Raw genomic sequence first — 57,671 nt, 5'->3', positions numbered from 1 at the left:
CTTGCTGATCTAGGTAAAGGTGTAATTTATGTTTCACATCGATTATCTGAAATTTTTCAAATTGCAGATAGCTATACTATTTTCAGAGATGGCCAATATATAACAGAGGGTGCTATTGATTCTATAAATCGTGAAAAACTCATAGAGTTAATTATTGGTAGAGAAATTAAAGATGAATTTGCAAAATTTAATCAACCTACTGATGAAGTGATTTTAGAGGTTAAAAACCTTAGTTGGGATAAAAAAATTAAATCAATATCCTTTGAATTAAAAAAGGGAGAAATTTTAGGATTTTACGGTTTAGTGGGTTCAGGAAGAACAGAGTGTTTAGATCTAATATTTGGTATTGAAAAGCCAAGTTATGGTGAAATAATCATTAAGAATAAGAAATTAAATAACATATCACCTAGCTCAGCAATAAAAAATGGTATAGCGTATTTAACCGAAGATCGTAAAGAAACAGGTTTAATGTTAGGTAGATCCATACGAGAAAATATTAATATCGCGTCTTTAGATGTTGTCAGCCAAAATGGATTTGTAAGTAAGGAATTAGAAGAAAAAAGAGCCCAAGATATCATAAAGCTATTTAATGTTAAAACCCTTGATGCAGATCAACCGGTTGGTAATTTAAGTGGTGGAAATCAGCAAAAAGTTGTTTTAGGTCGTTGGGCGCTTATTGAACCTACAGTTTTACTTCTTGATGAGCCTACAAGGGGAGTGGATGTGGGGGCTAAAAAAGAAATATACAAATTTATGTCAGAACTTGCACTTAAAGGTAAAGGGATCATCATGGTTTCTTCTGAACTGTCAGAAATTATTGGAATGAGCGATAGAATAATTGTATTTAAGGATGGGGAAATTGTAGGGGAACTCGAAACTAAAACAACTAATCAGAATGAGCTGATGAGATTAGCCGTTTAATTGTTACTTATTAAACTAAAGAGAAATTTACATGAATAGCATAAATAAAAACCTAGAAGGGCATATACCGAACTTATTTCAGCGGATGAACATACAGCGTTATGGGATAATAATAGCTTTTTTTGCATTGTGCATTATTGTAACAATAATTGGAGAAATTCAAATTTTAAGGGGAAAGTGGGATTATAACTATTTTTTGAGTCAAGGCAATATGTTGATAGTACTCAGACAACTCTCTATCAATGGAATTCTAGCAATTGGAATGACCTTCGTGATTATTACAGCAGGAGTTGACTTATCTGTTGGATCTGTACTTGCTTTAAGTAGTATTGTTGCGGCTAGGTTTGCTACAACAAATACAGGACTTTCCTGGACTGGAACTGTAGATGCAATCGCATTGCCGATTATTATTGCTCTTGGTATAGGTACTATCTGTGGACTAATCAATGGAACTATTTTATCGCGATTTAAGCTACAGCCATTTATTGTGACCATGGGCATGCTATCAGCTGCAAGAGGTTTAACGCTACTGTCCACAGATGGTAATCCAGTGTCTCAATTAAATGAAAATTTTAGATGGATAGGTAAAGGACATGTAATGGGCATTCCTGTTCCAGTTTTAATTTTAGTATTTGTGTTTATCTCTGCTTGGATTTTATTAAATAAAACAAAATTTGGGCGTTATGTTTATGCAGTGGGAGGTAACCCTAAAAGCGCAAGAACTTCAGGAATCAATGTAAATAAAATTAAAATTTTGGTATATACCCTTTGTGGTGCATTAGCCGGGATTGCTGGAATAATCTTAGCTGCTCGAACAGGTTCCGCACAAACAGATGCTGGCAATGCATATGAACTTGATGCAATCGCTGCAGTAGTTATAGGTGGTACAAGTATGTCTGGAGGGACTGGCTCTTTGGTAGGTACTTTATTTGGAATCCTCATTATTGGTGTTCTCAGTAATGCCCTGGATTTACTAGGGGTTACCTCATATTATCAACAAATTTTAAAAGGTGTTTTAATCGTAGTTGCTGTACTCATAGACTCTTCACGTAAAAGTAGTCGTGATTAGTATTAAATTATTATAATTTAGGAGCTTTAATATGAAAAAAATGACTAAAATTGCTTTATTAACAGCATCAATGTTCTTGGGGAGTTCTGTAACTCAGATGGCTCTTGCTGCTGAGAAACCAGTGAAAATAGCAATATTGATGTATGGTATGAAAGCTGAATTTGTACAATTAATGGAAAAATCAGCTAAAGAACATCCTGCTGTTAAAAGTGGCGATGCAGTAATTACTGTTTATGATGGCCGATATGATGCGTTGGTACAAAATAATCAAGCTGAAACTGCTATTCAAACACAAACAGATGCAATTATTATTAATCCTATGGATTTTGAAGCTAATATTGATGTAGTAACGATGGCGAATGAAGCCAATATACCGGTTATTGTAACTAATGCCCGTTTAAATACAGATAAGATGACTGCTGAGGTTGTCTCAGATGATGTTTTAGGCGGATACATGGAGGCTAAAGCTGTACTTGAAAAAATGAATTGCGAAGGAAACGTAGTTATTTTAGAAGGCCCTAAAGGTGGTAGTGGTGAAATTCAACGTGGTGAAGGTAATGAAAAAGCTATTGCAGAATGTGGCCCAGACAAAATTAAAATCCTTGAACGAAAAACAGCTAATTGGTCAAGGGCTGAAGCATTACCTTTAATGGAAAACTGGTTGCAAAAACACCAAGGGAAGATTGATGGTGTTATTGCTCAAAATGATGAGATGGCATTGGGTGCAATTGAAGCGATTAAAGCTGCAGGCTTAAATGTGAAAGATTTTTCAATTGCAGGCGTAGATGGTGTTTCTGATGCAATTCGCGCAGTTAAAGAGGGTGAAATGGTCTCTATATTACAGGATGCTAATGGTCAAATGCAAGGCTCAATTGATATTGCATTGAAGGCAGTGTTAGGAGAAAACTATGAACCACAATCTGAAATTTGGAAACAGTATGCAGAACAGCTCCAGTGGAATGAAGGAAAGGATAAAACCTATTCTATTCCATGGACTGTTGTTACTTCAGAAAATGCAGATCAGTTATTAAAATCAAGGAATTAAAAACTAATCTAAAATTATAATCCTAAGTTACCTATTTATAATGTACTATTTTCGTTCATTATAAATAGGTTTTTCATAAAAAAAATTGCTTTTTAAAATAGCAGAAAGATTTATTAATATAGTATTTCAAATATAAGCTCTGTCTTATCGTATCTTGTTTGGAATAATAATTACCGATTATTAGGATTATCTGTTTGTTTCTTCATACTATTCGTGATGCTTTTCTTATTCCCTTTGAGTTTAGTTCTGATTTGATGATCTAGACCAGCATAAATCATGAGTACTGTAGTCATTAAAAAGAATAATGCTTTTATGCGGCTTGGTTTTTTAACAATAAAAGATGAGGTCATGAATTAAGGAGCTTTTAAGAATCTGCCCCTCGCTCGCCTATAGTGGTATCATTTTCCTGTAATCATCTTTAGTTATAATAATAAGAGATAGGAGACTAAATTATGATGGCAGAATCTAAAAAAATTCTCGTTAACTTTACCCCATAGCAAAAGTTTTGAGTGCACGTTCTCGTACAGCTTGAGAGTGGATTACGGGCCACTTTTGCGGAACATCTGCATAATTGCTGTCTGTGTAATATCCTTCATATCCGTCACAAATAGGCATAAAAGCGGCTAAGTCTGGTCGGTTACTGACCGCTTTGGCGTCATTTGAAACTGACGACACACGCGTAATAAAGTATCGATTTTTCTCATGCAAAGACTGAATAGTCGCTTTAGTGTAAAGCGCTGAATCAGCGATTAAATATTGATTATTCTCTGCAGCTTTTAATGAATCTAGCTGAGATTTAATGATATCGTGGAAAGTCGATTTATCTTCAGCATTGCCACTGAGTGCTTCCAAATCGATTGGGATCTCAGCTTGATTTTCGGTTATTAAAGTCAGAATTGCTTGGTTGAGTTCAGGCCTATGATCTCGACTATATCCTTGAACAATGCGGATGAATTTATCTCTATCATCAGGCGTGTTGTTATTGTAAGCAGTGCCATCGACATGGGACCTAGTTAAGTCGAGATTGATCGCTTTAGGGTTAATTTTTAGAGTGTTAAGCGTTTTAATCGCAAGTTCATTGTAGAAGAAGAGACGCCATAATCAAATACGGCATAAAAGGTTCGGCCCAGCACATCATGGTTCAAATGTTCACTATAGATCCCAGGCGCAATAAGTAAATCAATAGGTTTATCAGCAAAGTATTCGGGGACTAAGTAGAGAGCATGAGAATGAAATCCTAGCGAATTACGCAACATCGCTGCAATTACTTGACCATGACTGACATCACAAGGCTTAGTTATTAGGAGTAACGCGATCAATATAGTCAACCAACCCAATCTGTTTAATAAAATCAGCAACCAATCCAAAATGGCCATAATCATATCGGGAATTGCCATTATGATTAATTATTTTTTATAATAATATCAATAATTTAATTAAATATCGTAATGCAGTTCACAAAAATACTTTTCAATTAATAATTTTTTGAACAGCGGAATGTGTGATTATCATTACTTAAAAGTAAATAATAAAAATCTACACATGGTAAACAGTTGTCAGCTGATGCAAAATCATCAGCGATATCACCATCCAATGCTTTAGCTTGCGTGGAACTCAGTCAGTGGTGTCGAATGAAAGGTATTTTTGAACATCAACTTTAGTCTTGAGAAAGGAAGTTTATTAAGAGTTAAGAACAGAAAAACAATAATAAATAAATTGCTTACTTAAAACACTAAAGGAAGTAAATAATACGCCAGAGGCTGAGCTAAAAAGAAGAATAAAGCATTAGCAGAAAGTGCCGTGTTGTTAGTACGTTCTAAAAAGTTTAATGCATTGATTTAGGAAGAGAAAAATTAACTGAAACCTCAACGAACCATAGCATATTAAAATTAATTACTGAAGTCATTTCTTCTAGGGCTAGGTCCTTTAAATGCTACGAGGCTATAGGGGACACTAGTATGCAATATACTCCAACGGATGAAGAATAAAAACTTTAATGTTTATTAAAATAATAGGTTAAAAAAATATTACGCTTATTATTTTGACCAATTCTGACAAACATTATAAAATTTAATGAACTATGTACGTTGTACGTTCTAAGGCTTTAACAAAAATAGTCTTTTCAATATGGCAAAAACTTAGACAATATTTTTAGGAAAATCAATACGAATACGTGTGTATTTTTTCCTATATCCCCCTAAATTTATCAATAGTGCTGATATTTTGTAATAATGTTAATCTTTGCATAAATATTCATAACATAACTATTACAGATAGGTCTGAATTAATACCTACTCTTGCTAGTCTATACTAGTTAGCCTACCAGCGACTTAATACAATATGCAAGCCATCTAATGCTTTATTTCACAACATACCATCGGATGTTTATATTTATGAAGCGGGTGGCTGTTTTAAATTATCTCTATATGCGCATTATTTAACTGTGATATTTCAAATTAAAAGTATTTTTTTAGTTTATGATGACTTAATATAGTATATCTATTTCCAGATATTTATTGTTCGATTATAGTACAACTGAGATCTTCAAGGGAAATCATTAAGATTGTATTATTAAAATAATATTTTTAATTTGAATGGGCTTGCATGTTCGATATCTATCAAAACGATATTTTAAAATTTTGATTTATTAATCAGCGTAACTGACTTTTTTATACTAAATTTTATCTGACTTGTTTGCTTTATTTGCTTTTATCATATGCAGACTTTATATGCGATAAGTTAGATATTTTTCGAATTTGTGGTTGTGATAGTACAACCCTATTGGATAAAAAATTTTTATGTACGAGTATAAACTAGTCGTATTATGATCAATTTAGTGCTGAAATAAATGAAGCTATCCATGTTAAGCTCTACACGCTTACATTTTTTGTGGCAATTTATGAGTTCAAAAAAATAAAAAACAATTAACTAAACATAGATATTTTAAATGGTAATAACCTAATGATTAACAAAGAAGATTTTTCTCAGCATACTCCGATGATGCGTCAGTATTTGTCGATAAAAGCTGAACACCCGAATGAATTGCTGTTCTATAGAATGGGTGACTTTTATGAGATGTTTTATGACGATGCCAAGAGAGGAGCTGCTCTACTTGATTTATCTCTTACTAAAAGGGGAGCAAGTAATGGTGAGCCGATACCCATGGCTGGAATTCCTTATCATGCAGCCGACAATTATCTTGCTAAATTAGTTGCTTTAGGTGAATCCGTTGCGATTTGCGAACAAATAGGTGATCCTGCTACTAGCAAAGGGCCTGTTGAAAGAAAAGTGACACGTATAGTCACACCAGGAACGATTACTGATGAAGCATTACTTGAAGATAAAAAAGATAATCTGCTAGTTGCAATTAATCCCCTTCAAAAAAGAACTAAAGAGATAGAAGCTCAATTTGGCCTTGCAACATTAGATATGACATCTGGACGTTTTATTGTTATGCAGCTTACTGGACTAGATGAACTAAGAGCGGAAATTATAAGACTATCTCCTGCTGAATTACTCTATCCTGAAGACTTTACGCTAGATTTTATCGGGGTAACTATTAAAGCTCCGAGAAGGCGGCCTCAATGGGAATTTGATCTAAAAACAGCTGTACTCACGCTTAATCAACATTTTGGAACACAAGATTTATCTGGATTTGGTATTGATGAAACCCAGTCGTTTATAAGCTCAGCCGGCGCTTTATTACAATATGTTAAAGATACCCAAAGGGCTTCTTTACCTCATATCCATTCTATTATTCTTCTTAAATTAGAAGATGAGGTTTTGCTTGATGCCGCTACACGCAAAAATCTAGAAATTACAGTTAATTTATCAGGTACATATGAAAATACTCTTGCTTCTGTTTTAGATAAATGCTCAACCGCGATGGGAAGTCGTATGCTAAAACGGTGGTTGCACGCCCCAACTCGAAAAAAGGAAACGTTACTTTTAAGACAAAGCATTATATCGACCTTACAACCTTTTACTGATGAATTGAGCCAGTGGCTCAGACAAATTGGAGATCTTGAGCGTATTTATGCTCGATTAGCATTAAGAACTATTCGTCCAAGGGATTTAGTTAGAGTAAGGGAAGCAATTGCTCTATTTCCAAAAATTCATGGCTTATTAGCGTCTATAAATGGAGAGAAACTTAATCGATTTAATGAGGCATTTATCGGGTTTGATGCAGTAGGCAAATTATTGAATGATGCGATCGTAGATTCTCCTCCTGTTTTAGTAAGGGATGGGGGAGTTATTGCGGATGGATATCATGCTGAGCTCGATGAGTATCGTGCATTATCAGCAGGTGCTACGGATTATCTTGATAAACTAGAAATAAGAGAAAGAGAAGCACTAGGGCTTGACACGTTAAAGGTGGGTTACAATGCTGTGCATGGTTATTTTATTCAGGTCAGTAGAGGACAAAGTGAAAAAGTTCCTATGCACTATATCCGTCGGCAAACGTTAAAAAATGCTGAACGCTACATTATCCCTGAGCTAAAAGAGTATGAGGATAAGGTTTTATCTTCAAAGGGTAAGTCACTAGCCATTGAAAAACAGTTGTATGAATTTATTATCGATTCGCTTATGCCTTTTCTGTCTCAATTTCAAAAAAGTGCTGAGCTAATTTCAGAGTTAGATGTACTTTGTAATCTAAGCGAACGCGCATTTACTTTAGACTATGTAAAACCTCATTTACAAGACAGTGAAGGTTTGGAAATTATTGGCGCAAGGCATCCTGTAGTTGAACAAGTGCTCAGTACGCCATTTATTCCTAATGATTTATATTTTGATGCGCAAAAAAGAATGCGTATTATTACAGGCCCCAATATGGGCGGAAAAAGCACTTATATGAGACAGACAGCTCTGATTGTTTTATTAGCTCATATTGGTAGCTTTGTGCCAGCTAAATCAGCAAAGATAGGCCCGATAGATAAAATTTTTACTAGAGTCGGTGCATCAGATGATTTAGCGTCTGGTCGTTCTACCTTTATGGTGGAAATGACGGAAACGGCTAATATCTTGCATAATGCTACTGAAAAAAGTTTAGTTTTGATGGATGAAATTGGACGAGGAACATCAACCTATGATGGACTTTCGTTAGCATTTGCTTGTGCAGAATCGCTTGCCTTAAATATTAAAGCTTGGACTTTATTTGCTACTCATTATTTTGAATTAACCCAACTACCTCAATTTATACCAACGATTGAAAACTACCATTTAGCGGCCAAAGAACACAAAGAAAACATTGTTTTTATGCATCAAGTTGAAGCGGGTGCTGCAAGTAAGAGTTATGGTATTGCTGTTGCTATGCTAGCTGGCCTACCTAAAGATGTTCTCAAACGAGCTAAGAAAAAATTACGTGAGTTAGAATCTACAGCTCAAAGAGTCTCTCTTTATCAAACCACTGAAGAGCAATTGCCACTGAATATAACAAATGATATTGAACAATATGGGGATGAGGAAAATCATGTAGTATTTACGCAAGAGCTAACTGAACTGATAGATCAAATTAAAACTGCCAATTTAGATGATTTGACACCTAAGATGGCATTAGAATTTTTGTATGACTTACAGAATAAAGCTAATGATATCTAATAAAAGTAATAGATTGGGACATTCTACTAGCAATCCATGCTCAGATAAGAAAAATTTTTAAATGCAATAAGCTTTTTAAAATATTGTTTAAAGTCAAAAGGCTAGTCACTTTTTTATATTATGATTAACGTGAATTATAGTTTTAAGTCTTTCTTTTTTAAACAGTTGAGTACTAACTACTTATTTTAGCCATAATAATATGTCTGGAGTTGCTTACTCGATTATATTGTTTTGATCTTTATCTATGGAGATAAATTCACCATGACAGTACTTCTTCCTTTTTTATATTTAATTATTGGTATGTTTCTGTCAAGGATGGGGGTAGATTTTAAGAAGCAAGCGTCCACGTTGTTGTCTAAAATTGTTATTCCACTCGTGATTATTTACAACATATTTGCGAGTGAACATGATTTTTTTGTCATCATAGTTGCCAGTTTTTTGATAATGGCCTTCATGCTGCAGCTAGCAAAACGATTAACTAAAGACCCAGTTGAAGAGCTCTGTTTTTGCTACCTTAATATAGGTTGGTTAGCTCTGCCTTTAGCTCATGCTATATTTGGTAATGAACCTGCATCTGTTATTTTAGCTTTTTATGTTGGGAGCTCTATTCAAGCAAATTTAGCCAGTGTTACTCTATTTTCTTCAAAGCTTACCTGGCAATCAAAGGTGGTGAAATTATTAAAAGCGCCTCATATCTGGGCTATATTAGTAGGCATTACTCTCATTCCTTTCAAAGAACCATTAATGCAGATGACTTTATGGCCTTATATAGGAATGAAATTTTTGATGAGTGCCTTAGGGATGATGATATTAGGGGCTTGGTTAATTAATACTAAGCTGAATTGGGATGATGTTAAAAGGTCATTTTATTTTTTTTGGATGAGGACTTTAGCCTTAGCTTTTTTTATCACAGGATTAATTCTCTTTTCTTACTGGCAATCAATTGACTTAATCACTAGAAACATAGCAGTACTTTATTTATTGTGTTTTCTTCCTCCTGCAGCTTATGTTGTTGTGCTTGAAACTCAGTTTTTAAAAACTGGTAAAAGCGCAAAGATAATAGCAAGTAGCACACTTATCAGTTTTGTTTTACTTGCTCTGTATATAGGTGCTTTAGTTTATTTTGAATGTATTTAAATTTTTATATATTCATTTTATGTTTAACTGACAGCAAATTACAGACAAAATATTTTCTAAATTATCTCACATGCTACATTAGGGCATTTGAACTTTATTAAAAGTGTACAGATACTGTGGTTTAATATCACTCGATCACTCAATCAATTATTTTCCCAGTGACATTTATGTTGTCATATAAGTGAAATCATAACGTAACAAAAATGACATATTAATGTCATTAATTTGCCATATTTCTTTTCTATTATAAAAGTATGTTTCAATCTGATTCAATCGCTTTTAACGTGAATAAACTATTTCTCAGTATTTTATTTAACTAAAGGCATCATACTTTTAAAAGGAAAAAATATGTTGATGAATAAATTCAAAATTAAAAAAGCAGTTGCTTTAGTCAAAAATGTGTTATTTACAGGCTCAATTTTAGGGATCTCATGTTCCGCTTTTTCAGCAGATGACATCAAACCTGTTAAAAATATTATAATTATGATTCCAGATGGTATGAGTGTATCTGGTACTACATTAACCCGACTATATAATGGTGCTCCTCTGACTTTAGATCCTCTTGCAGTTGGTTTGATGAGCACTTGGAGTTCAGATGGTACAATTGCTGATTCAGCGCCTGCAGGATCAGCAATTTCAACAGGATGGAAGTCACAAAGTGGCAACATTGCAAGCACTGGTAAAGTTTATTCTTTATCTTCAACAAGATCATCAGATGAAGCGCTTAGACCGGTCGCTACAATTTTAGAGGCAGCCAGATTAAAAGGTAAAGCGATAGGAGTGGTCAGTACGAGTGAATTCATGCATGCAACTCCTGCTGATTTTACCGCCCATGACCCGTCACGTAAAAGTTATGATAACCTAACAGAGCAAATGGTTTACAATCATTTAGATGTTATTTTGGGTGGTGGAACTAAATATTTGCGCGCTGACATACGTAAAGATAATGAAGATATGAAAGAAATTCTCATAAAAAAAGGTTACTCATTTGTTGATTCGACTGAGGCATTAAAGAATTTTGAGGGTAAAAGGCTTGTCGGTGTATTTGGTAAAACTCCTGAACATACAGCTATATCAAACGATATCGATAGAGATTCTCGCCTTGAACCTGCTTTAGAAGAGATGACCGATGTTGCAATCAAAACTTTATCTAAAGATGAGGATGGATTTGTTTTAATGATTGAAGGATCTAAAATTGATTGGTCTGCGCATGCTAACGATCCTATTGGTATGATCAGTGAAATAGCAGCGTTTGATAAAGCCGTAGCAAAGGCGCTTACTTACGCAAAGGCAGATGGTAATACGTTATTGATTTCAGTTTCAGATCATGGAAATTCAGGAATATCTATTGGAAATAGAGACACGAGTGAAAACTATGATAAAACATCATGGACAGAATTTGTCACTCCTTTAAAAGCAGCATTAGTTACGGGCGAAGGATTTGAAGAAAAACTTCCAGCAAATAGAGAGGGTGGGTCTGTAGAGACAATGGGGAATGAAGTACGTCGCTTAGCTCAAGAATGGTTGGGAGTCACTGATTTAACAAATCAAGAAATTGAATCTATATTAAAAGCTAAAAAGGGCCAGATCAATTATGCTGTTGGTCCTATCTTAGCTAAACGAGCTAAAATAGGTTTCACCACAAATGGGCACACAGGTGAAGATACTGTGTTGTATAGTTATGATCCAAGAGGAACACTCTTAAAAGGACTGGTTGATAACACTGATGTAGCTAAATTTATGGCTCGTTCGATTGATGTTGATTTAGATAAGGCAACAGAAACTCTTTTTGTTGATGCTCAATCTGCATTTCTTGAGAAAAAAGCAACCATCATCCTTGATGAATCAGATGCAGAAAATCCTGTATTAGTGGTGACTAAAAATAATCAAACCTTACGTATTCCACGTAACAAAAGTGAAGTTTGGCTGAATGATACGATGGTAGAGTCTGATGGGGTGAATGTTTTTAATGGAGAAAAATGGTTTGTTAGCTCTAAAGTCATCAGTTTGATTAATTGATACCCTATTTCTTAAGGAGAAGCTTAATCATTCGAATACTGAGCATTGATTAGTTAATTTAAATTTTATGAGTTTGGGAATTGAGATAAATATTTCAATTCCCAAACTCCGCTAAATTACATCACATTATTAGCGAGACAGCAATTAATTTGGAACATCTACTTGCTCTAGTGGAAAAGACGGTAGGGATGCAAGGAGCCTTTTTCCATAAGGTTTATTTAATAATCTATTATCATATATAACAATCTCCCCAAAACAATCATGACTTCTGATCAACCGCCCTACTTGCTGAATTAATGTAAAAGAGGCTTGAGGAAGACTAAGTAAATCGAATGATGACTTTTTAAGATTCTTCAACCATTTCTCTTCCGTAAGAATAATCGGATTTGTCATAGGCGGGAAACCGATTTTATGGATATGGACTTGAGTCAAAAAGTCGCCTCTTAAATCCAGTCCTTCAGAAAAAGAGCTCATCCCAATAAGAACACTTTTTTCCTCATTTTTTATATTTTCTTGATGTAATTCTATCAGTCTTGCTCGAGGTTTATCTCCTTGTACTAAAAGAGTAAATTGATAAGCATCACAGAGTTCAATAAACCGTTTCATCGCGCGCTGGCTATTAAATAATACTAAAAAGGCTTTATGCCCTGATTCTTCGTATTGGTAATTAAAAAATCGCAACATTTCTTGTAAATGCTTTTCTTCATCTTCCATCACAGGACTTGTTTTCATGTTAGGAATAATGATTTTTCCCTGCTTGTGATGAGCGAAAGGGGAAGATAGTGCGATGAATTGATCTTTCGCTTCAGGATTTAAACCGGTTTGATCTTCAATACGATGAAAACTATTTAAAGAGCGCAATGTAGCAGAAGTAATTACCGCATGGGGGATTCGGTCCCAAATTATACTAGAAAGTTGATCACTTACCCTAAGCGCTGCACAATGAAAATAACATCCCATATATTGAGGATTTGCACTTCTTGAAAACCACTTGCTGATTGGCGCACTAGAAGATGTCTTTTTACAGGCCAGTTGCCATAACTGACTTAAGTTATCAAAGTAACCAAAAAAACGACTAATTTGAAGTTGAAATCGCTGAACTTTAGCAAGTTCTAGTTTATTACTGGATTCATTGAAATATGTTAGGAAAAAGTCAGCTACACTTGCTAATCGGCTATGAGATGTTTGTAGTGCTTGGCATAACAACTGAAATTCTTCTGGAAGTTGGCCGAGTTCAAAGATGTATAAGGGCTCTTGATTTTTATTATTTTCTTTGAATAATGTAGATTGAGAAGAACTTGAACCTTCATCATTCGGCAGATATTCATCAAATATCATCATTAAATGATCTGCAAGTTCTTTAGCTTGTTCTATATGATCGTCAAATCGTTCAATATTTTTTAATAAGGGAGGCTTTTCTGGGGGATCGAATAAAGTTGTCGCTTGTTTGATAATTTTACTGAAACCATCAAGTTGATTTAAACTTTGAAAAAGTGAAATTTCAGCATGCAGTTCTAGAGCGCCTCTGGCGACATCGGCTATATGATGGCCTTCATCTAGTACTAATAGCATTTTTTCTGGCGGAGGAAGTGTATTTTCATTTTCTAGTGCCGCGAGAACGAGGGCATGGTTCGTTATAATAATATCCGAATTTTCTATATCTTTACGAGAAAGATAAAAAGGGCACTCTCTAAAATGATAGCAGTTTCTTCCCAAACAATTTTGTTTATCTGTACTCATTTTCTGCCATAATGAGTCGCTAATGCTTTCGCTATGATGATCACGAACGCCATCCCATTTGTTTTTGATTAAATTATCGTAGAGCTGAAGGCAAAATTCGGCTTCATTTTGGTTTACATTAAACTCATCATCTTCAAATAAATCTAAAAAACCGGTCTGTCCATCATTTTTAGGAGATAAGTAGGTCAAATTTCTAGGGCAGACATAGCGCGCTCGTCCAAATACAGCGATAAATTTTATTTCTGGGATGATTTTTTGAATTAAAGGTAAATCTTTATTAAAGATCTGATCTTGAAGTGCTATATTAGCGGTACTTACGACCAATTTCTTTTCTTGGTTTTGAGCAACCGCAATCCCTGGAATAAGATAAGAAAGTGTTTTACCAACGCCTGTAGGAGCTTCTACAATAAGATGACGACCATTTTCTCCATTGAGAGAATTTGCAACATGCGCTATCATTTCTCGTTGCGGGGCTCTTGAAATGAAATTAGGAATATGATTTTGAAGTGCTTTGTACCACTTCGTGATATTATTTTTAACTTCGCTAGGTAATGCCATGCCACTTTCCCAAATAGAAATTATTAATGTTTAATTTCTTATGTTTAAATTGAGTTATACCAAAGTTTAGGAGAGTAAATGTTGTAGGTTTGCTCTTTTTCCTCTATTGTAGTATAGGCTCTTTGATTGTTTGTGATTGTTTGTAGAGATTTTAACATACTTGTGTAAGCTATACCCTAATCCGCTTTTAAGAGATAGTTTACCAGATTGTTTTAGAGAAAAGGTTTAAAATGAAAAAATTAGTAATTATTATTGTTGCAGTTGCCTTGTTAGCACTCTTTCTTGGTTTTAATCCATTACGCTATCACTTGACTGAAGAGAGAATTAATCAGTATTTGACTGAAAGGGCGGATAGCAAAAAATTTAACCGCGATATTGAAGTACCGAATGTGGCTAAAGCCAATATAAAAATTTCAGAGATGGTTGTCGAGGTAGGTAGAAGAGAGCCTAATTTAGTCCAATTTAATGCCAAAGCCAATTTAAGTCTTACTTCGCTTTTTGGTGATACGCAAACTGAACTGACCTTCACAATCAGTGCATCCCCTTATTTCGAACGAGATAAAAAAGCAATTTATGTCAAATCTATCGAAATTATTGATGCGAAGACTGAGTCTAATCGTGTGAACAGAGTTATGCCACTTCTCCAACCTATTTTGTCTGAGGCATTAAGTACTTATTTTGCTGACAATCCAGTTTATGATTTGAACCCAGATAAAAGTATTAAAGAATGGTTTGCCTATCGTTACGGAACAGGCATTAATGTCACACCTGGTACTGTCACTATATTTTTTGGGCGATAAAGAGATGATAACAGATATGGATAGCCACTATACGTTTGGATTTGTGTTAAAAAAATTAGTTGGGGGATTAGTTCAACCGTTACCCTTGGTAATTTTGTTACTCGTGCTAGGTGTGGTTTTACTCTGGCTAAAGAAAAGCCAAGTATTTGCAAAAATAGCAGTAACAGCAGGAACTGTAAGCCTGTTATTAATGTCTTTGCAACCGGTATCTAGCCCCCTACTTTCAAAAATTGAGGCACCTTTTGCAACATTTGATAAGGCAACAATATTAGCACAACATCCTAACATAAAATATATCGTGGTGCTCGGGGGAGGGCATACTTATAATCCTCAATGGGCACCCAGTTCTAATGTATTAAATAATAGCTTACCACGTATTGTTGAAGGTATTCGTATCCATTTATCCATACCTAATAGCCAATTGATATTTACAGGAGGAGCTGCTTTAAATAAGCAAAGCGCGGCAAAAAGTGCTGAAGATATTGCATTATCTCTTGGAGTGTTAAAAGACAATGTTGTGTTAGCTGATTTACCAAGAGACACAGTAGAAGAGGCCTTAGCAGTAAAATCTATTGTGGGTGATAGTGAATTTATTTTGGTAACATCAGCAAATCATTTGCCACGAGCCACTGATATTTTTAAAGCGCAAGGCTTAAATCCTCTGCCTATGCCAGCGAATCAATTAGCTATAACAACGGATTTACCTTTTTATGAAAAATGGTTTCCTCGAGCACTCTATCTTTCTCATTTTGAACGGGTTTGGTATGAATATTTAGGGCAGATGTGGCAGAAGATTAAGGGCAACGACAATTAGATAAAACCCAATATTATCGTTCATCTGGAAACTTATTGATAATTGTTTAGTGAATTAAGCATTAAGCACCAGATGAAATAGACTGATTTTATCCAATTAATGTTCGCGAGCGTGGTTTATGCTGTATTTAGGAATTTCAACAACTAAGTCTTCATCACCCACAATTGCCTGGCAGCTTAAGCGACTTTCAGGTTCTAATCCCCACGCTTTGTCCAACATATCTTCTTCTTGATCTGACGCTTCATTTAAAGAATCAAAGCCTTCACGAACAATGCAATGACAGGTCGTACAAGCACAAACTTTTTCACAAGCATGTTCAAGATTCATTCCATTACGTAAAGCAACATCTAAAATGGATTCACCTTTGTTTGCATCAACAACGGCACCATCAATACAATAATCTTCATGGGGTAAAAAAATAACTTTAGGCATAATCTTTATCTCCTTCTCAAAGGCACTAAATTTTATCAATCGATTGGCCTTTTAGGGCATGGGCGATTGCATTATCCATTCTTTTAGCAGCAAAATATTCAGTATCATCACTGAGTTTTTTAATGGCACTCTCTAATTGAGTCGTTTCATAATTATCTTGTTGCTCTATGATTGTTTGAAGGGCAGTGATTGCTGAATAAATAGCAGTCAATTCAGCATCGTTAAGTAAGTTTTTATCTTGATTCAAAGCCGCCTCAACACTTTCAATTAAACGTTGTGCATCGATTTTTTTTTCAAAAAATAGGCGCTTTTGAATATCTTCTTTTGCATTCGCTATTGAAGATTTGAGCATATCAGCTATTTGCGAATCAGATAGTCCATAAGAGGGTTTAACTTGTATCGCAGCTTGTACTTGAGTCGATTTTTCTATCGCACTGACACTTAAGAGTCCATCAGCATCGACCTGAAAGGTAACTCTAATATGTGCTGCGCCGGCAGCCATAGGCGGAATACCTTTTAAACTGAATTTTGCCAAAGATCGGCAATCTGCAACCAGTTCTCTTTCTCCCTGCACAACATGAAAAAACATACCTGTTTGACCGTCTTGGTACGTTGTGAATTCCTGTGCTCGTGCGATAGGAATCGTCGTGTTTCTAGGGATGATTTTTTCTACTAATCCCCCCATGGTTTCGATGCCTAACGACAAAGGGATTACATCTAAAAGGAGCATATCACTGTCAGGTTTATTGCCAATAAGTATATCCGCTTGAATTGCAGCGCCAATTGCAACAACTTCATCAGGATCTATGGAGGTTAAAGGGGGCTTTTGGAAAAATTCCCCTACTTGTTCTCGAATATATGGAACTCGCGTCGATCCTCCCACCAGCACGACATTATCGACCATTGAAGCATCTAGTCCTGCATCCTTTAAACTACGCCGGCAAACTAAGAGTGATTTTTTGACTAGAGCTGAAATTAATGATTCAAATCTATCTCTTGTGATGAGGCAACTTTTACCTTCAAATAGGACATTACACTCTTGTGAATCACTGAGCTGTTTTTTGGTTTTTATGGTAATATCAATGAGTTCTCGATAACGTTTTGAGTCCGATTTTATTGAAACATCGATATTTAATGCATTAATGATCTCATCAGCAAGCAGAACATCAAAATCATCGCCTCCAAGAGCAGAGTCTCCTCCTGTCGCTAAGACTTCAAATACACCTCTATGCAATTTAAGCAAAGAGACATCAAATGTACCTCCACCTAAGTCATAGACAGCAATAATTCCTTCTTCTTGACTATCAAGTCCATAAGCTATTGCAGCGGCTGTAGGCTCGTTTAGCAACCTTAACACATTTAATCCTGCGACATGGGCAGCATCTTTAGTTGCTTGCCTTTGAGCATCATCAAAATAGGCTGGTACAGTAATAACAACACCGTTAACTGTATCACCTAAAGTCAATTCTGCTCTTTGCACGAGTGCCTTTAATATGTCTGCTGAAATTTCTACGGGATGTTTGAGCCCTTGCGTTGTTAAAATGCGGGGCATATTTTTTTCATCTGCTTGGAATTCGTAAGGTAGATTAGGGTAACGCTGATTTATATCATTAAGGTTTTTTCCCATTAAGCGTTTAATGGAAATGATCGTATTTTCTGGGTCTAAACTGGCATTATTTAATGCTTTGTAACCTACAGTCGTTTGATCTTTTTGATAATTGACGACAGAGGGAAGCAGACTATTGCCCTTTTCATCAATGAGTGGCTTTGCTAAACCACTTTGCACTGCAGCTACTAGAGAATGGGTTGTCCCGAGATCAATACCGATTGCAATTTTTTTTTGGTGAGGTGCCGGTGCCATACCCGGTTCACTGATTTGTAATAATGCCATGAGTACCCTACAATAGATATTTAAAATCAACAGTTATAGCAATAAAAATTAAGCGGAGCAGAGCTCCGCATAAAAATAACGATTGTAATGATCACTAAAAAGTAGCCTTTCAATTAAGCCTCATTATTGAGAGCATTTAGGAGGCTAGTTTCTCTTCGAAATCATCAATAAGTCCAAGTAAACGTTCGTAATATTTTAATTTACGAAGACTGTCAGCTGCATTTTCCCAGTTACTGTAATCCACAGCTGTGAATAACTCATTCTTAAGATTGCGCTGCTCAACATCAATTTGTTGAACTAAAATTGTCAACTCCACTAACAAATCTTCGTGACTCAAATTTCTATTTGTTTGTAAAGAATCAATTTTTTCTCTCAATTCAAATTGATGGGTTAAAAATTTATTATCTTTCAACGTCAGGGCTTCATTTTGCACATCAATCCCTTTACATTGAAGTAGATACCCCGCACGCGTTAAAGGATCTTTAAGTGTCTGGTAAGCCGCATTAATTTCTGTGGCCATCTGTAAAGCACTTAATTTTTCCTTATCGTCAGCTGATGCAAAACGGTCAGGGTGGTAAAGGCGTTGTTTTTCTTGATAAATTTCCGTAAGATCAGAGATATCAATAAAGAAGTCCTCTGATAAATCAAATAGTTTAAAATAGTCCATGTGAATATATCATTTAAGAAAAAAGAGTTTTTACATCAATATAATAACTACTTAAAAACACTTAAATCGTAAAACTTTCGCCGCAACCGCACTCGTCTTTTACATTTGGATTATTAAACTTGAAGCCTTCATTAAGACCTTCTTTAACAAAATCAAGTTCAGTTCCATCAATGTAAACTAAGCTTTTAGCATCAACTACAATATTGACACCTTTTTCAGAAAACACCTCATCATCGTCCTGAGTTTCATCAACAAACTCAAGCACATAAGCCATACCAGAACAACCTGATGTTCTCACGCCTAAACGTAATCCAAAGCCTTTACCTCGATTATCGAGGAAAGATTTGATACGGTTCGCCGCATTATCAGTTAGATGTATAGCCATAAAATAAGATGTCCTTCAAAATGTCATATTAGGTGTTAGCACACTGCAAATTAGTATAAATAATATATTTTATTGTTAATAAAATTAATTAGAATAAAACAAAGGTGTCTATTTTAACTTATTACCGGCTAAAATACTTAGCTAAAACATATTATCATGCTATGTTTATTTACGATTTATTATTTTTGTTTTTATAGTCCGTTATCGCGGCTTTTATCGCATCCTCTGCTAAAATTGAACAGTGGATCTTCACAGGAGGAAGTTCCAACTCTTCAGCAATATCCGTATTTTTTATTTCTGCGGCTTCATCAAGCGATTTACCTTTCATCCACTCGGTAACCAGTGAACTAGAAGCAATTGCTGAACCGCATCCATAAGTTTTGAACTTAGCATCTTCAATGATACCTTGTTCATTAACTTTAATTTGTAATTTCATTACATCACCGCACGCAGGCGCACCGACCATTCCACTTCCAACGGAAGGGTCTTCACTGTCAAATGAACCTACATTACGTGGGTTTTCATAATGGTCGATAACTTTTTCACTGTACGCCATAAGAGTACTCCTTGATGAATTTAGTGTTATATATAGTGTCTAATTTAAAGGTTTCAACAAAAACATCTAAATTAGTGAATTATGCTTGATTATTTGGGGTCTCAAAAATTCAAATTTTCTAATTTTTGCACGATACCTTAATGGTATCAGTGTTCAACCCATTCTACTTTAGATAAATCTATTCCTGCTTTAAACATATCCCATAGCGGAGATAAGTCACGTAATTTACCAATAGACTGATGAACTAATTTGATTGCATAGTCTACATCTGCTTCTGTAGTAAAGCGACCGAATGAGAAACGAATTGAACTATGTGCTAGTTCATCATTTAAGCCTAAAGCTCTTAATACATATGAAGGCTCTAAACTCGCTGATGTACAAGCAGAACCAGAAGACACGGCGATATTTTTTAATGCCATGATTAATGATTCCCCTTCAACGTAGTTAAAGCTCACGTTTAGAATATGTGGTGCTGAGTTATCTAAAGAGCCATTGAGGTATACTTCCTCGATATCTTTTATCCCTTCCCAAAGTCTTAAACGTAAACTGTTTAATCTAAGACTCTCTTCTTTCATTTCTAGTTTGGCTAAATGATACGCTTCACCCATACCAACAATTTGATGAACAGGCAGAGTACCCGATCTTAAGCCTCCCTCGTGACCACCACCATGTTGTTGCGCTTCCAAACGAATTCTAGGTTTACGTTTTCTATTAACGTAAAGTGCACCAATACCTTTCGGTCCATACACTTTATGGCTACTGAATGACATCAAATCAACTGGGATATCATTCACATTAACTTCAATACGTCCTATTGCTTGTGTCGCATCTACATGAAAGATAGTACCATTTTCTCGGCATATGGTCCCTAAGGCTTTGATGTCTTGAATAACTCCAATTTCATTATTAACCAGCATAATTGAGGCAATAACAGTATCACTTCTTAACGCGGCTTTAAATGTGTCAAGCTCAATAAAACCCGAAGCGTTAGGAGAGAGATAAGTCACCTCAAATCCTTCTCTTTCCAGTTGTCTACATGTGTCTAGAACTGCTTTGTGCTCTGTCTTACTTGTAATAATATGTTTACCTTTAGATTTTTGGTAAAAGTCGCAAGCACCTTTGAGTGCTAGGTTGATTGATTCAGTTGCCCCCGATGTGAAAACGATTTCTTTTGCGTTGGCATCAATTAATTGAGCAACTTGCTCTCTTGCGTGTTCTACTGCATCTTGAGCATCCCAACCAAAACTATGCGATCTTGATGCCGGGTTACCAAAAATGCCATCTGGCGTTAAAAATTGCATCATTTTATTTGCAACTCTCGCATCCGTAGGCGTTGTTGCTGCATAATCTAAATAAATAGGTCTTTGCATAGTATCCTCTTGGGTATTTGCTTATTCTTATAAATACAACAATTGTTGGTTTAAATTAGTTAAATGCTTTATTACTTAGCGTTACGTTTTGTTAAGTATAGCTCTATTTAGTCATAACTAAATTGATTTAACCGAGATGTTTTTTAATTCACCTGGCAATTCAATAGGCTTTTTAGCTTGTCGTTCTATGACTTTTAAAACTTCTTGATTTTCTACCATATTGCCTAATGTGATGGCATTCAAGAAATCACTTATTTGATGATTTAATTGATGCCAAATGGTATGAGTTAAGCAACGTTTGCCATCCTGGCAACCAATGTCATCATTATGACATTTAGTCGTATCAATATTTTCGTTTACTGCCAGAATAATCTCACCAATAGTTATCTCATCTTTTGTTTTATTAAGAAGATAACCACCTCCAGGCCCACGGACACTCTTAACTAATTCAGCTCGCCTTAGCTTATTGAACAACTGCTCTAGATAAGATAAGGATATATCTTGCCTGTCAGCTATTGCAGTTAAAGGTACCGGACCGGAATACTCATGTATTGCGACATCAAACATTGCAGTTACAGCATATCTACCTTTGGCGGAGATTTTCATTTCCTGCGTTCTCTTATTATCATTTTTCACACCAGAAAAAAATAGTTGAGTAATTAACTCAGGTATTGTCATTTATCTGAGTAAAATAGTCAACTATTATAAGAGGTAAATAGTGTTAACTTTGGTTAATAAGTGTAAATTTTAGTGTTTTTATATTGCCAATGAAACTAATTTTCTGATTTATTGATTATATATCTTTGTACTGACTCTCTTACTTTAAGAGAGTTTTTTTCTCTAAAAGAATTAAATTATTGTTTTACTAAGCGGTTATGTGTCAACAAGCAGTAATGCTATAGGCGAAAAAAATAACATTATTCTAAAAAATAGTCTGTCCAAATATTGTTTCATCTTAAGGGTATTGACAATCTGATTTTTTAAGTGTGATTTAATCCACAAATAATGAGCGAAGGTGCTAGGAATCTTCTTATTGTGTTTTAATCCCTCGTTTTTTGAAGTATGAACAGTTAATTGTTTATTTTGGATTTGAATCAGAAGGCTGATGACTTAGCTCTTTGAGGTCGATATCATTAGCTAACTCTTCGGGTAAAAATTTTTCTACAGATGCAAGAATCCCCCTTAAAATATTTAATTCCTGCAAATTAGGCCTTGCTCTGGCATATAATCTTCTGAGTCTAGCCATTATTTGGCCCGGATGAGACTTTCGAATGAAGTGGCTTTTTTGTAGTACGGTTTCTAAATGATCATAAAAACGTTCCAAATCTTCGACTGGAGGGTACATTTCATGCTCTTTTTTAGCTAATCCATCTGCTGTATTATTGTTATTGTTATTGTTATTGTTATTTTGTTTTTTGTCAAAAAGCTTAATAGATATTGGGGTATCTTTCTCTTGTGGGTTTATGACTATTTGCCATGCTGTGCGTATCTCATAAGTAACGATTTGAACGGCCATCGCTAAATTAAGTGAGCTGTAGAGAGGATTTGTATCTACAGCTAGATGAAAATGGGAGAGTTGGAGCTCCGCATTTGTTAAGCCACTTCTTTCTCGACCAAACACGACTGCTACTTTAGCCTTTTGGGCTTCATCAATAATTTTTATACCCGCTTCTCTTGCAGTGACAATAGGCCAATCCAGTGTTCTTGAACGTGCACTTGTTGCAAGAACTAATTCACATCCTGTGATAGCGTCTTCTAGGGAGCTAACTATTTTGGCTTGACCAATAATATCACTCGCTCCAGCGGCCAAAGCCACGGCATGAGAATCAATATTTGCCTTTGGGTTAACTAAGTATAAATCATGTAGTCCCATGGTTTTCATTGCTCTGGCTACTGAGCCTATGTTGCCGTTATGAGAGGTTTCAACAAGTACTATTCGGATATTTTCTAACATATGGTTGTCATTTTTTATAGAATTAAAGAAATGGGTGCATAAAACTACTGATCTTATTAAAAACTTTATGGACGTTTTTTTCAGATCATATCATATTTTTATTCTCTAGTATTAAAAGGATGTAGCAAATTTGCCACAAACCTAAGCTTTATTAGAACAATGAAAGTAATGTGGTTCGATATAGTGATTTCCCTATTGTGGAAATTTATAGTTGTATCTCATCATGTTAAATATATAGTTATTTTTGAAGTTTTCATATACTAATTGAGATTGAAAATTTCAAGTCTTGGCAGCTGACCTCAATTGAACCTTTATGGGCATTGATGATTACTTTTGTCATGGCTAAACCTATACCGATGCTAGTCAGTTTTCCTTCGTTATTATTTCTGGAGGGATCTACTCGGTAAAATCTATCAAATAGTTTGCAGAGTTGTTCATTTGAGAGATTTTTTTCAATTTGATTTGTAAAAGAGATGACAATTTTATCATCCTGGACTTTTGTCGCTACCAAAATATCCGTATGAGGAATAGAGTATTTAAAGGCATTAGACAAGATATTTGAAATTGCTCTTTTTAACATTGATTTATTGCCAGATAAATTTGTTTGCTGTTGCATAATTCCTGAAATGTCAAAGTAAATCTTTTGCTGATTTATTTCACTTAATGCATCAAAATAGTCAATGGTTTCATTGACTAACTCTATCAAGTTGATTTGCTCGACATCGGGCAAATTATCCAGCGCATCGGTATTTGCCAAAAAAAGCATATCGTTCACCATTTTTGATAATCTTTCAAACTCCTCTAAATTACCATAGAGAGCTTCTTGGTATTCTTCTTTATTTCTCTCTTTTTGTAATATGATTTGTGTTTGAGTAATTAAATTAGTCATTGGAGTTCTTAACTCATGAGCAATGTCTTCACTAAATCTGGCTTGTTGCTCAAAAAAGGTATCTAGTTTCCACATCAGGTGGTTAAATGAAGCGATTAAAGGTTTTAATTCAATTGGGTAAGGTTCATCACTGATCCGAGTACTTAAATGGCCTCCTTGCACCGCTTTAATCTCATCGCTTATAGCTTTGATAGGAATTAATCCTCGTTTAATCAAATAGTGGACTATTATCATTGACAAAAAAGAGATAATAAGTGCTAAACTGATTAGTTGATATCTGAGTTCTTTTAAATATTCTTGATGAAAACTGATATCTAAACCGACAATGATTGCTGAATTTAATGGTGGCTGTTCTTTATTTAACTGATGAGGCTTAGTGCTGTTTAGAAGATAATTATTTTTCTTTTTTGCATAATCCACTTCTTTTACAATTAATACGCGGTAATTTGTGTTATTTATATTCCATGTATATAAGTCATGGCGAAAAGGTTCTAAGGTATTATTTTTAAATAAGTTATCTAGGCTATCGGTTGTTTGTAAAATTCTTGAATTGATGATTATTTTTTTGAGTTCAGGCCAGATATTTTCTTCAATAACTAATGGATGAAGTATTGTATTAAGGGTTTTGTTTTCTCCTTTTTTATTTATAATACTCGAAGAAGTAATTATAAAAAAAGAGTGATGTATTCCAAAAGAGTTATTGAGCAGATTAGCTAACATCATCTTTTGCATTTTATTTTTATTACCTAAAAGTGAATTAGCGACTGATTCTAATTGTGTTCTATCTTGGACAATAAAGTGATGCGTGATACTCCTTTCGACAATAAATGTCATCAGTAAAAATAGACAAAGTACACTTGTTCCAACAACAAGTGTTAAATATTTTGCCATAGATAATTTAAAGACAAATGTTCTATGAGGGTGCTTCAAAGTAGTATCCCATGCCTCTTTTAGTGTGGATTAATTTAATCTCTGATTCACTGTCAATTTTTTGCCTCAGTCGTTTAATGGCGACATCAATAATATTGGTATCACTATCAAAATTGATATCCCAAATCCGAGAGGCTATGACGGAACGCGTGAGTATTTGTGACGAATTTTCAATAAGCAGTAAAAGTAAGTTATATTCTTTTGGAGTTAGATGAATTATTTTCCCTCCTCTAGTGACTGTACGCTTTAATTTATCAATAGTCAGATCGGAAATTTGTAGAAAAAGCTCTTCATTTGGTTGATTAAAGGTTAATTGACTTCTTCTCAGCAAGCTATTGACTCTTGCTAACAATTCAGCAAAGGCAAAAGGTTTGGCTAGATAATCATCGGCCTTCAGATTAAAGCTTTTTACTTTGTCTTCAAGTGAATCTCTTGCAGTCAAAATGAGTATAGGCATAAAAAGGTCAGTTTTTCTTAAGCGTTTAGTGATATCCCAACCATTCATGCCAGGAAGCATAATATCAATAATCGCCAAATCATAATTTCCTGTTAAGGCTAATTCAAGCCCTTGCTTACCTTCTTTAGCAATATCTACAGAAAATCCAGATTCCTCTAATCCTTGTTTTATGTATAAGCCTATTTTTATTTCATCTTCGATGATTAATACTTTCACTTATTCAATCCTTTCGAGCTGTTCGATCATAAAAAAATGAGCGCGAGATATTAAGGCGCTTTAGCTTCGTTAAGTTACCATATTCTCATTTAAAAGAGTAATGTTAGAGTAATTATGACAATATTGTCATCAATTTGTAGGCGATTTGTCATTAACTATATGTTAATATTATAAAAAATGAATCAAACGAATAGTTTTTCGATTAACTGATAAGTTAAGAAAACACAAGTAGCAAAGCATGCATTATTAAATCTATTGGAGATAATATGAAATTAACTCAATTAACTTTACTCACTGTGATGAGTCTACTTTCTCAGAATTTATTTGCTTCATCTGCAGATACTTTGCCGAGTAAGAATTCTATGAATCATCATAAACATTATTCTCATGGTGCAGAACATACAAAAAATAGTCTTAATAATCAGGTAAAGCATTCAGGAAATCAGAAAATGATATCCTCCGACACTAAGGTTTCCTCTCATAATGATATGCATGATATGCATGGTATGCATGGTATGAAAAAAGCTTCAAAAGATAGGTTGACTCCTGCGAGTTATTTTGGGGTAGCTAGAAATCAACCCTTAAAACCATTAATTACAATTCAAAACATGAGCACTGAAAAAGGAGTTTTTAAAGCTATTTTGGAACCAAAGCAGTCAGTTAAAAGAATGTCTGATAAAGCCTCTCCTGAGTTATGGCTTTATAACGGAGAAATTCTTCCCTTGATAGAAGTTAATGCGGGAGATAAAGTTGAAATTACCGTAAAGAATAGATTAAATGAAGACACAACAGTGCATTGGCATGGGTTGGCTATTCCTCCTTCACAAGATGGAAATCCCCAAGATCCTATAGCTCCAAATGCGCAAAGGACTTATGAATTTACTACAAATGAAGATATGGCGGGTACGCATTGGTTTCATCCACATACGCATTTAAGAACTAGTACTCAAGTAGCTAAAGGGCTTGCAGGTGCTTTTATAATTAAAAATTCTAATGATCCATTAGCCCATATTCCAGAGCAAACACTTTTTTTTAGCGACTTAAAACTCGATAAAAATGGTCAAATTGCAGAAAATGATATGATTGATATCATGAATGGAAGAGAAGGGCAATTTGCACTAATTAACGGTCAGTGGGAACCAGAAATCGAGCTTGATGGCACTCAAAGGTGGAGACTCATTAATGGTAATTCTGCAAGATATCTTAATTTTTCTTTTCCCAAAGAAATGGTTGAGGTGTATTTAGTGGCAACGGATGGGGGATTAATTGAATCTCCTCAACAAATAGAGTCACTTCTTCTGACTCCAGGAGAAAGAGCTGAGATTGTTGTAACCCCTAAATCTGATAAGATTTTTTCACTGATGGCTTCAGCCTATGATAGAGATAAGATGGGACCTGTGCCTAAAGAAGTTGATTTAGTTCTAGCCCAAATACATCCTAAAGTAGGTACACGAATAAAACTGCCTAGTACTCTAACAGATATTACGCCACTCCCTAAGCCAAGTGTTACTCGCAAAGTCATTTTCTCTGAAGAAATGGCACCTTTAAAATTTTTGATTAATGGTCAATCACATGACATGAACCGAATTGATTTTAAGATGAATAAGGGGGAAGTTGAGTTATGGGAAATTACTAACCAAAGTCATATGGATCATAATTTCCACTTGCATGGACCTCAATTTCAAGTCATTGAATTTGAAAATAATGGTGTTGTCAGTAAACCTCCCTTCACCTTGTTCAAAGATACGATTAATGTTAGACCAGGAGAAACCATCCGAGTCTTGACTCAACAGAATCATACAGGAATTAGAATGTTCCATTGTCATATATTAGAGCATGAGGATGCTGGAATGATGGGACAAGTTGAGGTGTTGTAATGTGCGATTTCACTAGGATATTTTCATCTATGTAGAAATTGAGCCCATATTGGTTCAGTCAATCTAAATCAACTCAGTTTAAGAGGTTGTAATTTGAATTGAGTTGATTTTTGTCTTGCACTTGGTTTAGTTTTTTAGCTATTATCTGGCTATGTTGTCCTCATTACCTATTATTAAGTTTTCCAACAATTAACTTTCCATGAAATTCGTTCGTTTCTAGATTGTTTATTGCATATTCTAAATTATGTTCTGTTATTCCCCCGCAAGCGACTAACTTAATTCGTTGCTCTGCCCTTTTTAGAAGTATTTTAAGGTTTTCCAGTCCATCAAAGAAACTGGATTTAGATCCCGATGACAATATTCTATGAAATTTGAGCGCAATGAGTTGTTCTAAGAGTTGTTGTTTATCCTCTACTTCATCAAATGCTTTATGAAATGTTTTTTCTAAACCATCAGCTTCATCTATAAGTAATTGAATTCTCATATCTAGTAATTTGTTATTTGTAAGTGCCCCAAATACAACACCTGTAGCTCCTATTTCTCTGCTTATTTTGATGTCATTACGCATGACTTCAAATTCATCATCGGTATAAAAAAAATCACCAGCTCTTGGACGAATGAGTACAAAAATGGGTAAAGGAATATTTTTTATGCTTTGCTTGATGGTTCCAAATGAAGGAGTAACGCCACCAACGTTAAGATCAGCACATAACTCAATTCGAGAAGCCCCTTTTTTATAAGCATCCATGGCTTCTTCATAGCTTCCCACACATGCTTCTTTAATGATTTTTCGGTTCATATCGACTCCTTTATCTACTAACATAAATAAAATTATTATTAAATAAAATGCCACGTAATAAAATAAAATGCCACGTAATAAAATAAAACGCCCGGAAAATTCCAGGCGCTTTAATCAATTAATTGTCGGTATATGACTTAGCGATTAACGAGGCAACTTTTTCATCGCCCCAGCGATCAATTCTGCTTTCATTCCTACAACAATCTGAACAGCACCAGCGCCAGGTCTTACAACTCCTGACGCACCTAGCTCTTTAGCTGTCGCTTCATCAATGATTGAATTGTCTTTAACAGTTAATCTTAAACGAGTAATACATGCATCAATTGCAAGAACATTATCCCATCCACCTGCAACATTTAAATAGCCTATAGCAAGACTTTCTAAATTCTCAGTAGTTTTGGTGGAACTTTTAGCAGAGTTGCTCTCTTTTTCACGACCCGGTGTGAGAAGGTTCAATGCTTTTATCATAAAACGGAATAGCACATAATATATACCGAAAAATGCGAGACCCTGAACGATCAGCATATACCACTTTACACCCAAAGGATTACGTGCTGAAAGCAACATATCTACAAGACCTGCACTAAATCCAAATCCTGCCATCCATTCCATGTGTGCAGCGATGAAGACAGATAGACCTGTTAATAATGCATGCATAACATAAAGTACGGGTGCTACAAACATGAAAGCAAATTCTAAGGGTTCCGTCACACCAGTAAAGAATGAGGCAAATCCACCGGCAAGAAATATTCCCGCGATTTTAGTCTTATTTTCAGGGCGAGCACAATGATACATGGCCAATGCAGCGCCGGGTAAACCAAACATCATGATGGGGAAGAACCCAGCTTGATAACGGCCTGTAACACCCACGATTGCAACACCTGCATCAATCGCATCTTGGCCATCTATGAAGTTTTTAATATCATTTATTCCAGCTACATCAAACCAAAACACAGAGTTTAGTGCATGATGAAGGCCTACAGGGATAAGCAAACGATTGAAAAAAGCATAAACGCCTGCGCCCACCGATCCCATGTCTTTAATTGAGTTTCCAAAAGCAACCAATGCATCATAAATATAAGGCCAGACATACATAAGAATGAAACTTAAACCTATCATGACAAAAGAGGATATAATTGGAACTAGTCGTTTACCATTGAAGAAAGAAAATGCTTGGGGTAATTGAACTTCATAAAAACGATTATATAACGCAGCGGAAATCACGCCCACTAAAATACCAACGAATTGATTATTTATGCTTTTAAAAGCAGTAGGGACTTCTTCACTAGGGATTCCAATGATTTGAGAAATGGTTTCGGGTGAGCATAAAGTCAACACCACCATAAAAGAGACAAAACCTGTCAAGGCAGCAGAACCATGTTTATCATTTGACATCCCAAAAGCGAGACCAATAGCAAATAGCATCGGCATATTGTCTAAGATAGCCCCTCCTGACTTAATTAATAATGCTGCGGATGCACTTTTCTCGCCCCAATTGGGGTCTATCCAATACCCAATACCTACTAATATTGCCGCGGCAGGTAGCACTGCGACGGGAACCATCAGGGCAGCTCCGATGCGCTGAAAATATTTTAAAATACCCATAATTACCTCACTTAGTTAATCTTAAATGCCATGATTTTAAAAAATTTAGATACCCATTTTCTATGGTGCTACTTTTATCTTAAAGTAATTATTTTACTAATCAAAATAATTATTCATTTATTTGTGACTCATATCAATATAAAAGAATAAAAACTGTTATATTCCCTAAAAATTAAACTATTATGGCTTTCTTATTTTGCGGTGAGAAATAAGGTGAAGTTGTAATGTTTGATTGCATTTTTTCGTTACTGTTACACTTAACTAGCTGATGTAATTTGAAAAAAGCAGTTGCTATTATTTTTCGATTGCTATAATTTGTGTTAATATTAAGCAAATTTTGGAAAATATTTACACTGTGATGTATTTCTAAGGATGAATTATGATTTTACCTGCTTCTTACACACCGGTTCTCGGGCATTTTGATTTAGTCAAACGACTTAATTATGCTGCGGTGTACCAAGTTCTTGACAAAGAAGGGCCTATTGCAAGAATACAACTATCACAAAAAAGCCAATTAGCACCAGCGAGTATCACAAAAATAATTCGTTCTTTTGAGCATATTGGTTTGATAAATGAGATAGAACATCAAGTCTCTACAGGGGGAAGAAGGCCTGTTTCGTTAGAACTCGCCTCAGAAAATTTTCATGTTATTGGGGTAAGATTAGGCAGGGATAATTTAGATATTGGTCTATATACACTGAATGCTAAGTTACTCGTAAAAAAAAATCATGCGCTTATATATGAAGATTTAGTTTCTCTTGAGGAGTTTTTGGTTCACTCTTTAGAAACATTTATTTTAGAAAACAGCCATATAATTAAAAGAAAAATTGCAATCAGTGTCACGATGCCTGGGATCATAGGGGATGTGGTTTATTATTTACCTCACCTTGCTGTTAATAAGTGGGACTTAGTGTCAAAATTATCCTCGCATTTTGATTGTCAAATCTATATCGGTAACCATGTTCGAAGTCTTGCCCTAGCAGAGCACTATTTTGGTAGTACTCAAGATGTAAGGGACTCTATTCTTATCAGTATTCATCATGGTGTTGGAGCCGGGATTATTTTGAATGGTGAAATTTTATTGGGGCAAAAAGGTAATTTAGCAGAAATAGGTCATATCCAAATCGATCCGTTAGGACCTAAATGTCACTGCGGGCAATTTGGTTGTCTTGAAACCGTGGTTGCTAATAAAACGATAAAAGAAAAAGTCGCTAGATTATTAGATGAGGGGGCTGATACTCTTCTTACGAGGGATATGTCTATTACTCAAATCAGCAGTTTAGCCATAAAAAATGACAAAATTGCTATGAATATTATTAAAGAAGCAGGGAATAACCTAGGTAAAGTGATTGCAATTTTGATCAATTTGTTAAATCCCCAAAAAATTGTGATTACTGGCGAGTTGATTCAAGCGGAAGCACTTTTACTCTCATCCATACAACGGGTAGTTGAAAAAGAGAGCCTTGATAATTTTAATAAAAGTACTGAAATTTCTATTGCAGAGCTAAGGCATGATTCTACCTTAGGCGCATTTGCGTTAGTTAAACGAAGATTATTAAACGGTGAGCTACTGAGTCAACTAATTGAAATGAAAAAAACATATTAAATATCACTCTTTGTTCTCGTTGTTAACTTTTATTTGAAAACTATGAATAATGGAGACGTAATATAACTTCATGACAAGTTGAGATTGTCTTAGATAATTTAATTGAAGAGAAAATTGATTATAAAGTAATTCAAATGTCATGAATTTAGAAACTAGCATATAGATTATATTTCTGAAGATAAAATGTGATTTGATATTAGTTTTATGCTGATGGAGTTTTGAAACAAAGAGGCAAAGTCAGCCGAGGTTCCCAAAAAAATTAGCCAAGTTCTTAGAGGTGCGATTTATCATATATTTATTTTTCTAGCAATAGAGACGCTCTATAGTTCCAAAGACCCATTGTTTTCAATGCATTTCGGTAAATGCCTGTATTTTCTTTTTCATTGGCTTGAGCTAAATCTTTAATTGGTTTATCAGCATAGCTTACTGTATTAAAATAGATATCATTTGCCCTGTTTGCTGTGTCGCTAATTTGAAAACCACTTGTCCCCTGCGTACATGACTTGCTGATCTGATAATTTTTGCATGTGCAATATCATGTTTTGCTAAACCAAAAGCTGAATATAATGCATTTTCTACTTTTGATAATGCATAATTTTCTTCAATGATTCTAGCGGGGTTGATGCCCTTTTGGATGAGCAAATTAAAACAGTATCTTAATGTTTTTGAATTTTAAGCTAATTGAAATAAAAGTTAATATTGATGATGCGCTTAATTAAAGATCTTGAGTATGCAATTTATAATTTTTTGCCAGTGTTGTGGTTAGAGATAAATTATAACTGACCTAGAGTTGAACCTGACATACTCAATTAAGTTATTGGCTATCAAGATATTGAGATACAACTCAGAATTGTAATTAGCGATATAGTGTTAATTATCCCCTATTACGAACGAGTTTCTTCGCAACTGAGCTTATTTTTTGCCTTAGAAAACCGTGTTTTTTTTCTGATGGGTGATGCTGGTTCGATTTATGGCCGATGTTTTTTCTTAATAAATGTTCTGAAACAGAGTTGCCATTTTTGTTGTCAACAGAAGGCACAAAATCGTTAGAATCAGTAACTGCCAAACTATTATTCAAAGTGGGTACGTCTGAACCTATTACCAAATTAGAGTCATTGGTTTGATTATGAGGCGCCTCTTCAAAAAAGTCTAATTCTAGTCTAGATGGAAGCTCATATGTCCCATAAGCTGCCCCTTGAATATTTTTAGCTTCTAAGGAGAGATTCAGCTCTTCATCGCCTACCATAAATGAGAGCATACTCAACGAACCTTGCAAAATGGTATTATTGAATAGCTGGAGTTTTTCTCTACCTGTCCAAGCACCTAAAATATACAGCATAGGTAGATAGTGCTCTAAAGTTGGGTGTGCCAAAAGGGCATCAGGATGAGATTGAAAATTGACTAGCGGGTGATTTTCTGTAAAGGCATGGCTATCTAAATTGTCTAGGACAAATTGATTAAAATTTTCTGCCCAAGTATAAGGTGACTGATCTATTTCCCATTTCAATTGTCTTAAATTATGGACCACATTGCCTGTACCAATAAGAAGTATCCCCTGGCGTCTCAATTCGCTAAGCGCTCTACCAAATTCATGATGAAAAGCGGGTGGCTTTGATATGTCTAAGCTCAGTTCTAAGACAGGTATATCTGCATCTGGGTACATATGACTCAATATGCTCCAAGCGCCATGATCTAATCCCCAATCCGTGTAGTCTTCATAGATTGGGGTGAACTCTTCTAACGATTTTACAATATGAGAAGCCATAAAGGGAGAACCTTTGGCTGAATATTCAAGCTCAACGAGTTCATTAGGAAAACCTACAAAATCATGGATAGTTTTAGGTCTATCCATTGCTGTAATAGAAGTCATTCCATGAGTGATGTAGTGTGAAGAGATAACTAATATTGCTCTAGGCTTAGGCAATTGCTGACCGAGTTGGTACCAACTTAAACTAAAGCGATTTAATGTAATGGCATTCATCGGTGAGCCGTGACCAATAAAGAGGGCCGGCATTAAAATTTCTTTCTTCATACAGGTAATTAGTTATTCTCTTTAGTATACATAGGAGATCATTAACAGCGACTTGTCCTGTCACTCATCTTGACTCAGTGGGAACTATTGTTAATTAAATGCTTAATATCTTGTCTATATGTTTATTTTATACTAATTGTGTGCTTCAGCGTGTTTTTTTCACTCTTTTTTATAAAAAAGATCTGAGTTTTTCTATCATACTTGAAGGGTGAAAGTTACAGGACCATCGTTTTGTAAAAAAACTTGCATATCTTGAGCAAATTGACCTGTTTGTGTGGGGACCTGCTCTTTTGCTTGCTGAACAAAATAATCATATAATTCTTCAGCTAGTGCAGGGGGGGCTCCTTTGGTGAAGCTGGGTCTTAATCCTTTATCAGTTTGAGCCACCAAAGTAAATTGAGACACCACTAAAATTTCTCCTTGAATGTCTTTGACACATAAATTCATTTTTCCTGCTTTATCACTGAAAAGTCGATAATTAAGGATCTTATGTAGTAACTTATCTGCATGCACCTTATTATCAGAGGCTTCAACACCTAGTAATATCAATATCCCTTGATTAATTTTACCTACACAGTCATTATTTATTTCAACTCTTGCTTGTCGAACTCTTTGTATCAGGGCTATCATGGTAAAAGTCCTTTTGCTTTGAAGTATTTTGTCAATTGCTCATGTCGTTCAATATGTAAAGACGGTAAACCAATGTGCCATGCAGCGTCAATATTATTCTTATTATCATCAAAAAAGAGGGCATTTTCTTTTGGGTGTTGCATGACTTCAAGAACTTTTAGATAAATTTCGGCATCAGGTTTTCTCATACCCATTTCATGGGAAAGAAATATCTTATCAAAAAAGGGGAGCAATTCACTGAATGCTTTTTTCCAATAGAGTGTATGTGCATGGTTTGTGTTTGATAACATGGCTAGGCGATGGTTATTCATTTTGAGTGAGTGTAAAAGATCAATTATCTGAGGTTTAATATCGATAAGTAATGCACACCAACTTTCGAGAAACTCTTCAAAGGATAAATTAATCTTTAGAGATTGATTTATATGTAGTGCAAAATCTTTATCACTGAGTAGCCCTTTTTCATGCAGACAAAAAGCGTCATCCATGGAAAATTTTTGCTGTAACTCTGCAAGTGAACGGTCAGAATAATGGCTAAATAGAGATAAAGTTCGATTAAAATCAATGTTAATAAGCACGTTACCCAAGTCAAAGATGTAGAGTATTTTTTTCTGTAACTTATAGATTTACTAGTCTTAATATCTTATCCCTATCTGACTTTAGTAAGGATGGTGTTTCCTTTTATAACATAATAAGCCGACCATATATTTTGACTATTTGCTTGTTGCTTGTAAATCTGGCCTAACTCCTAGTGTATGACAAATGGCATAGCTGAGTTCTGCGCGGTTAAGTGTGTAGAAATGAAAATCTTTGACTCCTTCACGACTTAAGATTTTAACCATTTCCATAGCAACAGACGCACCAACCATTTTACGAGTTTCAGGATCGTTATCTAATCCAATGAACATATTTTTCAACCAGTCAGGTACTTTGACATTGGTCATTGTGGCAAATTTTTGAAGTTGATTAAAATTTGACACTGGCAATATGCCAGGGATAATGTCTGCATCGATACCGATAGCGACGCAGCGATCACGAAAACGCAGGTAACTTTCGATGTCAAAGAAAAATTGGGTAATTGCTCTATTCGCGCCCGCATCAAGCTTCGCTTTTAAATTAATCAAATCGGATTTGGCATTTTTAGCCTCAGGGTGTACTTCTGGATAAGCAGCAACTGAAATATCAAAATCCGCGACAGATTTTAATAAAGTGACAAGATCTGCTGCATACATATCAGGTTTCCCACTATTGGGGGGGAGATCTCCTCTAAGCGCAACGATATGCCTTATGCCATTATCAAAATAATCTTTTGCAATTTGGATTAGCTCTTCTTTGGATGCGTCAATGCAGGTCAAATGTGGAGCTGCGATGAGTCCCGTTTTATTCTTAATTTCTTTGATGATGCTGTGTGTTCTGTCTCTTTCCCCTGAATTAGCACCATAAGTCACTGAAACAAATTTGGGCTTCAATGTGCTTAAACGTTCAATCGATTGCCAAAGTGTATTGGTCATTTCTTCCGTTTTAGGTGGGAAAAATTCAAATGAGACATTTATCTTGCCTTGCAAAGAGGCAAGATTTTGGTTTAGAGCTTCGCTGTGCTGCGCATAAAAAAAAGACATATTGACATCCTTTATGATTGAAAAGTATTTTGCCTGTATTGTTAATGGGTATAAATATAGTACTTTAAAAATCTTTGTTGCATTATTTTTTGCCTTTATGGTTTAAAGTATGACAAAGCAGTAGCTAAATCTGAAAGTAGGTCTTCTGAAGACTCTAAACCAACGGATAACCTAAATAAATTATTTTTAATGCCTGCTTCCACTCTTGCTTGCGCAGACATACCTGCGTGCGTCATTGTGGCGGTATGTGAAATTAAACTCTCAACTCCGCCTAAAGATTCTGCTAATGTAAAATAGTTGAGTGCATTTAGAAATGTCTCAAATTCACTCTCTTCAATATTTAATTCGAAACTGAGCATAGCCCCAAATCCTTGCTGTTGGCGTTTAGCCAGCTCATGTCCTTCATGCGACTCTAAACCGGGGTAGTATACGCGATGGATCAGAGGATGTTCATCAAGGAATTTAGCGATTTTTTCTGCGGTTTCTTGCTGTTGTCTGATGCGTGGAACTAGTGTTCTTATGCCTCGTAATAATAAATAACTATCAAAAGCAGCTCCAGTAACACCGATATTATTAGCCCACCATGCCATTTCCATTGAAACAGCTGGGTCTTTGCAGATGACTGCACCAGCAACTACATCCGAGTGGCCATTAAGATATTTTGTGCAAGAATGCACAACAATATCAGCACCCAGTGCTAAAGGTTTTTGTAGGACAGGGCTTAAAAAAGTATTATCAACTACAACGGTACTGCCAGCTTCATGAGCTATCTGGGCGACTGCTTCAATATCGACAATATTTAAAAGTGGATTACTGGGCGTTTCAATCAATACCATTTTAGGTTTTTTTTGTAAAATACTCTTTAGTTGAATAGGACAACGCTGATCGATAAACAAAACATCAAACGCCCCTCGTTTGGCTAGGCTATCAAAGAGTCGATAGCTTCCACCATAGCAATCAATAGGTGCGATAAGTAAATCTCCAGGCTTGAGGAGAACAGTGCAAAGCAAATTAATTGCAGACATTCCACTACTGGTCATTATTGCGCCTTGGCCACCTTCGAGTTTGGCAAGCGTATTTTGTACTAAGTCTCTTGATGGATTGCCTCGCCTTGAGTAATCATGAGCTCTTGGTTGATTAAAGCCACTGAATGTGTATGTACTGGAAAGATAAATGGGGGGGACGACACATCCATATTGTTCGTCTTGATTCAGTCCCCCACGGACGCTTTCTGTTTCTATGTGTTTTGATGAAAAATCGTGCATAAGTTCCTTCTCGTGAAAAAGTAAAAGAAAATAGTTAATAAATAACAAAAAAGAGTAATTCTTAATCTGTATGAGTAGACTAATGGGAAAATAGGTTTTCGTCAATTGTTTTTAGCGGTAAAAACGTCTAGACGTCTAAAAAGTTAAGTGCAAATGACTTCTATTTGAGTAATAGCATAAAAATGAGTAGAATAGTGGGAATGAAAAATATGTTAGATAACTCTTTAGAATTTATTTGAGTTTATTTCAGTGCTCAACGGAATGTTCACTGGTATTAACTCCTTCTCCAAGGATACCCAATCATGGCAAAATGGAATGGTGAGTATATTAGCCCTTATGCAGAGCAGGGCAAAAAAAGTCAGCAAGTAAAAAAAATAACGGTATCTGTACCAACCAATGTATTAAAAATCTTAACCGATGAGCGAACTAGACGCCAAGTGAATAATCTACGGCATGCTACAAACAGTGAATTATTGTGTGAGGCTTTTTTGCATGCATATACAGGTCAACCGTTACCAAGTGACGATGATTTACAAAAAGATAAAGCAGACGATATTCCTATGGCGGCTAAAGAAGCAATGAAGGAGTTAGGTATAGATCCTGATACTTGGGAGTATTAGCGCACGGAGTCAGTGTAAATTGACAAAATGGTTTAATTTTGTTCAGTTAAAACAAAAGAGAGTTTTTTCCCCTATCATTTGCTGAATAACTCCTTATTTAGATAAATTATCATTTGACAATTGTTCGATTTTCTTTTAAAAAGTAACTTAATTAATTGTATTACTAATCTAAGTTCAACACAAATCTTAGGATGTTTATGACTTTCTCTCGTATTAATATGACCATTATGACCATTATCACCATCACAAACGTCTTGGTGCGGGTCGTCGTGTAAACGAGATAAAGACAAAAAAACCCGCAGCTGATGCGGGTTTTTTTTTGCAACGAAATAGTCAGTATGATGTTTTATAGTTTTGTTTTTTCAGTCTAGAAATATGAGTTTTAAGCGGTTGTGTTATTTGTTATCTATTTTAATTCTTAGCCTCAATTTTAGGAGTTTTTAATGCGTGTTTTAAAATTTGGTGGTACCTCTGTTGCGAATGCAGAACGTTTTTTACAAGTCGTCGATATTATCAAAGACTACTCTAGCCGAAGCCAAGTTGGATTAGTCCTTTCAGCACCAGCTAAAATTACTAACCACCTTGTTGCTATGGTAGATAAAACGGTTTTAGGTGAATCAATTGAGTCACATTTTAATGAAGCTCATGAAATTTTTAATGCGTTATTAACAGGATTGAAACAAAAAGTGCCCGCTTTTGATTTGGTTGGATTACAAAAGCTTGTTGATACCGAATTTAAAGGCATTAAGGATAATTTAGAAGGCGTACGTTTATTAGGCCTTTGCCCTGACAAAGTGAACGCTTCTTTAATTTGTCGAGGTGAAAAATTATCTATTGCTATCATGCAAGGATTATTACAATCACTAGGCTATGGTGTGAGTGTTATTGATCCTGTAACCACTTTACTGGCTAAAGGCCAGTATTTAGAGTCTACAGTGGATATCACTACATCGACTCAAAGAGTCAATGCCCTAAACCTGCCTAAAGACCCTAATCATGTTATTCTAATGGCAGGCTTCACTGCAGGAAATGAAAAAGGCGAACTGGTGGTTCTAGGCCGTAATGGTTCAGACTATTCAGCAGCAGTGTTAGCTGCTTGTACACGCGCCGAGGCCTGTGAAATATGGACTGATGTTGATGGTGTATATACGTGCGATCCTAGAAGTATTCCTGATGCACGTCTCATACCGAGTTTATCTTATAAAGAAGCGATGGAGCTTTCCTATTTTGGTGCTAAGGTCCTACATCCAAGGACGATTGCCCCAATCGCTCGTTTGGGGATTCCTTGCCTTATTAAAAATACAGGTAATCCGAGGGCGTCAGGATCTATTATCACGGAAATCTGTGAAGATAATACCTATCCAATCAAAGGCATCACTCATCTAAGTGATGTAGCGATGATTAACGTGTCAGGACCAGGCATGAAAGGAATGGTCGGTATGGCAGCTAAAGTATTTGAAACCATGTCGCTTGCAGGTATTTCTGTTATATTGATTACCCAATCTTCTTCTGAGTATTCAATCAGTTTTTGTGTACCGCAAAAAGAATTAAAACGTGCAGAACAAGCCCTTAATGATGCTTTTAGACTTGAGCTTAAAGAAGGAGCTCTTGATACGCTTGATATTATAGAGCACCAAGCTATTATTTCTGTTGTTGGAGACGGAATGAAAACTCAGAAGGGAATTTCTGCACGCTTCTTCAAAGCGCTTGCTAATGCAAATATCAATATTGTGGCAATTGCTCAAGGTTCCTCGGAACGCTCTATTTCAGCCGTCATTGATGATAAAAAGGCCAAGATTGCTGTTATGGCTACTCATGAAGCTTTATTTCGTACAGCCCATGTCATCGAATTATTTTTGGTCGGCGTCGGCGGCGTCGGGAGTGCTTTGATTGAACAAGTCAAAACTCAACAAGTTGCTTTAAAAAAGAAAGATATCGATCTTCGTGTTTGTGGAATCGCAAATTCCAAAAAAATGGTACTCAATGCCTGGGGATTAGATTTAAATCAGTGGGAAGTGGCTCTTGAACAAAGTTCGTCTGGTTTTGATTTCAATGAACTTAAAGGATGGGTAGATGCTCATCATCTATTAAATCCTGTGATTGTTGATAATACATCCAATCAATCAATCAGTGATCAATATGTGGACTTCCTTGCCGCAGGTTTTCATGTAGTGACACCCAATAAAAAAGCAAATACTTCAACCTATGCCTATTATCAATTATTAAGAGAAACTGCGCGTAAGTCACGTCGTAAGTTTATGTATGAAACTAATGTAGGTGCAGGCTTACCTGTTATTGAGAACTTACAAAACTTACTGAGTGCCGGGGATGAGTTACAGGCATTTACCGGAATTTTATCTGGCTCCTTGTCCTATATCTTTGGTAAGTTAGATGAAGGAAAATCATTATCTGACGCGACTTTGGAAGCTAAGAAATTAGGCTTCACTGAACCTGATCCAAGAGATGATTTGTCGGGAATGGATGTTGCACGTAAGGTACTTATTTTAGCAAGAGAGGCTGGATACCCATTAGAACTTAAAGATATTGAAGTAGAAGGGGTGGTGAGCCAGGAATTTGCAGGGAACGATTCTGTTGAAGACTTTTTAGCACGTTTGCCCTCATTAGATGCTTCATTCAAAGAAAGAACAGAAAAAGCAAAAGCTGTAGGGATGGTCCTTAGATATGTAGGTGAAATTGACAATGGCCGTTGTTTTGTACGAATCATTGAAGTGGATGGCGATAATCCACTATATAAAGTGAAAAATGGTGAAAATGCACTGGCCTTTTATAGTCGCTTTTATCAACCTATTCCTTTAGTATTAAGAGGTTATGGTGCGGGTAATGAAGTAACCGCTGCGGGCGTGTTTTCAGATATTCTAAGATTACACGCAAATCGTTAGTCCGTATTGAAAAGATGCTCACACGATGACGTTTTTCTTGTTTTTAGTAGACTTAAGTGCTAAAAAATAAAAGTGAAAATTGAGTCGATCAATGAAAAAAATAATAAAGGCATTTAATTTATGCAATAAAGACAATTACTTGTTAAATTGCGTAAATTAGCCTAACAAACGTATAAAGAAAACGATTTAGGATATTTTATGATAAAAGTTTATGCTCCAGCTTCTATAGGTAATGTTGGCGTAGGTTTTGATGTATTAGGCGCTGCTGTCAGTCCTATCGATGGAACGCGTTTAGGCGATGTGGTTTCTATTGAAGCTGCTGAATCTTTTCAATTAGAGTGTCTAGGTACCTTTGTTAGCAAATTACCTAGTAAAACGGAAGATAATATCGTCTACCAATGCTATCAAAGATTTTGTGAAGCTTTAGGTAAACCGTTAGCTGTTAAGATGATACTCGAGAAAAATATGCCCATAGGTTCAGGATTAGGTTCAAGTGCATGCTCTGTTGTGGCCAGTTTTGTCGCACTGAATGAATTCGCAGGCAAGCCATTTGATGAACAAAAACTATTGGTGTTGATGGGGGAGCTTGAAGGACGTATCTCGGGAGCGGTGCACTATGATAATGTGGCACCTTGTTATTTAGGAGGACTTCAAATTATTTTAGATATGCCCTCCGTTATCTCTCAAACTGTCCCTGCTTTTGATAAATGGTATTGGATAATGGCTTATCCTGGTATTAAAGTTTCAACGGCTGAGGCAAGGAAAATACTTCCTTCACATTATGCTAAAAAAGAGATCATTGATCATGGCCGGCTATTTGCCGGATTTATTCATGCCTGTCATACTCAACAAGAGAATTTGGCTGCATCACTCATTCATGATGTCATAGCTGAACCTTATCGAAAGCAATTATTGCCTAATTTTGATAAAATAAGAGAGCAAGCGATGATTCTCAACGCTAAGGCTATGGGGATTTCAGGCTCAGGACCTACTGTTTTTACCTTATGTGACTCGTTACATGATGCCGAGCAGATTGCAAAAATGATGAAAACTGATTATGTACAGAATGAAGAAGGGTTTGTACATATATGCCAATTAAATACTAAAGGTGCTTCACTTATTGATTAAATGATTAAATCTAGTATGATTTATTAATTGATAGTATTTGAGTACTCTAAAATAAAATAGCATCATGTAAGTGGTGCTTTTTTATATGACAAAGTTTATCGTTTCAACCTAATGTCAAGAGTAATATCATAAGACCTAACTTAAAAATATAAGCTAAAAAGCCTTTACTAATTAGGGCACTGCTAATAGATAGCTTTTAATTTTCAATTATTACGCTATCTAATATCAATACAGAAGTCACAGCTTCTCTGCTGAAAAAAGGATAAAATCATGTCGCAATCACAGACTATTGTCGTTAAGTTAGGAACAAGTGTCTTAACCGCAGGAACAAAACAAATCAATCGAGCCCGGTTGGTTGATTTAGTTCGTCAATGCGCTTTTCTACAACAAGCAGGACACCATGTTGTTATTGTAACTTCAGGCGCAATAGCTGCTGGTCGTGAACATCTCAATTATCCTGATTTACCTAGCACTACGGCATCTAAACAGCTTCTTGCAGCGGTCGGGCAAAGCCGCTTAATTCAATTATGGGAACAACTATTTTCTATTTTCAATTGCCATATAGGGCAAATGCTATTGACTCGAGCAGATATGGAAGACAAAGAGCGCTTTCTAAACGCAAGAGATACACTTCACGCCCTGATTGAAAATCGAATTATCCCAATAATTAATGAAAATGATGCGGTCGTCACCGCAGAAATTAAGGTAGGAGATAATGATAATCTTTCTGCATTAGTTGCTATGCTCGCTAATGCAGATAAGCTCTTGTTGCTGACCGATCAGGCGGGTTTATTTACCGCAGATCCGAGAAAAAATCCTGATGCTACGTTAATTGAAACTGTGGATGAAATCACTGATGAACTGCGTTTATTAGCAGGAGACAGTGTTTCAGGTTTAGGTACCGGTGGAATGAGTACTAAGTTACAGGCGGCAGATGTTGCTACTAGAGCAGGCATAGAAGTCGTTATTGCAGCAGGAGCTGAGCAAAATGTCATTTTAAAACTTATGGACGGTACGCTGCGTTCAACCCGATTTACTCCGCAAATCACGCCTATTGAAAATCGTAAACGTTGGATTTTTGGCGCCCCTATTGCAGGCAAGTTAGTGGTTGATGCTGGAGCTGCTAATGCGCTATTAAGCAAAGGCAGCTCACTGCTTCCTAAAGGTATTTTATCTGTGTTCTCTGATTTTACTCGAGGAGAAGTCGTTTTAGTCGAAGATGAAACCGGTAAATTATTGGCAAGAGGGGTAACGCGCTATAATAGTGATGCACTTAGACTTATTTTAGGCAAACACTCTAATGACATATTAAGTGTCTTAGGTTATGTTGATGGAACCGTTGCTATTCATCGGGATGAGTTAATTTTGACTTAATCACGGCTCAGCTTAGGAGGAAATATGAAGTTTTATTCCAATAAACTCAATACAGGTTTATTCATTTCGATTTTTATAGTACAGAGTCCTATTCTCTATGCTCAATCTATAGATTTAACCTCTTTTGTCTCTGAAGTTACTCTTTATGGTGATCAAGCGATTGTTAAAAGGACTGTGCAAGTTGAATTGTCTGATAATCAAAATACATTAACTATTCATCAACTGCCTCAGGGATTACAACAAGACTCATTACAGTTTAGCTATACTTTGAATGGTAAAGCGAATAGCGTTCAATTAATAGATTACACTCTAGCAACGCAGACTAATGCTTATTCTGAGCAATTAATTCAGTTACAGATGAAGCTAGATGAAATAGAGAAGCAAGCACTCGTTCACCAAGCAAATATTGATGAGCTAAATGATAAAATTCATTGGACTAAACAACTGATTGATTCTAACTATACACAACAATCATCTGTTGCTCGTTTGACTAAGGAAGACATTCAACTGTCAGAAGAATTACAAAAAACGTTGCCCCACTTAAAAATTGACCTTTATGAGGCTCAAAATGCACAGGCTCTTTTTAAAGCACAAACTGAAGTTCAAAGAGAGAAACTACAAAAAGAGATTGAAAAAGAAAATAAGAAAAGAGCTGAATTAAATCAGCAACTATCGCTAGAGTTATTAAGCCAGCAAGCTGGTTCATTAGAGTTAAGTTTTACTTATGCGATTGATTTAGGGGCATGGTCTCCTACCTATGAATTACACTATGATGAAGAAGACAAAGTGACGTTACGCTATAAAGCGGATGTTTATCAACAAACGGGAGAAGATTGGGATAATATTAAGTTGACTTTATCCACTACACCTCCTGCTTTTAATCAACCAAATTCACTCTCTCCTTGGCGAGTAGGTATTTTTACTCCACCTGTACAAACTGAGGTGTCCAGAGATACGGCTCTATTGGCAGAATATGCTGGCGCCCAAGAAGCTAAGTTCCAATCAACTGCACAACAAAAACAGCGTAATACCGTTTCAAATCAAGGGGTAAATGTTACCTTTAGCATCAATGAGCCTATTTCAATCAAAGGGGATGGTGCGTCGACACGTGTGCTGATAAGTGAACAGGAATTAAAAGCAGATATTTTAAGAGAGTTAAGACCTGAAAGAGACAGTACAGTTGCACTTTATGTTAGTATAGATAATTCGACGCCATTTATTTGGTTAGCAGGTCCAGTCTCTATATTTATAGACAATCAGCTTATCGCTAAACAATATTTTCCTAAAACTTTAGTGAATGAAAGTCAAATACTCTTTTTAGGACAAGATCCGAACATTAAACTTGTACAAAATCCTCAAAAAACGTTTAAAGATACCAGTTGGGGCAAAACCGGAATTACAGAGGAAAAAACAAATCAAATCACCAGTTATTATAAAAATCCTGTTGTTTTAAGCGTATTTGAACGCGTTCCTGTGTCAGCAGATGATAAAGTAAAAGTAGAGTATATTACGCTACCAGAGTTCTTTAAACCGGCTATTGATAATAGAGTATTTTCTTCGCAAGTGAATCAACCTCAACAGCAAAAGGGATCTAAAAAAACAGAGATGACACTTGATGAGTCACAAGGAATACTCAAGGCAGATATAAAATTAGCGCCTTCAGAAACGATCACATATGATATAAAGTATAAAATTACGTATCCGAGTGATTTGAATTTAACGCCAAAGCCTTATTAATCCAGTGATTGTTTTAAGGCAAATAATCAAAGGTGCAGTGTATGCATAATGAAGTAGAATTAGAACAAGAAGCAAATAAACATTTAACCAAGGATAATCTGGCACGCATTAAGTGGGCGTGCAGACGTGGAATGAAGGAACTAGACTTAGCATTGATGCCATTTTTTGATTTTGAATTTGTTCATTTGAGTGAAGAAGAAAAAGACGATTTCATAAGACTTTTGGGACACCCTGACCCTGATTTATTCAATTGGTTGATGAATAAAGGGCAACCTTCTGATGCCCGTTTAGTTCAAATGATCAGAACCATTCAATTAAAAAACAGTGCAAGAGGCGCTATAGCTTATTAACTGAAACATCGGTTGTGTGTCAGATGGTATATTAGATTGGAAGGGCTCAACTTATCTAGCGCGAGACTATTTATTTTGCTTTAAATTTGTTGCATCAATTGTTTGAAAAACCATTATTTGTAAAGCTATGTTTTCTAAATAAGCTATTCAGCTTCTGTTAATACTTGATAGTTATAATAGCCGCACTTAGTTAGCAAAATGATAAGGCTTAAATGATTAGACATAGAAGTCATTGAAGCGAATAAAATGAGTTAACTAACGATGTAGAGTTTTAATTACTCATTGATTTAATTTTTTGATGTATTAACGAGGAAACTATGATGAAAATTCAAAAAACTGTAAGTACTCCTGTCGCTACTTTAAATAATAAACAATCAAGCCGTTTATCATTGCGTGCAATTGTCTTGGCTTTATCTGTTGTTTTCTTAGCTGGACAATCTCAAATGGCTATGGCTAAAGATAGAGATGGCAGAGGAAGAAATGATCATGCTATCATAACTGAAGAAGTGAAAGGTGGGCAATTGCTGAATGTTAAGAAGATAGCAGAAATTGCTGAAAAAGAAATTCCGGGACATATTACTGATATCGATCTTGATCATGACTACAATATTTTGGCTTATGAAGTGAAATTGATTGATACCAGTGGTGTACGTCGTAAACTTGAAATTAATGCAAAGACAGGCGAAATCATTTCTCGCTATTAAGCAATTTCAAATTTTAATCTTTATAAGAAGAGCAAATGAGCAAGGAATACTTTAAGTATCCCAAAGATGAGTTTGCTCTTCTTAATAGTCATTGAATATCATGAATTTTACCTCATTTTTTGTCATTATCATCTCTTTTACTCTATGCTTAACATTAAGTATGGGAGTTTATGCTAATAAATCCGATCATGAACATGTCAGAGAAGCTGTGCGCCGTGGTGAAATCATTCCTTTACGAGTAATCTTGCAAAGATTAGATAAAGAAATTCATGGTAAAGTGATTGAGATTGAATTAGATGATGACGATGATGAGTGGATCTATGAGATAAAAGTATTGCGCAAAAACACCGTGGTAAAATTTGAAATTGACGCCACAACAGGGCGAATTCTCAAAGTTAAAGAGCGTGATAAACGATGAAAATTTTATTAGTCGAAGATAATATCGAACTCATTAAACAGTTAAAAGATACGTTATCTAAAACTGAATTTACTGTTGATGTTGCTTATGATGGTATTGAAGCTGAATTTTTAGGTAAAGAATTTAATTACTCATTGATTGTGCTTGATTTAGGGCTTCCTAAAATGGATGGTTTATCTGTTCTAAAGTCCTGGCGATCGGCTAAAATGACAAGCCCTGTTATTGTTTTAACTGCAAGAGACGAATGGCACGAAAAGGTACATGCGATTGATGCCGGTGCTGATGATTATGTGACTAAACCATTTCATATGCAGGAATTATTATCTCGTATGCGGGCAATTATTAGGCGTGTGAATGGCCATAGCCAATCGTTGATTACCATTGGCCCCTTGTGCCTTGATCTTTCGAGCCAAATCATTTATTTACAGGAAATGCCTTTGTCATTGACTCATCATGAGTATAAGCTTTTAGCTTATTTTATGCATCATCCTAACCAAATACTTAGTAAATCAGCTCTTACTGAACAATTATATGAACAAGACTTTGATAGGGATTCGAATACGATTGAAGTGTTTATTGCTAGACTTAGAAAAAAATTACCCAAAGAGATGATTTTAACAGTTCGAGGTACGGGGTATCAATTAATCGATTTAGTCAATAATGCCAGTCGTTAGCATGTCTAATTTCTCTTTGAAATTCCGTTTGATTTGTTTAACCATCCTTTTTATCAGCGTTGGGTTTATTGGTACGGGTCTTTTCTTAGTTAATATATTTAATCAATATGTACAGTCTCAAGTCAAACAAGAATTACTGATCCATCTTAATCAATTAACAGCTTCTTTCTCAATTGATGAAAATAATAAAGCTGTTTTGGATAAACCCCTAAGCGATCCTCGTTTTAATAATCCTTACTCAGGTCTTTATTGGCAAATCAATGCATTATCTGAAGACAATAGCATCACCCAAAAAGGGAGTGAAGCTGGGGCTCAGAGCATAAATGTCAGAACAAAATTTATAGGCCTAAATGATAATCCGTTATTACGCTCTCGGTCACTTTGGGAAGATATACTGTTAATAGATGATACATTGATATCTAATAATGCAGACTTTTACTTGCAAAGCGGGGGGCCGCCAGATGTCTCGCTTTTGATATTAGGGCGTATGATTACATTAGAAGAAATGCCAGACGAACGTTTTGTCCTAAGTGTAGCAATAAATGAAGCCATCCCTCTTGCTTCTTTTAATACCTTTAAACAGATCTTATTTGTTGCTTTTGTGATATTAACCTTAGGCATGATGATAATTGCTTGGTTGATTATTCATCTGAGCTTAAAGCCTCTTAATCACATCCAAAGACGGCTTAATGACATTACAGAGGGTAAAACTCGTCGTCTCGTAGGAGATTACCCTCAAGAAATTCAGCCTTTAGTCGATTCATTTAATGATGTCTTAGATCATGATACTGAGGTATTAACCCGCGCAAGAACACAAGCTGGCAATCTTGCGCATAGCCTTAAAACTCCTCTTACCATTTTATCTCAAGCGGCTGAAAACTATAGTACAGTCCTCAATCACAGTCATGGAGTTAATAAAAAACAGGCTAATTCACATGAATTATCGCCATGTCTTATTCTGGAGAATACAAAGCAAAATATAACACAAAAAGTTGATTATGAAGAAAATCCATTACCCTCTCTTATTCTGAGTCAAGTGAGGGCAATTAAGCAATTTATTGATTATCATCTCGCTCAAACTCGAGCTGCGGCTAGTGCTTCCATACCGGGGCAAATGACCCCAGTGCAAGACGTTCTAATGCCATTAGTTAAAACGCTCGAAGTGCTTTATCAGGATAAAAAGATACCTATTGAACTTCTATTTCCGATGGAAAAAGAGGGTATACTCTATTTTCAAGGAGAGAAGCACGATCTCTATGAAATTTTAGGTAACGTTCTGGATAATGCCTGTAAATGGGCTTCTAATAAAGTTCGAGTCACGGGATATATGCATAAAGAACAATTAATTTTATGGATAGAGGATGATGGTCCCGGTCTTGATAAGGGATTACGAGAGTCAGTACTTGGTAGAGGAGTGAGAGTTGATGAGCATACCCAAGGGTCCGGGATCGGTTTATTTATTGTCCAAGATTTGTGTAAGCTTTATAAAGGAACTCTCTGTTTAGAAGAGAGTGAATTAGGCGGTTTGAAAGTTATTTTGACTTTACCATCACCGAAATGGGTAAAAACCCATGACAAAGTATCAGAGTAAATTAAGCCTAATAGAAATAATTGCAAAGGAACATAAATACAACCAAAAAATATGTTGTTTTTGAATTTTGATAAAATTTTTCTTAGAATAATTTAATTTCTCTTAAGTTGAAACAATAATTAAAATTTTGGCTGAGCCCACTCGTTAATTAAGAAATATCAGAGATGGGCCAACTATAAGTAGAGCTGAGTTATGCAAATCGACGAGTTAAAACCATTGAGGAAATGGATCTTCTAGGTTTTGATATTCCAGTGGATTATCCTTAAAATCATTTATTAAACATGCATCAAGCATTTTTTTCATATGCGAAATGTCCATAATATCTTTAAAACCTATAAAAACAAGCTCCTGTCTTCTATCTCCATAATGTTGATCCCAAAGATTATCAAAAGAGGGATCAGATTGCTTTTGAGCTAAAATCGTTTTTTCATCTTCAATTGCCCACCATGTTCCCATTCCTTGATGAGTGAGAAATGCCCCTGCTTGAGAGAGTTCTCCCACATAATCAGGTCGTGTAGCCAACCAGAAAAAACCTTTAGAGCGTAACACTCCGCTCCATTCTTGTTCAAAAAATTGACTTAGTTTTTTAGGGCAAAAAGGTGCTCTTGCTCGATAAACAAAATGAGTAATGCCATACTCTTGCGTTTCAGGGATATGATCCTCGTGATGATTAAGTGCTTGGACCCACAAAGGATTTTCTTGTGCCTCTTCTATATTAAATAAATGAGTATTTAGAATTTCATTGAGGGGAACAACACTATGAATGGCTTCAATTAATTTTGCTTTGTGATTTAATCCTTTAATGATAGCCGTTACTTGCTGTTTTGCTTCTTCAGTGATTAAATCCAATTTATTTAAAATAATGACATTAGCAAACTCAATTTGTTCTACCAGTAAATCCACTAATGCTCTTTCGTCTTCTTCACCTAAATTTTCTGGAAGATCGGTAAGGTATTGAGTTGATTGGTACTGAGTAAGAAAATTTGCACAATCGACAACTGTAACCATAGTATCAATATAAGTATAGTCTGCTAGACTAAATCCATTTTCATCACGAAAATCAAAGGTTGCAGCAATAGGCATAGGCTCTGCAATTCCTGTACTTTCAATTAGCAGATAATCATATTTATTTTCATTAGCAAGCTCCTTTACTTGTTCAAGTAAGTCTTCTCTCAGTGTACAGCAAATGCAACCATTACTCATTTCAACCATTTTTTCCTCTGTTTGAGAAAGTTCCACTTGGCTTGAATCTAAAAGTTGGGCATCGATATTAATTTCACTCATATCATTTACAATCAAAGCGACCTTAAGACCTTCTCGATTAGTCAGAATGTGATTCATTAATGTTGTTTTTCCTGCACCTAAGAAGCCGGAAAGCACTGTTACTGGCAATTTTGATAAATTTTTCATGTTTATTTCACCTTTAAATAATATGTTATAACATAACATTATATCGTAAAAAATAACATTAGGGAATAGGAGATAAAGTGGCATCAAGATACTTTAAAACGCATATTGCTTTAATGCTTATGCGTTTTATCTTTCAACTGAAAGAATTATTTATTAACTTTTAATAGGAGATAGGTAGTTCCGCAAAAATTCATGTACCGCAAAAGGTTTGGTATATCTTTTCTTCAGCAGTAGGAGGATTTTTAAACGCTTGAAATTCTGGTTTTATTTTTTCATAGGGGGACTGTAAAGCTTTTAAAAGCAAATGGAGAGGGGCATAATTGCCTAAGTCAGCATGACTAAGCACATTTTGCAGTTGATGATTTCTTGGGATCAAAGTGGGATTCACTTTTTGCATCAGCAATTTAGCTCGAGGAAAAGAGAATGCATGTTTAGCTAGAGAATGAGTCCAATCATTGAGCCATAAGATTAACTCAGGATTAATGGGAATAAAATATTCTTTACCTAATAGTTGAATTAGCTCTTCATCTTTTAATACATGAGAGTTTAATTGTTCATAACGTTCAATAAAATCCTTTAAAAATAAAAAAGTGTTAGTATAGTCGGCCTGATAGGTTGCCATCCAAGCGAGTAGCGAATCAATCAGTGGTTTATTTTCAAGATGAATATCTTCAAAACCTATCTTTTGTCCCATCATTTTTAGCCATTTATTTTGATAAAGAGGTGTAAATTGGTTGAGAATATCCATAGCTAAATTTATTGCATAATTTTGATCGTTATGAATCAATGGCAATAAAGATTCAGCTAATCTTGCAAGGTTCCATACTCCAACACTGGCTTGATTTGAGAAAGCATATCTCCCTTGTGAATCTATAGAACTAAATACTGCATTTGGTTCATAGTCATCGATAAAAGCACAAGGGCCATAATCAATGGTTTCACCACTGATGGTCATGTTATCTGTGTTCATGACGCCATGAATAAAACCTACTCTCATCCAATGAACAATTAAATCTATTTGGTTTTGCATGACGGCATTTAAAAAATCAATAGCTGGTATGTTGGATGTTTGAGAAGTGTTTGAATTGTGTAATATGTTAGGATAATGTCTCAAAATGGCGTATTGAAGCAATTTTTTTCTGGCACTTATATCGTCGAGCGTGGCGGCATATTCAAAAGTACCCACTCTTAAATGTGATGTAGCAATTCGAGTTAAAATAGCGCCAGGCAAAGCTTTTTCTCGATAAACCATTTCTCCAGAAAGAACTATCGCTAAAGAACGTGTTGTGGGAATATTAAGCGCATGCATTGCTTCGGATATAATATATTCTCTTAGCATAGGACCTAATGCAGCGCGTCCATCTCCACGCCTAGAATAGGGAGTTTTCCCTGATCCTTTTAATTGAATATCAACTAATTGACCATTTGATGTCAAATGCTCACAAATTAAATGTGCTCGTCCATCACCTAAGTTGGTGAAATAGCCAAATTGATGACCTGAGTAGGCTTGAGCGATAGGAATTAATGACTCAGGTAGTTTGTTACCAGAAAATAGCAAAGCCTTTTCTTGCGAACTGACCGCATTAAAATTCAGTCCTAATGAGGAGGACAAAGATTCATTAAATAAGACAAGAGAAGGTGATATCACTTTATCAGGAAATGCATTAGAAAAAAAAAGTTCAGGAAGTGTTTGATAGCTGTATTGTGGATTTAAGCCGAACATAGATCACCAGTCAAAGTAAATAGTATAATAATAAGTCATTCTAAACGAATGTAAATACATACCCAATCGAAATCAAGATACAGGTTTTGGTTATGCTTAACGCCCACTGAATGGGCATTCGGATACTATCTGCACTGTAACTTGAAGTAACTCTAGTATAGCAAGGGTTACACACATGCTGAGTATATTTAAAGTAGGCATAAGAATAATGTTGAAACTTTTGCGATGATTTTCAATCATCCTACTGGCACTTTACTTTTTTCAATTGAGTTTTGAAATTTATCTTAAATTGCTAACTATTATATTATCAAATCTCATCATGACATCATTTGTGTAATAAGCTTACCAATAATTCGGGACTGAGTTTTTGTGTTTCATCTTGACCAGAAAGGACCTTTTGTGCAAGATCTCGTTTTTGCCCATGTAACTGTAATATTTTTTCTTCAATGGTATCAACGGTAACCAAACGATAAACTGTCACGACTTGAGTTTGTCCCATTCGATGTGCTCTATCACTGGCTTGATCTTCAATCGCTGGATTCCACCAAGGATCTAAGTGAATAACTGTATCTGCTTCTGTTAAATTAAGCCCCGTCCCGCCCGCTTTAAGACTGATTAAAAAAAGTGAAGTTTCTCCTTTCTTAAAATCCTCTACGGCTTGATTTCTTTGCTTCAACGTACTTTGACCTGTAAGTAAACTATAGCTAATCCGTTCAACTTCCAAAAAGTGCCCAAGTCTTTCTAATAATCCAACAAATTGGCTGAAGATTAAAATTTTTCGCCCATTAGAAAGTGCTTCTTCGATAATTCTTAAAGCTTCTTGTAATTTGCTACTGATCCCTTTTTTCTCATTAAATACCAGATAAGGATCGCAACATACTTGCCTCAAGCGAGTTAATGCTGAAAGAAGCTCAATCGGATTTTTTTTAGCATTACTAAGAGCATTTTGTCTAATGACTTCATATAGTTTCCTCTCATTATCTTCAAGATAAATATGATGATTTATTTCAATTTTCTCAGGGAGTTCTGCCAGTACGTCTGTTTTTAATCTACGCAGAACAAAAGGTCCAACGACAGCTCGAAGTTTATCTAAATCTGACTGGTTCTTTTGTACTGTACTATATTTTCTTTTAAAGTGCTCTAAGGGACCAAGTAAGCCCGGATTGATAAAGGTAAATAAGCTCCATAATTCGACAAGATCATTTTCAATAGGTGTACCTGATAAAATTAAACGTCCTTTGGCATTTAATTCAAATACTGCTTGAGCACGTTTTGTTGTATGGTTTTTTATATTTTGAGCTTCATCAAGTACAACAGTTTGCCATTGAACTTTACCTAACGCCTCTTGCCATAGGTTGACTTGACTAAATCCCATGATAAGTAGATCATTAGATGTTAATGAATCAAATAAAGAACTTTTATCTTTATTATCATCAAAAATAATTGGCTTTAACCCATCAGTAAATTTATAAGCTTCTTCTTGCCAGTTATATAAAACCGATTTGGGGGCAATAACTAAAGTTGGTCCTTGATGACTAAAATACGAAATAACCTTTAGAGCCTGAATGGTTTTACCTAAGCCCATATCATCAGCTAAACATGCGCCAAAACCATGGGTTAACAAATGAATAGCCCACTTGACTGATTCTTGTTGATATTCTCTTAAATTATTGAATAGAGACTCTTCAATGACTAACGGTTCATGCCATTTTTTTGCTAAGTTATTCCAGGTATCATCACTTTCTACCGTCATACTAGAAAGTAATTGCTGCAAAGGGTAAGCAAGTTTAGTTTCAATGGTGGAATTTTCACCTAACACACTTTCTAGTAAATTGATTTTATCTTTAAGGGCTTTACTTAATACCAGTTGAATATTACTTTGATTAAGCGTAATAAACCCTTTTTTTCTAGCATCAAAAAGCTTTTGAATTTCTAAAAATTCACGCCCATCAATATCTACCTCCCCTTGAACATGAAACCAACCGTTATCCTCATTTATTTTGATACGAAAGTCTTTTTCTGAGATAAATTTCACTTGGTTGTTGCTATTGTACCAATGTAATTGGACTTCCTCGAACTGTGCTAGTGTTTCAATTACCTCAGTCATTAAGTCAATTTTGAATGTGAAACAGACATTTTTAAGGCACTCTTGGGGGATATTTAGCGCTTTGAATATATCAAGTAGTTGCATTTGTTCTTTTGCTATATCTCTTTTGCACCATTTTTTATCTTTTAATTCAATCCAAGGACTTGAATTGAAACTAGGAATAGTGGTATTTAACCTTTCATCATTGAATGTCAACTCAATCATAAAATGTGAGGCTTGAGTCTTTATCCATGCATGGATTTTAGGTTCCCATTGCACCACCTGAACATTCCCATCACCGACTGATTCATCATAATAATTAACTAATGGAGAAATTAATTCTAGCACTTGTTCTTTTTGTTTAAAATTAAGCCGATGAGATTGCTTTAAATGCTCTATGGTTTCTTTTGTGATTTCATCGAAGTTTTCATACCCGAATAAATTAGGCCCAATTTCATAGAGCGTAACCTCATAATTGGAAAAACGGTTGAGTTGCACTTCTTCTGTAGGGTAAATTGAAAATTGGTATGTCGAATTTTTTTGTTCTATGACAACGAGTTTTGAGAGATCAACAAATTTAATAGGTTCTCCTTCATGATTAAAAACATTTTTTAATTCACGGAGTTGTTTAAATAACCTTTTATCTAAGCTTAATATATCGTGAGCTATGGCATTTAAGTTAGGTTTCACTAAATCAATTAATTTATTTTCTTCGTCGGAAATGGGGTGCTGCTTCATGTAGTGGTCATCAGTTAAATTTTTTAGCGACAACTTACTTCCAGTTGACCATCCTTTTTTACCTTCTTTTTGTATTTTAGGTATCAAGTAAAGCCTTTCATCTAACACCCAAATCAAGCGAGTTTGTTGAAATTCTTTGGAAGGTTGATTTTTTTTATTGATAATTTGGGATAAATTTCCAATAAAAATTTCACTTGCATTCACAGTTTTAAAAAATGGTGGCAGTTCAGTTGGTACATTCAATATTTGGTGAAGTAGACGTTTTGCTATTATTTCGATGGGAATTTTGTAGGTGTTTTGTAAAATCTGTTTAACATAATCTTGTTCTAAAAGCGCATTTTTAAATTCATCCATTCTTTTTTCATGTGAAATAGGAAAAAAGGCCAGCATTAGCAAAGTGATTAGAAAATATGAGGGGGTAGGTTGCCCCATATCTTGTCCAAAAAAAATCTGCTGGAGTTCCCTTTGATAAAACATATTCGTGAGATCATAAGTTTCAGCTTTAATCAGTTTTTCCATTAAAAGTAAAAAGTTATAATCGAATGCATAATTTATGCTGGATTTCTTATTATCAAATATAATTCCAAGTTTTTTAGTGTCTTTGATGTTAATTACTTTTTTAATAAAAATATCTAAAAGAGTAGATGATGAGTAATATCCCATATCATCAAACCAATTTACGCTTTGCTTTAAGTATTCCCCTGAAATAGGTTCAGCTAAAAAAGTTAGGTCTTCGAAATTCTCAGAGGCTAACCACAAATCTGAGTGAAAATCATAGTGAATAAGCTTGGTGCATTGCTCAATGAAGCTTAGGACTCTTTTTTTTAGTACATGCTCAATTATACTGTGTTGATTGTTAATAAGACCTTCTTTGATCATTATGGGAAATATTTTGCAAAATTCATTGATCATATCCTTTCTTATTGACTCTTTAAATAAGAGATCGCTCCTAAGAAATGTGATCATTCCTGAATATAATTCAGGAGGAATATAGAAACTATGGTAACTATCCCGTAAAAGTGCTCTAGTACAGAAAATTAGCTCATTTTCTAAGTCAAACTCATTGAAGATAATGCTATGGATATCTTCTGAGTGGGGTCGGTTTGCTGTAATTTTGATAAAAATAAATAAGGTGTCACTACTGAGATTCACAGATTGACCATTAAATGCGAGCAATCTTTTTTTTGCGAGTCTCTTTAGTCTCTCTTGAACTTCATTATCCGTTATAGATTCGTGCCCACTAAATAAGCGCAATTCTATCATGAAATCATCAAGCTTAAGTTTGAAAAACTGAATCGTAATAGCCATAAAAAGAAGATCAAGATCATCTATATCCTCATAGTCATCAAGATTAAACCAGGGACTTGATTTTGTGAAAAATTTATTGATTTGAGGGTTACTTATTTTAAATTGCATAATGGAGTCCGAAAAAAATAAAAAATATAACATCTGTTTGAGCGACTGCAACAGTTGGGGTATTTCGATGGATACATATTTGTTTATAAATAGAATTAGGTTAGCTAATTTAATTGAGTTATTTTTGTTCTTATAAATAAATTATTTGACCGAGATAGTTCTATTTTAATTTATTATCAATCATGAATATTTTTCTTTCAAATTTATTCTCTAAAAAAAATTTTTTACTCTATGTATATTTCTATGTTTATATTAAGGAGAACTAGAGTTTTTTTAAGTAAATTAGAGGAAAATGGCATAAATTTAAATGAGAGAAAAATCATTCAAAATCAAGAGTCAAATATTTTTATTACTACTGATGATAATATCATTTACACTCCTAAATAAATAGCGAAGCTACAGGAAAACGGGTAAGTTTTAATCAATTAAATTGTTCGCCTTTAATACCTTTAATAAATATTCATCTTGTCTGCAGAAAACCATTCTTTTTATATTTAATGCTCAGTGCGTATTCTCATCCACTTCGATCACTAATTCTCACCTAGCTTCGATCACTCAATATCATTCATGCCGATCATTCAATATCATCCATGCCGATCACTTTAAGCTGATTTTAGGGTTTGTGATTTGGCTCCTTCTTTGAAGGAAAATAGCTTCCTTAACTTGTAGATTTAATCAACACTCCTCGCTGATACCATAATCTGTATAAGCGAGGTCATTATGTCTACGGTACCTATTTCAATGAGAAAACTAAAAGAAATATTACGGCTCAAATTTGATGCTAAACTCCCACATCGCAGAATTGCACAAAGCTTGTCAATTTCAGCGTCTACGGTTTCCTATTATGTTAATCGAGCAGGACAATTAGGGATCACTTGGCCTATTCCCTCTGATTTAAACGATAGAGACTTAGAACACGCATTTCAATCGACTCAAGTTAAAATCAAACAGCCGAGATATCCTGTGCCTGATTGGGTTGAAATAAAAAATCAACTGACAAACAAAACCATAACTCTTCAGTTTTTATGGGATGAGTATGCCTCAAAAAGCACTTATCATTATAGTTACCCCCAGTTCTGTCGACTCTATAAGCAATGGTTAAAAAAGCAAAAGTTATCTATGAGGCAACATCACATCGCAGGCGAAAAGTTATTTGTCGATTATTGTGGTCCAACGGTAAACATTGTTGATCCTACAACACATGAAATCATTAAGGCGCAAATTTTTGTCGCTGTGATGGGCGCATCAAGTTATACCTATGCTGAGGCGACACATTCACAAAATCTTGAAAACTGGATAATGAGCCATGTGCGTTGCTTTGAGTTTTTAGGAGGAGTGCCATCCATCATCATACCTGATAATTTAAAAAGTGCGGTGACAAAGGCTTCTCGTTATGAACCTGACCTAAATCCTACCTATCAACAATTGGCTGCTTATTATGGCACCACTGTATTGCCTACAAGGCCTTATAAGCCTAAGGATAAAGCGAAAGTCGAAGTGGCAGTGCAAGTGGTAGAACGTTGGATTATAGCTAGATTAAGGCATGAAACTTTTTATTCCTTAGCTCAATTAAATGCAAGTATTCGTGCTTTAATCGATGAGTTGAATGCACGTCAATTACAAAAACGTACAGACTCGCGGCGTTCACTTTTCCAATCCATTGATTTACCTGCACTACAGGCATTACCCGCAAGACCTTACGTATTTACTCAAGTAAAGAAAACACGAGTGCCTAGTGATTATCATATTGAAGTAGAACAATACTTTTACTCGGTCCCCTATCAATTAGCTAAAGAGTTAGTAGAAGTGTATATCTCAGGGCAACTGGTTGAAATTTATCATCATGGGACTTTAGCCGCTCGCCACCCAAGACAGCATCAAGCGGGACTTCATACGACTCAATTAGCGCATTGTCCTTTGGTAC

At 35.4% G+C, this 57,671-nt stretch carries 44 protein-coding genes, 2 pseudogenes and 1 other annotated feature (1 of these 47 running past the window's edge); of the genes and pseudogenes, 21 read left to right on the top strand and 25 right to left on the bottom strand.

Annotated features, from left to right (window positions below):
• The 3 genes from ACFFIT_RS10900 to ACFFIT_RS10890 form a co-directional block, all read left to right on the top strand.
• Window positions 1-921 carry the 3' portion of a sugar ABC transporter ATP-binding protein gene (locus ACFFIT_RS10900; RefSeq protein WP_385877699.1) on the top strand. Its footprint begins 579 nt before the window's first position, so the window shows 921 of its 1,500 coding nt (coding positions 580-1,500); the start codon falls outside the window, past its left edge; its stop codon occupies window positions 919-921.
• 85 nt (window positions 922-1,006) lie between these two features.
• Window positions 1,007-1,990, top strand: a complete 984-nt coding sequence (locus tag ACFFIT_RS10895; RefSeq protein ID WP_385877738.1) for an ABC transporter permease — start codon at window positions 1,007-1,009, stop codon at window positions 1,988-1,990.
• 31 nt (window positions 1,991-2,021) lie between these two features.
• Window positions 2,022-3,035: a substrate-binding domain-containing protein gene (locus tag ACFFIT_RS10890; protein ID WP_385877698.1), complete on the top strand. Its 1,014-nt coding sequence runs from the start codon at window positions 2,022-2,024 to the stop codon at window positions 3,033-3,035.
• 170 nt (window positions 3,036-3,205) lie between these two features.
• On the opposite strand, the gene ACFFIT_RS10885 is transcribed toward ACFFIT_RS10890, so the two are convergent.
• From ACFFIT_RS10885 to ACFFIT_RS10875, 3 genes are all read right to left on the bottom strand, one after another.
• Window positions 3,206-3,385, bottom strand: a complete 180-nt coding sequence (locus ACFFIT_RS10885) for a hypothetical protein (RefSeq protein WP_385877697.1) — start codon at window positions 3,383-3,385, stop codon at window positions 3,206-3,208.
• 136 nt (window positions 3,386-3,521) lie between these two features.
• Window positions 3,522-4,064 carry an IS1634 family transposase gene (locus ACFFIT_RS10880; protein WP_385877737.1) on the bottom strand — a complete coding sequence of 181 codons (543 nt, stop codon included), beginning with the start codon at window positions 4,062-4,064 and terminating at the stop codon, window positions 3,522-3,524.
• A 17-nt stretch (window positions 4,065-4,081) separates the two neighbouring features.
• Window positions 4,082-4,432, bottom strand: coding sequence for a DUF4277 domain-containing protein (locus tag ACFFIT_RS10875; protein ID WP_385877696.1), 351 nt, complete (start codon window positions 4,430-4,432; stop codon window positions 4,082-4,084).
• Between the two features lie 1,564 nt (window positions 4,433-5,996).
• On the opposite strand from ACFFIT_RS10875, the gene mutS reads away from it, so the two are divergent.
• The 3 genes from mutS (at window position 5,997) to ACFFIT_RS10860 (ending at window position 11,789) form a co-directional block, all read left to right on the top strand.
• A complete protein-coding gene (gene mutS, locus ACFFIT_RS10870) occupies window positions 5,997-8,633 on the top strand; it encodes a DNA mismatch repair protein MutS (RefSeq protein WP_385877695.1) in 2,637 nt (878 codons plus the stop codon).
• Between the two features lie 261 nt (window positions 8,634-8,894).
• Window positions 8,895-9,770 (top strand): AEC family transporter, encoded by an 876-nt coding sequence (locus ACFFIT_RS10865; protein ID WP_385877694.1) that lies wholly within the window; start codon window positions 8,895-8,897, stop codon window positions 9,768-9,770.
• Between the two features lie 354 nt (window positions 9,771-10,124).
• Entirely contained in the window at window positions 10,125-11,789 is a 1,665-nt protein-coding gene (locus ACFFIT_RS10860; protein WP_385877693.1) for an alkaline phosphatase, read from the top strand.
• Between the two features lie 144 nt (window positions 11,790-11,933).
• Here ACFFIT_RS10860 and dinG read toward each other — a convergent pair whose 3' ends face one another.
• The gene (dinG, locus tag ACFFIT_RS10855) at window positions 11,934-14,087 is read right to left on the bottom strand and encodes an ATP-dependent DNA helicase DinG (protein WP_385877692.1); all 2,154 of its coding nucleotides are present in this window, start codon (window positions 14,085-14,087) and stop codon (window positions 11,934-11,936) included.
• A gap of 230 nt (window positions 14,088-14,317) precedes the next feature.
• Here dinG and ACFFIT_RS10850 point away from each other — a divergent pair, with 230 nt between their 5' ends.
• Both ACFFIT_RS10850 and elyC read left to right on the top strand, forming a co-directional pair.
• Window positions 14,318-14,887 (top strand): DUF1439 domain-containing protein, encoded by a 570-nt coding sequence (locus tag ACFFIT_RS10850; protein ID WP_385877690.1) that lies wholly within the window; start codon window positions 14,318-14,320, stop codon window positions 14,885-14,887.
• 16 nt (window positions 14,888-14,903) lie between these two features.
• Window positions 14,904-15,701, top strand: a complete 798-nt coding sequence (gene elyC / locus ACFFIT_RS10845; RefSeq protein WP_385877736.1) for an envelope biogenesis factor ElyC — start codon at window positions 14,904-14,906, stop codon at window positions 15,699-15,701.
• 96 nt (window positions 15,702-15,797) lie between these two features.
• Here the strand turns inward: elyC and fdx are convergent, their stop codons facing one another.
• From fdx to ACFFIT_RS10795, 10 genes are all read right to left on the bottom strand, one after another.
• Window positions 15,798-16,133: an ISC system 2Fe-2S type ferredoxin gene (fdx, locus tag ACFFIT_RS10840; protein ID WP_385877689.1), complete on the bottom strand. Its 336-nt coding sequence runs from the start codon at window positions 16,131-16,133 to the stop codon at window positions 15,798-15,800.
• A 25-nt stretch (window positions 16,134-16,158) separates the two neighbouring features.
• Window positions 16,159-18,024, bottom strand: a complete 1,866-nt coding sequence (gene hscA / locus ACFFIT_RS10835) for a Fe-S protein assembly chaperone HscA (protein WP_385877688.1) — start codon at window positions 18,022-18,024, stop codon at window positions 16,159-16,161.
• A gap of 136 nt (window positions 18,025-18,160) precedes the next feature.
• Window positions 18,161-18,691 carry a Fe-S protein assembly co-chaperone HscB gene (gene hscB, locus ACFFIT_RS10830; RefSeq protein WP_385877687.1) on the bottom strand — a complete coding sequence of 177 codons (531 nt, stop codon included), beginning with the start codon at window positions 18,689-18,691 and terminating at the stop codon, window positions 18,161-18,163.
• Between the two features lie 61 nt (window positions 18,692-18,752).
• Window positions 18,753-19,076 (bottom strand): iron-sulfur cluster assembly protein IscA, encoded by a 324-nt coding sequence (iscA, locus tag ACFFIT_RS10825; protein ID WP_385877686.1) that lies wholly within the window; start codon window positions 19,074-19,076, stop codon window positions 18,753-18,755.
• Window positions 19,077-19,245: 169 nt separating this feature from the next.
• A complete protein-coding gene (gene iscU / locus ACFFIT_RS10820; RefSeq protein ID WP_385877685.1) occupies window positions 19,246-19,632 on the bottom strand; it encodes a Fe-S cluster assembly scaffold IscU in 387 nt (128 codons plus the stop codon).
• A 146-nt stretch (window positions 19,633-19,778) separates the two neighbouring features.
• Window positions 19,779-21,002 carry an IscS subfamily cysteine desulfurase gene (locus ACFFIT_RS10815; RefSeq protein WP_385877684.1) on the bottom strand — a complete coding sequence of 408 codons (1,224 nt, stop codon included), beginning with the start codon at window positions 21,000-21,002 and terminating at the stop codon, window positions 19,779-19,781.
• A 117-nt stretch (window positions 21,003-21,119) separates the two neighbouring features.
• Entirely contained in the window at window positions 21,120-21,608 is a 489-nt protein-coding gene (locus ACFFIT_RS10810) for an Rrf2 family transcriptional regulator (RefSeq protein ID WP_385877683.1), read from the bottom strand.
• 472 nt (window positions 21,609-22,080) lie between these two features.
• Window positions 22,081-22,956 carry a TrmJ/YjtD family RNA methyltransferase gene (locus tag ACFFIT_RS10805; protein ID WP_385877682.1) on the bottom strand — a complete coding sequence of 292 codons (876 nt, stop codon included), beginning with the start codon at window positions 22,954-22,956 and terminating at the stop codon, window positions 22,081-22,083.
• A gap of 253 nt (window positions 22,957-23,209) precedes the next feature.
• Entirely contained in the window at window positions 23,210-24,775 is a 1,566-nt protein-coding gene (locus ACFFIT_RS10800; RefSeq protein WP_385877681.1) for a heavy metal sensor histidine kinase, read from the bottom strand.
• Complete coding sequence (locus tag ACFFIT_RS10795; RefSeq protein ID WP_385877680.1) at window positions 24,759-25,448, bottom strand: heavy metal response regulator transcription factor; 690 nt, start codon at window positions 25,446-25,448, stop codon at window positions 24,759-24,761. Before ACFFIT_RS10795 ends, ACFFIT_RS10800 begins: the two co-directional genes overlap by 17 nt.
• A 266-nt stretch (window positions 25,449-25,714) precedes the next feature.
• Here ACFFIT_RS10795 and ACFFIT_RS10790 point away from each other — a divergent pair, with 266 nt between their 5' ends.
• Window positions 25,715-27,325: a multicopper oxidase family protein gene (locus ACFFIT_RS10790; protein ID WP_385877679.1), complete on the top strand. Its 1,611-nt coding sequence runs from the start codon at window positions 25,715-25,717 to the stop codon at window positions 27,323-27,325.
• A 163-nt stretch (window positions 27,326-27,488) separates the two neighbouring features.
• On the opposite strand, the gene ACFFIT_RS10785 is transcribed toward ACFFIT_RS10790, so the two are convergent.
• Window positions 27,489-28,124 (bottom strand): copper homeostasis protein CutC, encoded by a 636-nt coding sequence (locus ACFFIT_RS10785; RefSeq protein ID WP_385877678.1) that lies wholly within the window; start codon window positions 28,122-28,124, stop codon window positions 27,489-27,491.
• 159 nt (window positions 28,125-28,283) lie between these two features.
• Window positions 28,284-29,729, bottom strand: a pseudogene (gene nagE, locus ACFFIT_RS10780) (N-acetylglucosamine-specific PTS transporter subunit IIBC); the annotation flags it as partial.
• Between the two features lie 379 nt (window positions 29,730-30,108).
• Between nagE and ACFFIT_RS10775 the strand changes: the two are divergent.
• Complete coding sequence (locus tag ACFFIT_RS10775; protein ID WP_385877676.1) at window positions 30,109-31,335, top strand: ROK family protein; 1,227 nt, start codon at window positions 30,109-30,111, stop codon at window positions 31,333-31,335.
• 423 nt (window positions 31,336-31,758) lie between these two features.
• On the opposite strand, the gene ACFFIT_RS10770 is transcribed toward ACFFIT_RS10775, so the two are convergent.
• The 6 genes and pseudogenes from ACFFIT_RS10770 to metB all read right to left on the bottom strand — a co-directional run bounded on the left by ACFFIT_RS10770 (window position 31,759) and on the right by metB (window position 36,878).
• Window positions 31,759-31,977, bottom strand: coding sequence for a YdcF family protein (locus ACFFIT_RS10770; protein ID WP_385877675.1), 219 nt, complete (start codon window positions 31,975-31,977; stop codon window positions 31,759-31,761).
• 595 nt (window positions 31,978-32,572) lie between these two features.
• Window positions 32,573-33,349, bottom strand: a pseudogene (ygiD, locus tag ACFFIT_RS10765) (4,5-DOPA-extradiol-dioxygenase); the annotation flags it as partial.
• 213 nt (window positions 33,350-33,562) lie between these two features.
• A complete protein-coding gene (dtd, locus tag ACFFIT_RS10760) occupies window positions 33,563-33,997 on the bottom strand; it encodes a D-aminoacyl-tRNA deacylase (RefSeq protein WP_385877674.1) in 435 nt (144 codons plus the stop codon).
• Entirely contained in the window at window positions 33,994-34,581 is a 588-nt protein-coding gene (locus ACFFIT_RS10755; RefSeq protein ID WP_385877673.1) for an HAD-IA family hydrolase, read from the bottom strand. Before ACFFIT_RS10755 ends, dtd begins: the two co-directional genes overlap by 4 nt.
• 126 nt (window positions 34,582-34,707) lie before the next feature.
• Complete coding sequence (metF, locus tag ACFFIT_RS10750) at window positions 34,708-35,613, bottom strand: methylenetetrahydrofolate reductase (RefSeq protein WP_385877672.1); 906 nt, start codon at window positions 35,611-35,613, stop codon at window positions 34,708-34,710.
• A gap of 95 nt (window positions 35,614-35,708) precedes the next feature.
• Window positions 35,709-36,878: a cystathionine gamma-synthase gene (metB, locus tag ACFFIT_RS10745; protein ID WP_385877671.1), complete on the bottom strand. Its 1,170-nt coding sequence runs from the start codon at window positions 36,876-36,878 to the stop codon at window positions 35,709-35,711.
• Between the two features lie 302 nt (window positions 36,879-37,180).
• On the opposite strand from metB, the gene metJ reads away from it, so the two are divergent.
• The 10 genes from metJ to ACFFIT_RS10695 all read left to right on the top strand — a co-directional run bounded on the left by metJ (window position 37,181) and on the right by ACFFIT_RS10695 (window position 48,374).
• Window positions 37,181-37,498, top strand: a complete 318-nt coding sequence (gene metJ, locus ACFFIT_RS10740) for a met regulon transcriptional regulator MetJ (protein ID WP_385877670.1) — start codon at window positions 37,181-37,183, stop codon at window positions 37,496-37,498.
• A gap of 210 nt (window positions 37,499-37,708) precedes the next feature.
• Window positions 37,709-37,820: a sequence feature (Thr leader region), on the top strand.
• 121 nt (window positions 37,821-37,941) lie between these two features.
• Complete coding sequence (thrA, locus tag ACFFIT_RS10735) at window positions 37,942-40,398, top strand: bifunctional aspartate kinase/homoserine dehydrogenase I (protein ID WP_385877669.1); 2,457 nt, start codon at window positions 37,942-37,944, stop codon at window positions 40,396-40,398.
• A 198-nt stretch (window positions 40,399-40,596) separates the two neighbouring features.
• Window positions 40,597-41,526, top strand: coding sequence for a homoserine kinase (thrB, locus tag ACFFIT_RS10730; protein WP_385877668.1), 930 nt, complete (start codon window positions 40,597-40,599; stop codon window positions 41,524-41,526).
• 270 nt (window positions 41,527-41,796) lie between these two features.
• A complete protein-coding gene (proB, locus tag ACFFIT_RS10725) occupies window positions 41,797-42,900 on the top strand; it encodes a glutamate 5-kinase (RefSeq protein WP_385877667.1) in 1,104 nt (367 codons plus the stop codon).
• 24 nt (window positions 42,901-42,924) lie between these two features.
• Window positions 42,925-44,637, top strand: coding sequence for a mucoidy inhibitor MuiA family protein (locus ACFFIT_RS10720; protein ID WP_385877666.1), 1,713 nt, complete (start codon window positions 42,925-42,927; stop codon window positions 44,635-44,637).
• Between the two features lie 41 nt (window positions 44,638-44,678).
• A complete protein-coding gene (gene sdhE / locus ACFFIT_RS10715) occupies window positions 44,679-44,987 on the top strand; it encodes an FAD assembly factor SdhE (RefSeq protein WP_385877665.1) in 309 nt (102 codons plus the stop codon).
• A gap of 320 nt (window positions 44,988-45,307) precedes the next feature.
• Window positions 45,308-45,691: a PepSY domain-containing protein gene (locus tag ACFFIT_RS10710; RefSeq protein WP_385877664.1), complete on the top strand. Its 384-nt coding sequence runs from the start codon at window positions 45,308-45,310 to the stop codon at window positions 45,689-45,691.
• Window positions 45,692-45,791: 100 nt separating this feature from the next.
• On the top strand, window positions 45,792-46,109 hold the full coding sequence (locus ACFFIT_RS10705; protein WP_385877663.1) for a PepSY domain-containing protein: 318 nt from the start codon (window positions 45,792-45,794) through the stop codon (window positions 46,107-46,109).
• Window positions 46,106-46,783, top strand: a complete 678-nt coding sequence (locus ACFFIT_RS10700) for a response regulator transcription factor (protein WP_385877662.1) — start codon at window positions 46,106-46,108, stop codon at window positions 46,781-46,783. Before ACFFIT_RS10705 ends, ACFFIT_RS10700 begins: the two co-directional genes overlap by 4 nt.
• Window position 46,784: 1 nt before the next feature.
• Window positions 46,785-48,374 carry an ATP-binding protein gene (locus tag ACFFIT_RS10695; RefSeq protein WP_385877661.1) on the top strand — a complete coding sequence of 530 codons (1,590 nt, stop codon included), beginning with the start codon at window positions 46,785-46,787 and terminating at the stop codon, window positions 48,372-48,374.
• 207 nt (window positions 48,375-48,581) lie between these two features.
• On the opposite strand, the gene ACFFIT_RS10690 is transcribed toward ACFFIT_RS10695, so the two are convergent.
• From ACFFIT_RS10690 to ACFFIT_RS10680, 3 genes are all read right to left on the bottom strand, one after another.
• Complete coding sequence (locus tag ACFFIT_RS10690; RefSeq protein WP_385877660.1) at window positions 48,582-49,784, bottom strand: GTP-binding protein; 1,203 nt, start codon at window positions 49,782-49,784, stop codon at window positions 48,582-48,584.
• Window positions 49,785-49,974: 190 nt separating this feature from the next.
• Window positions 49,975-51,507: a protein adenylyltransferase SelO gene (locus ACFFIT_RS10685; protein WP_385877659.1), complete on the bottom strand. Its 1,533-nt coding sequence runs from the start codon at window positions 51,505-51,507 to the stop codon at window positions 49,975-49,977.
• Between the two features lie 325 nt (window positions 51,508-51,832).
• Window positions 51,833-55,747, bottom strand: a complete 3,915-nt coding sequence (locus tag ACFFIT_RS10680) for a DEAD/DEAH box helicase (protein ID WP_385877658.1) — start codon at window positions 55,745-55,747, stop codon at window positions 51,833-51,835.
• A gap of 720 nt (window positions 55,748-56,467) precedes the next feature.
• Between ACFFIT_RS10680 and istA the strand changes: the two genes are divergently transcribed.
• On the top strand, window positions 56,468-57,671 hold a 1,204-nt coding region (istA, locus tag ACFFIT_RS10675; RefSeq protein WP_385877657.1), incomplete at its 3' end, for an IS21 family transposase.

Origin of the sequence: Thorsellia kenyensis (genome assembly GCF_042432445.1) — a bacterium.
GTDB lineage: Bacteria > Pseudomonadota > Gammaproteobacteria > Enterobacterales > Thorselliaceae > Thorsellia > Thorsellia kenyensis.
The sequence above is the reverse complement of the archived record's forward strand: the minus strand, read 5'-3'. Positions and strand labels throughout refer to the sequence as shown.

What these genes read in the sequence shown, in the direction of transcription:
- hscB (WP_385877687.1), bottom strand. Translation starts at nt 18,691, where the DNA reads ATGGACTATTTTAAACTATTTGATTTATCAGAGGACTTCTTTATTGAT.
- ACFFIT_RS10865 (WP_385877694.1), top strand. Translation starts at nt 8,895, where the DNA reads ATGACAGTACTTCTTCCTTTTTTATATTTAATTATTGGTATGTTTCTG.
- ACFFIT_RS10860 (WP_385877693.1), top strand. Translation starts at nt 10,125, where the DNA reads ATGAATAAATTCAAAATTAAAAAAGCAGTTGCTTTAGTCAAAAATGTG.
- ACFFIT_RS10700 (WP_385877662.1), top strand. Translation starts at nt 46,106, where the DNA reads ATGAAAATTTTATTAGTCGAAGATAATATCGAACTCATTAAACAGTTA.
- metF (WP_385877672.1), bottom strand. Translation starts at nt 35,613, where the DNA reads ATGTCTTTTTTTTATGCGCAGCACAGCGAAGCTCTAAACCAAAATCTT.
- ACFFIT_RS10680 (WP_385877658.1), bottom strand. Translation starts at nt 55,747, where the DNA reads ATGCAATTTAAAATAAGTAACCCTCAAATCAATAAATTTTTCACAAAA.
- proB (WP_385877667.1), top strand. Translation starts at nt 41,797, where the DNA reads ATGTCGCAATCACAGACTATTGTCGTTAAGTTAGGAACAAGTGTCTTA.
- metB (WP_385877671.1), bottom strand. Translation starts at nt 36,878, where the DNA reads ATGCACGATTTTTCATCAAAACACATAGAAACAGAAAGCGTCCGTGGG.
- iscU (WP_385877685.1), bottom strand. Translation starts at nt 19,632, where the DNA reads ATGGCGTACAGTGAAAAAGTTATCGACCATTATGAAAACCCACGTAAT.
- ACFFIT_RS10785 (WP_385877678.1), bottom strand. Translation starts at nt 28,124, where the DNA reads ATGAACCGAAAAATCATTAAAGAAGCATGTGTGGGAAGCTATGAAGAA.
- thrB (WP_385877668.1), top strand. Translation starts at nt 40,597, where the DNA reads ATGATAAAAGTTTATGCTCCAGCTTCTATAGGTAATGTTGGCGTAGGT.
- ACFFIT_RS10710 (WP_385877664.1), top strand. Translation starts at nt 45,308, where the DNA reads ATGAAAATTCAAAAAACTGTAAGTACTCCTGTCGCTACTTTAAATAAT.
- metJ (WP_385877670.1), top strand. Translation starts at nt 37,181, where the DNA reads ATGGCAAAATGGAATGGTGAGTATATTAGCCCTTATGCAGAGCAGGGC.
- ACFFIT_RS10890 (WP_385877698.1), top strand. Translation starts at nt 2,022, where the DNA reads ATGAAAAAAATGACTAAAATTGCTTTATTAACAGCATCAATGTTCTTG.
- ACFFIT_RS10720 (WP_385877666.1), top strand. Translation starts at nt 42,925, where the DNA reads ATGAAGTTTTATTCCAATAAACTCAATACAGGTTTATTCATTTCGATT.
- ACFFIT_RS10685 (WP_385877659.1), bottom strand. Translation starts at nt 51,507, where the DNA reads ATGTTCGGCTTAAATCCACAATACAGCTATCAAACACTTCCTGAACTT.
- ACFFIT_RS10790 (WP_385877679.1), top strand. Translation starts at nt 25,715, where the DNA reads ATGAAATTAACTCAATTAACTTTACTCACTGTGATGAGTCTACTTTCT.
- ACFFIT_RS10690 (WP_385877660.1), bottom strand. Translation starts at nt 49,784, where the DNA reads ATGAAAAATTTATCAAAATTGCCAGTAACAGTGCTTTCCGGCTTCTTA.
- iscA (WP_385877686.1), bottom strand. Translation starts at nt 19,076, where the DNA reads ATGGCTATACATCTAACTGATAATGCGGCGAACCGTATCAAATCTTTC.
- ACFFIT_RS10775 (WP_385877676.1), top strand. Translation starts at nt 30,109, where the DNA reads ATGATTTTACCTGCTTCTTACACACCGGTTCTCGGGCATTTTGATTTA.
- hscA (WP_385877688.1), bottom strand. Translation starts at nt 18,024, where the DNA reads ATGGCATTATTACAAATCAGTGAACCGGGTATGGCACCGGCACCTCAC.
- dinG (WP_385877692.1), bottom strand. Translation starts at nt 14,087, where the DNA reads ATGGCATTACCTAGCGAAGTTAAAAATAATATCACGAAGTGGTACAAA.
- ACFFIT_RS10805 (WP_385877682.1), bottom strand. Translation starts at nt 22,956, where the DNA reads ATGTTAGAAAATATCCGAATAGTACTTGTTGAAACCTCTCATAACGGC.
- ACFFIT_RS10705 (WP_385877663.1), top strand. Translation starts at nt 45,792, where the DNA reads ATGAATTTTACCTCATTTTTTGTCATTATCATCTCTTTTACTCTATGC.
- ACFFIT_RS10885 (WP_385877697.1), bottom strand. Translation starts at nt 3,385, where the DNA reads ATGACCTCATCTTTTATTGTTAAAAAACCAAGCCGCATAAAAGCATTA.
- mutS (WP_385877695.1), top strand. Translation starts at nt 5,997, where the DNA reads ATGATTAACAAAGAAGATTTTTCTCAGCATACTCCGATGATGCGTCAG.
- elyC (WP_385877736.1), top strand. Translation starts at nt 14,904, where the DNA reads ATGGATAGCCACTATACGTTTGGATTTGTGTTAAAAAAATTAGTTGGG.
- ACFFIT_RS10810 (WP_385877683.1), bottom strand. Translation starts at nt 21,608, where the DNA reads ATGAAAATCTCCGCCAAAGGTAGATATGCTGTAACTGCAATGTTTGAT.
- ACFFIT_RS10850 (WP_385877690.1), top strand. Translation starts at nt 14,318, where the DNA reads ATGAAAAAATTAGTAATTATTATTGTTGCAGTTGCCTTGTTAGCACTC.
- ACFFIT_RS10895 (WP_385877738.1), top strand. Translation starts at nt 1,007, where the DNA reads ATGAACATACAGCGTTATGGGATAATAATAGCTTTTTTTGCATTGTGC.
- dtd (WP_385877674.1), bottom strand. Translation starts at nt 33,997, where the DNA reads ATGATAGCCCTGATACAAAGAGTTCGACAAGCAAGAGTTGAAATAAAT.
- ACFFIT_RS10815 (WP_385877684.1), bottom strand. Translation starts at nt 21,002, where the DNA reads ATGCAAAGACCTATTTATTTAGATTATGCAGCAACAACGCCTACGGAT.
- sdhE (WP_385877665.1), top strand. Translation starts at nt 44,679, where the DNA reads ATGCATAATGAAGTAGAATTAGAACAAGAAGCAAATAAACATTTAACC.
- ACFFIT_RS10875 (WP_385877696.1), bottom strand. Translation starts at nt 4,432, where the DNA reads ATGGCAATTCCCGATATGATTATGGCCATTTTGGATTGGTTGCTGATT.
- ACFFIT_RS10695 (WP_385877661.1), top strand. Translation starts at nt 46,785, where the DNA reads ATGTCTAATTTCTCTTTGAAATTCCGTTTGATTTGTTTAACCATCCTT.
- fdx (WP_385877689.1), bottom strand. Translation starts at nt 16,133, where the DNA reads ATGCCTAAAGTTATTTTTTTACCCCATGAAGATTATTGTATTGATGGT.
- thrA (WP_385877669.1), top strand. Translation starts at nt 37,942, where the DNA reads ATGCGTGTTTTAAAATTTGGTGGTACCTCTGTTGCGAATGCAGAACGT.